We start from the raw sequence: 55,519 nt of genomic DNA, 5'->3' as shown, positions 1-55,519 counted from the left end.
GCAAAGCCGGCTATGCCCAGCGCGCCGACCAGCAGCGTCTGCATCAGGACGTAGAGGGCGTCGAATCCCATGATCGAAGGGGTCAGGACGCGGTTGGCGGCGACCGTCTGGAACAGCACCGTCGCAACGCCGATCGACACCGACACCGTCAACAGCGCCGCCAGTTTGGTTGCACGCAGCTGAAGGATGAAGCTGCGATTGCCGCTGCCGAGGCCCTGAAACAGCCAGAACCCGCAGGCCAGAAGCAGCAGCGCGGCGAGCGCGGCGAGTGCCGGGACGCGAGAAGGGCGCAAGGCGTCAGCCACGGGCGGGAACGCGCCACAGCAGCGTCAGGAACACTGCCGCGCCGACCACGCCCAGGATACTGCCGGCCGGAATTTCGTGCGGATAGCGGACCAGGCGCCCGAACAGATCGCAGGCCAGCACCAGGGCCGCGCCCGAGATCGCGACCACAGGCAGCGAGGCGCGGAGGTTGTCTCCCATCAGCCGCGCAACGATGTTCGGCACGACCAGCCCGACGAACGGGATCATGCCGACGGTGCTGACCACCATGGCCGAGCAAAGGGCGACGACCAGCAGGCCAAGCCGCATCACCGCCTCGGCCCGCAGCCCAAGGCCGGCAGCGACCTGATCGCCAAGCGCCAGAATGGCAAAGCGGTCGGCGGCGAACCACGCCAGCAGCGCCGCCGCGCCCGCGATCCACAGAAGCTCGTAGCGGCCGGCGACGACGCCCGAGAACTCGCCCACGAACAGCCAAGCGCTGACCAGTTGGACGAGGTCGAACTGCCAGGCGACGAACAGCACCAGCGAGCCGATCACCCCCGAGAGCACCAGCCCCACGATGGGCACCAGCATGATCTCGCGCGGGGGCAGGCGTCGGATGACGGCGACGAAGAGCGCGGTGCCCGCCATCGCGGCAAGGCTGGCTGCCAGCATCTTGACCCAGACTGCGGCGCCCGGCGCGATCAGCGTCACGCCGAGCAGCCCCAGCGCGGCGCTTTCCGAGGTGCCGACCGTGTCCGGGCCGACAAAGCGGTTGCGCACCAGCGCCTGCATGATGACCCCCGCGACCGACAGCGCCGCACCGGTCAGCACCACGGCCAGCGTGCGCGGCAGGCGCGATTCCATCAGCACCAGCGCCGCGCGCGGATCACGGCCGGCGGCGAGCGGATCGATCCGCGCCGCGCCGACCATCAGGCTGGCCAGCATCAGCGTGGCCAGCAGTGCCGATCCTGTGATCAGCAGGCGCTGTCTCACCCTTTCAGCGCGGCCGTCAGGCTGTCGAGGATCCCGGTCAGCGCGGTATAGCCGCCGGGCGACAGGTAAAGATCACCCGAGGGCAGATAAACCACGTGCCCGGCCTTCCACGCCTTGGTGCCCTCGACCAGCGGGGTCTTCAGCGTCGCTTCGGCCGACGGCCCTTCCTCGCCCACGGCGGCCGAGCGGTCCATGACCAGCAGCCAGTCGGGATCGGTCTGGGCGATGAATTCGTGGCTGATGGCATCGCCGTGGCCGGCCGCGGGGTCGAGGCCGGTCGCCGCGGGCGCGAGGCCCGTCACGTCATGCAGCCAGCCAAAGCGCGAGCCCGGTCCATACGCTGCCATCTTGTTGCCATTGGTCATGACGAAGAGGGCGGTGCCCTTGCCGGCCCCGGCATCCTTCAACCCGGCCAGTTTCTCGTCGAGGGTCTTGGCGAGGGCGGCCGCATCGGCCTCCTTGCCGAAGACCTTGCCGTAGGCGTCGAGGCGCGCGCGGGCATCCGCCAGCACGTCGGTGCCGATAGTCATGTCGATGGTCGGCGCAAGTTTGGCCACCGCCTCACGCTGCGTGGCCGATCGGCCGCCGACGATCGCGAGGTCCGGGCCGAGGCCGGCCAGCGCCTCGAGGTTCGGCTCGAACAGCGTGCCAATTTTGGTGGCAGCGCCCGCGGCGTCATCGAAACGCTTCAGATAGACCTTGTCCGGCAGGCCGGCAGGCTGCACGCCCAGCGCCAGCAGCGTGTCGGCGGCCGACAGATCGAACACCGCGACCTTGGCCGGGTTCTGCGGCACGGACGCCTCGCCCTGCGCGGTGGCGACGGTGACATCGGCCGCGCCGGCGGAAAGCGGGGTGAACGCCGCCAGTGCGGCAGCCATCAAACCAGAGAGTGCAAGTCCGCGCATAGCTGTATCCTTGTGCAAGGTGCGCCCGGCAGGGGCGTTCATTCCCGCCTTCTACGGGCGCAGCGGGACCGGGTCCAGATTGGCATAGTGTTTTTGTAAACTTTAGCTGGGACACAAGGTCGCGATCTTCCTCGTCAAATCGCGCACGCCACCGCTTGCCGCCCCCGCCGGCCCCAACTAGCTTCGCGCGATGCCAATTTTGTCCAATCGCCGGCGCTTTGCCGATCTGTCCGAACGCGAGGTGCTGGCCTTGGCCATCTCCTGCGAGGAGGACGACGCCCGCATCTTTCGCATGTTCGCCGAATCGCTGGCGGCCGACTATCCCGCCAGCGCCGCCGTGTTCGAGGGCATGGCCGAGGAAGAGGATCACCACCGCCAGCTGCTGATCGAATCGCACCGCGCACGATTCGGCGAAGTGATCCCCCTTATCCGGCGCGAGCATGTCGCCGGCTTTTACGCGCGCCGCCCGATGTGGCTGACCAAGAACCTGCCGCTGGAGCGGATCCGCGCCGAAGCGGAGGCGATGGAGCATCAGGCGGCCCGATTCTACGAACGCGCGGCCCGGCAGACGACCGACGCCGGCACCCGCAAGTTGCTGGGCGATCTGGCCCGTGCCGAGGCCGGGCACGGCGCCCAGGCCGGCGCCCTGACCGAGCAGCACCTGACCGAGGACGCCCGCACCAGCGAGGCCAATGCCGCACGCCGCGATTTCGTGCTGACCTGGGTGCAGCCGGGTCTGGCGGGGCTGATGGATGGCTCGGTCTCGACCCTTGCGCCGATCTTCGCCACCGCCTTCGCCACCCATGACACGCACACCACCTTTCTGGTTGGCCTCGCGGCGGCCCTGGGTGCCGGCATCTCGATGGGCTTTACCGAGGCGGCCTCGGACGATGGCGTCGTCTCGGGCCGGGGCTCGCCCCTCAAGCGCGGATTTGCCTCGGGGGTTATGACAGCGGTGGGCGGGCTGGGCCACGCCCTGCCCTACCTGATCTCAGACTTCTGGACCGCGACCACCGTCGCCACCGTGATCGTGTTCGTCGAGCTTTGGGCGATCGCCTGGATTCAGAACCGGTGGATGGAAACGCCGTTCTGGCGCGCCAGCCTGCAGGTCGTGGTCGGCGGCGCCTTGGTGTTCGCGACCGGGGTGCTGATCGGCGGCGGCTAGCGGCCCCGCCGACAGTCGCGACCGGCCAAAGCCGCTTGCCGCTGCGACGGGCCCAGCCGATGGTGCAGCCATGTGCCCGGCCCGCCCCCTTATAAATCGACGCTGATGCTGCCGATCTTCCTCAAGACGCTGCCGTTCTTCGCGCTGATCGGCACCGGCTGGCTGGCGGGGCGCACCCGCTTTTTCCCGCCCGAGGCGACTGCCTGGCTGACCAGGTTCGTGTTCTTCTTCGCGCTGTCGGCCATGCTGTTCCGCTTTGCCGCCTCGCTCGACATGGCGCAGTTGTGGGACCCGCGCTTTGTGCTGGCCTACCTGGCCGGCACATTCGCGGTCTGGGGCATTGGCCTTGCCGTCGCCCGCCTGCGCGGGCTGCCACTGGCCGAGGCGGCGATGGAGGCGCAGTGCTGCATGATCGGCAACACCGGCTTTCTGGGCGTGCCGATGCTGCTGGTGCTGCTGGGACCGGCGGCGACGGGTCCGGTGCTGCTGGTGCTGACCATCGACATGGTCGTGTTCTCGACCCTGATCACCGTGATCGTCACCGCCGCGCGGCAAGGGCGCATCAACCGTGATGCCTGGGGCGCGATCGGTCGCGGGCTGGCGGATAACCCGATGATCGTCGCAATGCTGGCCGGCCTCGCCTTCGGCGCGCTGCACCTGCCGCTGCCCGCCCCCGCGGCCGAGTTTCTGGACCTGCTCGGCGCCGCCGCGACGCCCGGCGCCCTCTTTGCCATCGGCGCCTCGCTGGCCGCCCGGCAGGCGGCGCGCCTCGGGCCGTCCCTGTGGCTGGCGTCGGCCAAGCTGGTGCTGCACCCGCTGGCGGTCGCCATCGCAGCCTTTGCCATCTTCCGGGTCGAGCCACGCGCCGCGGGCATGATGGTCGCCGCCGCCGCGCTGCCGGTAGCGGGCAACACCTATATTCTGGCACAATATTTCCATGTCGCCGAACAGCGGGTCTCGACCGCGATCTTGCTGTCGACCGCGTTCAGTATCCTGACGATCCCGCCGGTGATCGCCTGGATTTCCGGCACCTGAGGGGGACCGCCATGCTTGACGATCTTGATCTGCAGAACATGACTATTGCGGTCGACGATGCCGGCATCGCCACGCTGACGCTGAACCGCCCCGCCAAGCGCAATGCGCTGGACGCCGCATCGGTACGCGAGTTGATCGCCGTCTTTACCGCGCTGCCCCGCGCTGGCGTGCGCGCTTGCATCCTGCGCGCTGAAGGACCGCATTTCTGCGCCGGCCTCGATCTGGTCGAGCATTACCACGCCGACCGCAGTCCGGCCGACTTCATGCACCTGTGCCTCGACTGGCACGAAGCGTTCAACAAGATGGAATATGGCGGCGTGCCGATCATCGCCGTCCTGAAAGGCGCCGTGGTCGGCGGCGGGCTTGAGCTGGCTTCGGCCGCGCATATCCGGGTCGCGGACGAGGGCACCTATTTCGGCCTGCCGGAAGGGCAGCGGGGGCTCTTCACCGGCGGCGGCGCGACGATCCGGGTGGCCGGGCTGATCGGCAAGGCGCGGATGATCGACATGATGCTGACCGGCCGGCTTTACCGCGGGGCCGAGGCGGTCGAGGTCGGGCTGACGCAATACCTCGTGCCTGACGCCGAGGCCAAGTCGCGCGAACTGGCTACGGCCGCCGCCGCCAACCTTCCGCTGACCAATTTTGCCATCTGCTCCGGGATCTCGCATTTCCAGAACATGGGCGCGCTGGACGCATCCTATGCCGAGGCGGTGCTGGCGGGCGTCGTCAACACCCAGCCCGCCGCGCGCGAGCGCCTGGACGCCTTTGCCCGCGGGATGGCGCGCAAGGTCAAACCGGAGGACCGCGATTGATCCACGCGCGCCGTGCCTTTCTGGCCGACACCCTGGCGCTGATCCTATTCTTTACCACCACCGGGATCCTGAACGAGCGTTTCGTCGCCGGCATGGACTGGGCCGAGGTCGCAAGGGCGCGGATGATCGGCGCGCCCCTGATGGTGCTGACCGCCCGCCCCTATGGCCTGTGGCGGGACTGGATCATGCGGCGCGCCGGCGTGTCTGCGGTCTCGCGCCTGCTCTGGGACAGCTTCGCGCTGCTGGTCTTTCAGGTGCCGATCTACGCTGCGATCATCGTCGCCGGCGGCGCCGAGGGTAGCCAGATCCTGCGGGGCATCCTGGGGGCTGCGGCGCTGATGCTGGTCCTGGGCCGTCCCTACGGCGCATTCCTCGATTTTGTGCGGGGCCGGTTTGGTCTGCCGCCGGGCGGGACCCGCCCAATGTCGCTGGACCCGCGCCCGTAACGATCTAGTCGACCGGCCGGATCAGCTTGCGGTCCACCACGCGCAGGACCGCCGTGAGGTCATGGCCCCGGCGCAGGATTCGGCCATCCATGCCCAAGACCGCGTACTGCCCCTGGGCATTGCGCAGCCGCGGGCGCTTTTCGATACGATAGAGAGGCGTTTCGGCCGCGCGGCGAAAGACCGAGAATATGGCCACGTCCCGCAGGAAGGACATGCCGTAGTCGCGCCATTCGCCCGCGGCCACCATCCGTCCGTAAAGCGACAAGATCACGCCCAGCTCACCACGGTCGAAGGCGACGACTTCGGCCGCAGGCTGGAACTGGATCGGGGGCGGCGTCAGCATGCCTTCAGCATGCAGCGCCCTGCGCCCCCGATCAAGCTGCTCAGAAGCAGCTGACTTTCTCGATCCGGCCAGTGACGCCAATCTCGAAGTTCAGGCGCTCGCCGTTGAAATCGGCCGTGACCGGATCGTGGGGGCCGATGATGCGTGCGCCGGCGGGCAGCAGCATGCCGTCCAGCACGCTGCGCTGCTGGCCGATCAGGCCCTGGAACTGGGGTGCCTTGCAGGCCGCCGTAGTGGGCAGCGGGGGTGCAGCCGGGGGCATGGGTTCGATACATGCGGACAGGACCAGCACGGAGCCGAGGGCGACGACCGGAACAAAGCGAGACAGAGTACGCATTAGCCACAATCCACATTTTGGATGTTGCCGGCCTGATCGAGCCGGAACACGATTCGGTTAGGGTCGTATTCCTGCGACTCGATGCCGCGGAATTCGACCACGCGATAGGTGCGGGTAATCCCAAGACCAGCGATGGTGCTGCCCGGCTGACCCAGCGCGCCGGAATAATCCTTGGCGTGGCAGAGGTCGGGCTTGCGCTCCTCGAGGCCGGACATCCCTGACACCGCCGGAACGGCCTCGACCGGCTCGACGACCGGCACGGTCGGCGCAGGCGCCGGTGCGCAGCCCGTCAGGGCCAGGCCGCCGACCAGCGCGGCAGAAATAAGGGTGAGTGAAATCAGGGGCGAACGGCTCATGCGACGAGTCTCTGCACTTGGGATGCGGCACCTTAGCGCCAATCGGGCGGCCCCGCATAGCCCCTTGGCGCGCCGGGGCGGGCGGTCAATCTGACCGGCGGCCCTACAACTTTAGTTGCAATGCAAGTCCATCTGACGGACTGTGCAGCAAGTTTGGCCAGACGCTGCGTGACAGGAAGCTCGCATGACAATCGCCGCCCAAAACGTCGCTGATCCCACCCCCGTCCCCCCGCCCCCCGCGCATGGATCTTTCCGGGCGTCGGTCGACCGGATGTTCACCCAGGCCGCCTCGCTAATGCAGCTGGAGCCGGGCCTCGAGGAAAAGATCCGGGTCTGCAACAGCACCTACACCGTGCGCTTTGGCGTGCGGCTGCGCGGCGCGATCCACACCTTTACCGGGTATCGCAGCGTCCATTCCGAGCATCAGGAGCCGGTCAAGGGCGGCATCCGCTACGCCATGTCGGTCGACCAGGACGAGGTCGAGGCACTGGCGGCGCTGATGACTTATAAATGCGCTCTGGTCGAATTGCCCTTCGGCGGCAGTAAGGGCGGGTTGCGGATCGACCCGCGCGCCTGGGACGAGGACGAGTTGGAGCGCGTGACCCGCCGCTTTACTTATGAATTGTCGCGCCGCAGCCTGATCTCGCCCAGCCAGAACGTGCCGGCGCCCGACATGGGCACCGGCGAGCGCGAGATGGCGTGGATGGCCGATGCCTACAAGCGCCTCCACCCCGGCGATATCGACGCACGCGCCTGCGTGACCGGCAAGCCGCTCAGCTTTGGCGGGATCAAGGGCAGGGTCGAGGCGACGGGTCGCGGGGTGCAATATGCGCTGCGCGAGGTGTTCCGCACACCCGCGGTGGTCGCTGCGGCGGGCCTCAGCGGTGGGCTGGAGGGCAAGCGGATCGTCGTCCAGGGGCTCGGCAACGTCGGCTATCACGCGGCGCTGTTCCTGTCGGGCGAGGATGGCGCGATCATCACCGCCGTGGCCGAACGTGACGGTGCGGTGGTGAACGAGGCCGGCCTAGATATCGAGGCGCTGAGCCAGCACATGAAGGCCACCGGCGGCGTTCAGGGCTTTCCAGGCGCGACCTTCTCGCCCGACAGCGCCGCTGCCCTGGAAATCGATTGCGACATCCTGATCCCGGCCGCAATGGAGGCCGTGATCCACGAGGAGAACGCCCCCCGGATCAAGGCCAAGATGGTGATCGAGGCGGCGAACGGCCCCGTCACCGCAGCCGCCGACGCGATCTTGCGCGAAAAGGGCGTCTTTATCGTCCCCGACATGTACGCGAATGCGGGCGGCGTCACGGTCAGCTATTTCGAATGGGTCAAGAACCTCAGCCACATGGACTATGGCCGGATGGAGCGCCGCCGCGAGGAGGCCCGCCACCGCCTGCTGACCGAGGAACTGGAGCGGCTGTCCGCCGACCGTGGCCTCGGCTGGACGCTGTCCGAGGGCTTCAAGCAGTCCTATCTGCAAGGCGCGGACGAATTGACGCTCGTCCGCTCCGGCCTCGATGACATCATGCGCGGCGCCTTCCAGCAGATGATGGAGGTCAAGGACGGCGACAGCCGGGTGAACGACCTGCGCACCGCCGCCTATATCGTCGCGATCCGACGGATCGCCCGCACCTACGAGGCGCTGGGCCTTTAACCGCCAGCTGAGTGGTCGGGCACCATTCCGATGCCCGATCATCCGTCAGCCCGGCCGGACCTGCGCGATAGCATCCCAGACCTTGGCCAGTTCCCCTTCGGTGATCCCGTAGGGCGGCAGCACATAGATGGTATTGCCCAAGGGGCGCAGCAGTACGCCGCGGGCCATGAAATCGGCGCGCATACGCGGGCCGGCCTCGGCCAGATAGCCAGCGGCCGGGACCTTCAGGTCCAGCGCCGCGATTGTGCCGCACTGGCGGGGGTTTTCGAACCGCGGGTCGTCCGCCAGCACCGCCAGATGGTCCGACTGTCGGGCGATCAGCGTGGCAATGCGCTCCATAACCGGCTCGCTGCGCCAGACCTCGAGGTTCGCCAAGGCCGCAGCGCAGGCGATCGGGTTTGCCGTGTAGCTGGAGGAATGAAAGAACGTCCGCCGCCGGTCGGTCGAATAATGCGCGGCAAAGATCGGCTCGCTGGCCAGTGTCGCCGCAAGCGGCAGGCTGCCCCCGGTCAGGCCCTTGGAGGTGCAAAGGATATCGGGCGCGACACCCGCCTGGTCGCAGGCCCACAGGGTACCGGTGCGGCCCCAACCGGTCATCACCTCGTCGGCGATCAGCAGGATCTCGTGCCGGCGCGCCACCTGCGCCAGGCTGGCCAGCACCGCCGGCGGATACATCCGCATCCCGCCCGAGCCGAGGACCAGCGGCTCGAGAATCAGGGCCGCGATCTCGCCGCCGTCCGCCAGCGCCTCGAAAGCGGCGATTGTGGCGGCACCGTCGCCCGCCGGGAACGGCAAGCGGGCGACGTCAAACAGCAACGGCATGTAGGGGGCGTTGAACACCCCGCGCTCGCCCACCGACATCGTGCCGATGGTGTCGCCATGGTAGCTGTCCTCGATCACCGCGATGCGATGGCGCGGCTGCCCGCTATGCGCCCAGAAGCCGAGCGCCATCTTGAGCGCGACCTCGACCGAGGTGCTGCCGCTGTCGGAAAAGAACACGCGGGTCAGCCCCTCTGGGGCCATCTGGACCAGCCCCTCGGCCAGTGCCTCGGCCGGGGCATGGGTCAACCCGGCGAAGATGATCTGGTCCAGATCCTCGGTCGCGGCGCGGATCGCGGCCATGATCGGCGGGTAGCGGTGACCATGGGTCGTGACCCACCAGCTGCTGATGGCATCGATCAGGATCGTGCCGTCGGCGGTGGTCAGGCGCGCGCCTTCGGCATGGGTGATGCGCGGCGGAACCGGCTCGGTCGCGTGCTGAAAGAACGGATGCCAGACGGCGCTCATGCGAAATCCTCGACGTCGAAATGTTCAGTCATGGCGGCCAGCAGGCTCGCCCGGTCAAGGCGCGGCAGGCGCGGCAACCGGCCCAGCACCCGTGCGCCCGAGAAAGCGGCAATCGTGGCGATGTTGTCGGGATTGTCCGCGCCGACAAAGGCCAGACCGTGCAGCGCGCAGCCGCGACCGCGCAGCGCCTCGATCGCGGTCAGGCTGTGGCTGATGGTGCCAAGGCCGGTGGTGCAGACCAGCACGACCGGCATGCCCCAGCGGGCAAAAAGATCGGCGCTCAGCAAATCGCGGGTGATGGGCACCAGCACGCCGCCCGCCCCTTCTGCCACCAGCGGCACGTCCGTCGGCGGGACGAGCTTGGCAGGGTCCAGGGTTTCCCCCGCAAGCTCCGCCGCGCGGTGCGGCGAAAGGGGCTGCGGGAATTGGTAGATGGGCGGATGGACCCGCGCGCCGGACAGGTGCAGCACCGTCTTGCTGTCCGAAGTGCCATCCTCTGTCCCGGTCTGGACCGGCTTCCAGTAATCCCCGCCGGTCAGTGCGCAAAGGCCGGCGGCAAACACCGTCTTGCCGATCTCGGTGCCGGTGCCTGTGATCACAAAGCGGGCCATAGTTCCTCGATTGTATCGGCGAGGCGCAGCATCTCGGCCTCGGTCGGGTTCAGCGTCAGGGAGATGCGCAGGCGCGCGGTGCCTTCGGGGACGGTCGGGGGACGGATGCCGCGCACATCAAAACCGCGCGCGCGGATCGCGGCGGCGAGGTCCATAGCCGGGCCATCGGCGCCAACGATCAGCGCCGCGATCTGGCTGCCGCTGGCCGGCAGGCCCATGGCGGCAAGGCGGCTGCCGAACAAGGCAATGCGCGCCTGCAGCGCCGCCTGGTGCTGCGGCTCTTCGGCAAGGATGCGCAACGCCTCGCGACCTGCCTCGGCCATAAGGGGCGAGGGCGCAGTCGCAAAGATGAAGGGCCGGGCGCGGTTCACCAGGAAATCGCGGATGACCCGCGGCCCGCAGATTAGGGCACCGCTACCACCCAGCGCCTTGCCAAGAGTGTGAAGCGTGATCACATGACCGGCGCCGTCCAGATCGCCAGCCAGTCCCCGGCCCTGCGTGCCGAAGACGCCGGTGGCATGGGCCTCGTCGACCAGCAACCAGCCCTCGGCTGCGGCCAGCGTGGACAGCTCGGCCAGGGGGGCGCGGTCGCCGTCCATGGAATAGAGGCTCTCGACCGCGATCCAGACCGCGCCGCGACCGCCGCCCCGGCGCCAAGCGGTGATCACCTCGGCCGCGTGGCCCGGGTCGTTATGGCGGAACCGCGCAACCTCAGCCCGCGACAGGCGCGCACCCTCGTTGGCGCTGGCGTGGCACAGCGCATCCAGCAGCAGCAGATCGCCGGTCTGCGGCAGCGTGCCCATCAACGCCAGATTGGCCTGATAGCCGCCACCCATCATCAGGGCCGACTCGCTGCCAAAGAAGGCCGCGGCCTCGACCTCCAGCGCCTCGTGGGCGCCCGCATTCCCACGCAACAGGCGCGAACCGGTGGCGCCGACCGAGATCCCCTCGTCCAGCGCCCGACGGATCGCGGCGGCGATGCGCGGATGGCCAGCCAATCCCAGATAGTCGTTCGAGGCGAAGTCGGAGCCGCCCGCGCCCTGCAGGGCGCGCAGACGGTCGCGACCGGCCAGTTGGTCCAGCGCGCGCGCAAAGACCGCGTGCCGCCCAGGCGCCTGGGTCAATGCTCGCCCGCCTCCATCGGCTGAAGGCCGAGGCGGGACATGAGGCGCAGATCGACATCCTGGTCAGGGTTGGCCGCCGTCAGCAGCGTATCGCCCGCGAAGATCGAGTTTGCGCCCGCGAAAAAGCACAGCGCCTGCATCTCGTCCGACATGGCGGTGCGGCCGGCGGACAGACGCACGTGGCTGGTCGGCATCATGATGCGGGCGGTTGCGATGATGCGCACGAAATCGATCGGATCGACCGGCGGCGCATCGGCAAGGGGCGTACCGGCAATCGGGATCAGCATGTTGATCGGCACCGATTTCGGCGGCTCCGGCAGGTTGGCGAGCGAGACGAGCATGTCCACCCGGTCCTGCGGCCCCTCGCCCATCCCCAGGATCCCTCCCGAGCATACGTTGATCCCGGCCTGGCGCACTGTCTCCAGCGTATCCAGCCGGTCCGCAAAAGTGCGGGTTGTGATCACATTGCCATAATGCGCTTCGGACGTGTCGATGTTGTGGTTGTAGTAATCCAGCCCTGCGCCCTTCAGTTGCAGCGCCTGATCCGCGTCCAGCATGCCCAGCGTCATGCAGGTTTCCATGCCCAGCGCCTTGACGCCCTCGACCATCGCCAGGATGGCCGGCATGTCGCGTTCCTTGGGCGAGCGCCAGGCGGCGCCCATGCAATAGCGCGTGGCGCCGGCGTCGCGGGCCCGCTTTGCCTCGGCGATCACGCGCTGCACCTCGATCAGCTTCGAGGCGCTGAGGCCCGAGTTGTGATGCGCGGACTGGCTGCAATAGGCGCAATCCTCGGCGCAGCCGCCGGTCTTGATCGACAGAAGTCGGCTGATCTGCACCCGGTTCGGGTCGAAATGCTGGCGGTGGACGGTCTGCGCGCGGAACAGCAGCTCCATGAAGGGCAGGTCGTGGATTTCCCGCGCCGCAACCCCCGTCCAGACCGGTCCCTCATGCGATGCCACATCGTGCCGCGGTTTCACGTCGCCGTCCATGTTGCCCCCGTGCGCAGCCTTGCAGAACTGCGGCGGGGGTTAGCAGACCGCAGGGCGGCTGTCCAATGGCCGGCGGGTGCCTGCGAGCGCGCCTCGACGGGGGGCACGGGCGTCGCTAAACGGGGACGAGCAAACGCAAAAAGGGCCGACCCATGAGCGATACCCTTGCCAAGCGCCTGCAGGCCGAACTGGCGCAAATCCGCGAGGATGGCCTGTGGAAGCCCGAGCGCGTCCTCGCCTCGCCCCAGTCCGGCCATATCGACGTCGGCGGCGCCGAGGTTCTGAATTTCTGTGCCAACAACTATCTGGGCCTCGCCGATGATCCGGCCCTGGTTGCGGCGGCGAGGGATGCACTGGACCGCTGGGGCTATGGCATGGCCTCGGTCCGGTTCATCTGCGGCACGCAGGATCCGCACAAGGCCCTGGAGGCGCGGCTGGCCAATTGGCTGGGGACCGAGGATGCGATCCTCTATTCCTCGTGCTTCGACGCCAACACCGGCCTGTTCGAGACCATCCTCGGGGCCGAGGACGCGATCATCTCGGATGCGCTGAACCACGCGTCGATCATCGACGGGGTGCGTTTGTGCAAGGCGCGGCGGCTGCGCTATGCCAATGCCGACATGGCCGAGCTGGAGGCGCGGCTGGTCGAGGCGGCGGACGCCCGCAGCCGGGTGATCGTGACCGACGGCGTGTTCTCGATGGACGGGATCATCGCCCCGCTGCCGGCGATCTGCGATCTGGCCGAGCGCCATGATGCCACGGTCATCGTTGATGACAGTCACGCAGTGGGGCTCATGGGCCCGAAGGGCCGGGGCACGCCGGCGGCGCTGGGTGTTGCGGAACGCGTCGAAATCCTGACCGGGACGCTGGGCAAGGCGCTGGGCGGGGCATCGGGCGGATATGTCGCAGGCCCGAAAGCGGTGGTCGACATGCTGCGCCAGCGGTCGCGGCCCTACCTCTTCTCTAACGCGCTCGCGCCGGTCATCACCGCGGCCTCGCTGGTGGCGCTGGATCTGGTGGCCAAAGGCGACGATCTGCGCGCCCGCCTCGACGCCAATGCCGCCCGGTTCCGGGCGGAGATGGGGGCCGCCGGCTTTACGCTGGCCGGGGCGGGTCATCCTATCATCCCGGTGATGCTGGGCGAGGCGCGGATCGCCGCCGAGTTTGCCGAAGGCATGCTGGCACGCGGCGTCTATGTCACCGCCTTCAGCTTTCCGGTGGTGCCGCGCGGACAGGCGCGCATTCGCACCCAGATGTCAGCGGCGCACTCCGAAGCCGACCTGGACACCGCCATCGCCGCCTTCATCGCCACGGGTCAGGACATGGGGATCATCTGATGGCCAGCAACATGATGCGCGCCCTGGTCAAGGCGCGCCCCGAGCCGGGACTGTGGATGGAGGAGGTGCCGGTCCCCGAACCCGGCCCGAACGACGTGCTGATCCGCGTCGGGAAGAGCGCCATCTGCGGCACCGACGTGCATATCTGGAACTGGGACGCCTGGGCCGCCAAGACGGTGCCCGTGCCACTGGTCACCGGGCATGAGTTCAGCGGCACCATCGCCGAGGTCGGCGCGGCCGTGACCCGCTTTCACCCCGGCCAGCGCGTCTCGGGCGAGGGGCACATCACCTGCGGGCACTGCCGTAACTGCCGCGCCGGGCGGGCGCATCTGTGCCGCAACACGCTGGGCGTCGGCGTGCACCGCGCCGGCAGCTTTGCCGAATACCTGTGCCTGCCGCAGAGCAATGTCGTGCCGATCCCGGACGATATCCCGGACGAGATCGCAGCCATCTTCGACCCCTTCGGCAACGCCGTGCACACCGCCCTCAGCTTCGATTGCGTCGGCGAGGATGTGCTGGTCACCGGCGCGGGGCCCATCGGCATCATGGGCGCGATGGTCGCCCAGCGGGCCGGGGCGCGAAAGGTCGTGGTCACCGATATCAACCCCGGCCGCCTCGCCCTGGCGCGCAGCCTCGGCATTCCCTATGCGGTGAACGTCGCCGAGCAGGACCTGCGCGAGGTGATGGCCGAGATCGGGATGCGCGAGGGGTTCGACATCGGGCTGGAGATGTCCGGCGCGGCGCCCGCCTTTCGCCAGATGATCGATGTCATGAACAACGGCGGCAAGATCGCGATCCTCGGGATCGCCCCTGCGGGGTTCGAGATCGACTGGAACCAGGTCATCTTCAAGATGCTGACCTTGAAGGGCATCTACGGGCGCGAAATGTACGAGACCTGGTACAAGATGATCGCCCTTGTGCAGTCGGGCCTCGATTTGACGCCGCTCATCACGCACCGCCTGCCGATCGCGCAGTTCGAGGAAGGCTTTGCCGCCATGCGCTCGGGCGAGGCGGGCAAGGTCGTGCTGGACTGGGGTGTGGCCTAGTCCAGCATCGCGCAGAAGGCGGCGAACTCGGCCGGGGTGGCATAGGATTTCTGGGTGCCGCGCCGGGTGATCGACAGCGCGGCATAGCGCGCGGCCTGCGCCAGCGCCGCCGGCGCGTCCATCCCGCCAGCATGAAAATGGGCAAAGCTGCCGATGAAGGCGTCACCGGCGCCGGTCGTGTCCACCGCCTCGACCGTGACCGGGGCAATGGCGTGCACGCCGTCCGCAGTGACCAGCCGCGCGCCGCGCCCGCCGAGGGTCACGACGATCGCGTCGATGCCCTTGGCCATCAGGCTGCGGGCCGCCGCCTCGATCTCGGCCTCGGTTCCCGTCGGCAGGCCGGTCAGCACAGCCAACTCGCTTTCGTTCGGGGTGAAATAGCCAAGGCCGCGCAGGCGGGACACATCCAGCGTCGGGTCGGCCGGGGCCGGGTTCAGCACCGTGCGGATGCCCCGGGCGGCGGCCAGTGCGACCGTGTGATAGACCGTCTCCAGCGGCACTTCGAGCTGCATCAGGATCAGATCGCAGCTGGCCAGCGCCTCGGCGGCCTCGTCCACATCAGCCGGCGACAGGGTGGCATTGGCGCCCTTGACGATCAGGATGGCATTCTCTCCCGAGGGTTCGACAAAGATCGGCGCGACGCCCGAAGGCTGGCCGGGGACGGCCCGGGAATGGGCCGTATCGACGCCGTTGCTGCGTAAGTTTTCCAGCACCTGCGGGCCGAACATGTCGTCCCCGACCCGCGTGACCATGGTGACATCCGACCCCAGCCGGGCCGCGGCGATGGCCTGATTGGCGCCCTTGCCGCCAAAGCCGATCTCGAACGAGGGGGCCTCGACCGTCTCGCCGGGACCGGGCATGCGGTCGATATAGGTCACCAGGTCGATCATGTTCGATCCGACGACGCCGATGCGTCCAGCCATGCGCGGTCCTTCCCTGCGGGTCACACGCCGGCGCGGCGGCGGGTGACAAAGACGTTGATTGCCAGCACGATGATCAAGGTCGCGCCCCAGATGAAGTCGATCAGGTGGTTCGACACCCGCATCATCTGAAAGCCGGACGATAGCAGCACCAGCGAGACGACCGCCAGCGCGACCCCGAGGACGCTGCCGCGCCCGCCTGCCGGATTGGTGCCACCCAGCACCGCGATCAGCACCGCCTGTAGCAGATAGGACGCGCCGTAGTCGGATTTCGCGGCATTGGTGCGGGCCGACAGCAGGATGCCGGCACTTGCAGCCAGCATTCCGGTCAGCGCATAGCTGTAGATCAGCATCTGCGTGCGCCGAACCCCGGCAAAGACCGCGGCCCGCGGGTTGGTGCCGATCAACATCAGGTTCAGGCCCAGGGCGGACCGGGTCAGCAGCAGCCAGACAGCGATGCAGATCGCAACAAATATCACGAACGGCACCGGGACCGGCCCCAGATGGCCGTTGCCGATGGCGTTCCAAGCCGCGGGAAAGCCGACGATGGCCGGCCCGCCGGTCAGGACCAGCGCCAGGCCGGTAAACACCTGGCCGCTGCCGAGAGTCGCGAGGATCGGCGTGATGCGCGCCCTCGCGATCAGGAGGCCGTTCAGCACGCCCGCGACTAGTCCGACCGCCAGCGCCAGCAGGACGCCCACCGCGACCACCGCCGGCCCGGCCTCGGCCCCGCCCGAGCGCTGGAACCACAGCCCGGCGACGATGCCTGCCAGGTTGGCGATGCCGACGACGCTGAGGTCGATGCCGCCGGTCAGCATCGCGATCATCATCGCGATCGACAGGATCCCCAGTTCCGGCAGAAAGAAGGCCATGGATTCAAAATTATAGGCGGTCAGAAAGCGCGGGTTCATGACCGTCATGACGACCATGATCAGGATGCAGACCAGCGCCAGTTGCAAATTGGCGTTGCCGCCGAACCCGGCCAGTCGGGCGCCCAGACCCGGGGCGGCGCGGGCGGGATCGTCCATGTCGCCCGCCCCCCTCATGCCAATGCCTTGCGGTCGCGCAGCGCGGTTAGCGCGGTCGCACCGATCAGCATCGCGCCGACCACGACCCGCTGCCAGGTCGTGTCGATCCCCATCAGGATCAGCGAGTTCTTGATCATGACGATGATGAAAACCCCAAGCAAGGTGCCCAGAACGCTGCCCCGGCCGCCAAAGATCGACGCCCCGCCAAGGACGACGGCAGCGATCACGTCAAGCTCCCAGCCGACGAAATCGCGCGGGTTGGCCAGCCAGATCATCGACGAATGCAGCAGGCCCGCCATCCCCGCCAGCGCGCCGGCGAGGACATAGACAAAGATCAGCGTGCGCCCGGTGCGAAAGCCGACGCGCTGCGCCGCCTCGGGCGAGGCGCCGTAGGCGAAGACGCTGCGGCCGATCATGGTGCGGGTCAGCACAAGATGCAGCGCCAGCGCGACGCCGAGGTAGATCAGCAGCGTCGCGGGCAGGCCGAAAGTCGCGCCCTGGGCATTGGTCAGCGTCACCAGATCGGTGCGTCCGAACGCGATCAGAGGTTTGGGAAACTTGTTGATGTTCACATTTGAGGTGCCGACCAGCCCCAGCACCAGCCCACGCACGATCGAGGCCGTGCCGAGGGTGACGATCAGCGGGATCATGCGCAGCCGGTGAATGATGCTCGCGTTCACCAACCCCAGCAGCGCGCCGATCAAGGTCGCGGCGGCAAAGGCGGCGAACACGCTGTCGATGCCCCAGGCGACCATCGCCCGGACCACCAGATACATCCCGGCGACCGCAAAGGCGGTGAAGCTGACATCGATTCCGCCCGAGATCATGACCACCAGAACGCCCAGCGCCATGATGCCGATCACCACGTTGGATCGCAGCAGGCTGAAGAGGTTGTCGGGCGACCAGAAGGCCGGGTTGACCAGCCCGATCAGGACCATCGCCAGCAGCAGGATGCCGCCGACCATAGCCTCGGTGCTGCGCCACCAGGCGGGCGCGGCGGCGCGCGCTCTCATGCGCCTGCCTCGGCCAGGGGGGTGCGGCTGAAGGCGCCGGCGACCTGTGCCTCGGTCAGGGCGTCGCCGGAGAGTTCACCCGTGAGGCGGCCTTGCTGCATCATCAGCACGCGGTTGCAGTTCGCTACCAGTTCGGGGACATCATCGGAAATCATCAAGACGGCCAGCCCTTCGTCGCGCGCGAGACGGTGAATGATCGCGTGGATCTTGGCCTTGCTGCCGACATCGACGCCGACGGTGGGGCCGTTCAGGATCAGCACCTTGGCCCCCGTCATCAGCCAGCGGCCGATGACGACGCGCTGCTGGTTGCCGCCCGACAGGGTGCCGACCGCCACCTCGGTCGAGGGCGCGGCGATCTGCATCGCCTCGAACATGCGCCGTGTCGCGGCCGCGGCGCGGCGTCGGTCGAGCCAGCCGCTCCGCGCGAAACGGGGGATCGCGGCGACAATGCTGTTGTCGCGGATCGAGCGGCTCAGGAACAACCCCTCGCCCAGCCGATCCTCGGGGACATAGGCGATCCCGGCGGCGATGGCGTCCTGGACGCGGGCAAGGCGCACCGGCGCGCCGTCGATCAGGATCTGACCGCCGTGCCCCGGACGCATGCCGAATGCCGCCAGCGCCAGTTCCGTCCGGCCCGAGCCGATCAGCCCCGTCAGCCCGACCACCTCGCCCGGCATGATCCGCAGCGAGATATCCGCGATCTCGCCCGGCACAGTGACGCCGCGCATCTCCAACCGGGGCACGCCGGCCTCGCCGTGCCAGTCAAAGCTGCCGCGGTCCAAGTCCTGCCCGGTCATGGCGCGGGTGATCGCCGGCTCGTCAAAGTCGGCGATCGGCCCTTCGGCGACCTTGCGGCCGTTGCGGAACACCACCAGCCGGTCAGAAATCTCCAGCATCTCGCGCATCTTGTGGCTGACAAAGAGGATGGCGATGCCGTGCGCGCGCAGATCGCGGGCAATGCGGAACAGCCGCTCGACCTCCAGCCCGGTCAGGGCGGTGGTCGGCTCGTCCATGATGATCAGCCGGGCGTTGGCCAGCACCGCGCGGGCGATGGCGACCAGTTGCTTGCCCGAGGTCGGCAGCGTCTCGACCGCCGCGTCCAGCGGCAGGCTCACCCCGAGGCGGGCGAGCACGTCTGCGGCCAGCGCGCGGGCGCGCTGCCGGTCGATCAGTTGCCGCCCCTCGCGCAGAAAACCGTTCAGGGTCAGGTTCTCGACCACCGACAGCGTCGGGAACAAAGCGAAATCCTGATAGATCACCTCGATCCCGGCCGAGGTGGATTTTACCGGATCATAGGCCCCGACAGGCTGGCCATCGATCAGGACCGCGCCTTCGTCGGCCCGGTAGACGCCCGAGATGACCTTGATGATGGTGGACTTGCCCGACCCGTTCTCGCCCGCGAGGCACAGGATCTCGCCGGGGTAGATCGACATCGAGACATCGCGCAGGGCGGTCACGCCGCCGAACCGTTTTGTCACCCCGAGCAGGTCGATCAAGGGCGTGCGGGCGACGTCCGGGGTGTCGGTCATGATCGGCTTTCCACCAGGCGGAATGGCGAGGGCCGTCCAGCGGCCCGCACCTTTGGTATGTCAGATCAGAAGTCGTAATCCGCCATGTTGTCCTTGGTGACGCCGACCCAGCCGGCGCCATACATCAGGTTCGGCTTTGTCGGATCGGGCGCGACCAGCGAGGTATAGCCGGCCAGCCCCAGATCGAGTCCAGGCTTCAGCATGTCGTTCTTCTTCTCCAGCGCGGCGACGGCCAGCATGTTCATCGCATAGCCGGCAACCGCCGGGTCCCAGAACTGGATGTAGCTGATATCGCCATTGGTCAGGTACTCGCCCGCGACCGAGACAAGGCCGGTGCCGGCGAAATGGACCTTGCCCTGCAGGCCGCCTTCCTGGATCAGGCGGCCCGCCCCGGCCGAGGTCGGCATCGGCCCGCCGACGATCCCGGTGATATCGGGATGGGCGGTCATCGCCTCCTTCAGCTTGGTGTAATCCTGGTTGGCGTCGTCATAAGTCTCGAGCCGGTCGACGGCCTGCGACATCTCGGGGAAATTGGCCTTCTGGTATTCGACCGCGCCGTCGATCCATTCCATCTGCGATTTCGAGGTCAGGCTGCCGACGGTCGCGACATACTTGCCCTTGCCGCCCATCGCCTCGCCCAGCACTTTCATCAGGTTGGCGCCGTAGGCCTTGTTGTCGAACGCCTCGATATCATAGTCGGCGTTCTGAATGTTCGAAGCCTCGTGCGTGATCACGACGATGCCGCGGTCGCGGGCCTTTTTCAGCACCGGCTCGACCGCCTCGACGCTGAAGGGCACGACGCAGATCGCATCGACGCCCTGGGCGATCAGGTTCTCGATCATCTGGACCTGGGCCGCGGCATCGGCCTGCGACGGCCCGACCATCCAAGTATCGTTGCCCGTGTCTGCCTTGAACTGGTCCACACCCTCGCGCATCCGGTCAAACCAGGCGATGCCGTCGACCTTCACCACCGTCGCGATGGAGTATTTCTTGTCATCGGCCGTGGTGATCAGGTCCTTGTTCACTTTGCTGATGTCGACCGGACCGTCAGCAAGGGCAGCTGTGCCGGCCGCGATACCAAAAAATGCAGCAATAAGAACGTGTTTCATTCAGGGCGCCCTCCCCAGTGCGCGCAGTGCCGAGACGTCAGCGCGCAAAATTGGCACCCGCTTCGCGGCGGGGTCAAGCGGTGTTTGGGGGCGGTGCTGGGCGTCTGGGGGTGGTCTAAGACTTAAGGATGAGGGGGTTTGGGAGAGGCCGACGAGCGCGGCCAGGCTGTTCTCCAGCCAGAGGAAAACCACTCGCCCGGAAACAGGCGCTAACCGTCTTGTCGGGTTCCACCCCTTAGGATGCGAGCGTAGTCAGGCTGCCAAATGGCAAGCGACGCGGTGCTGCGGGCGCAGTTCGCGCAAGGCCGGTGGGGCTTCGCGGCATATCGGCTGGGCGAGGGGGCAGCGCGCGGCGAACCGGCAGCCGGGGGGCAGGTTGATGGGGCTGGGCGGGTCGCCCTGGATGGGAGCTGGCCGCGCCACGCGCCGTTGCGACATCGACGGCGCCGCAGCGATCAGCGCCTGCGTGTAGGGATGCAGCGGCTCGGCATAGAGGGCGGCTGCCGGCGCTGCCTCGACCATCTGGCCAAGATACATCACACCGACGTCGTCGCAGACCTGACGGACTACTCCCAGATCATGCGAGATGAAAAGGTATGTCAGCCCACGCTCGCGTTGCAGGCGGCGGATGAGGTTCAGGACCTGCGCCTGCACGGCGACATCGAGCGCCGAGACCGGCTCGTCGAACACCACCAGCGCGGGATTGGTCGCCAGCGCCCGCGCCAGACCGATCCGCTGCCGCTGCCCGCCCGAGAATTGATGCGGATACAGCCATTTCATTTCAGGACGCAGACCCACCTGGCGCATCAACTCGTCCACGCGGGCGTCACGCTCGGCGGGCACGCCGACGTCCAACAAGTCCATCGGCTGGCGGATCAGCATGCCGACCCGGTCGCGGGTTCAGCGAAGAATAGGGGTCCTGGAAGACCATCTGGAAATCACGGCGCACCTCGCGCAACGCGTTGCCGTCGAGCGTGGTGATGTCGCGCTCGTGCAGCGTCAGCCGGCCGCCGGTGATCGGAACGAGGCGCATCACCGCAAGCGCCAGCGTCGTCTTGCCCGAGCCGGATTCGCCGACGACGCCAAAGGTCCGGCCCCGCTGGACGGCCAGCGAGACGCCATCGACGGCATGGACAGTGCGTCCGCCGGGGGCGGGAAAATGCACCCGAATGTCATCCACGGCGAGCAGATCAGGCGAGGGCGCAGCGGCGGCCTGCTGCGGTTCGGCTTTTACGGGCTGTGCGTTCATGCCGCGTCCTCCATCCCGGACAACAGGTGACAGGCGGCCGAATGCTCGGCCGAGACGGTGACGTGGCGCGGCTCTATCGTGCGGCAGGGGGCGAAGGCGTGCGGGCAGCGGTCTGCGAAGGCACAGCCGTGGCCCAGCTCTGTCAGCGGCGGGACGACCCCCGGAATCTCGGGCAGATCGCCCGAGGGGTCCAGATCGAGCCGCGGGATCGAGTTCAGCAACCCCTGGGTGTAGGGGTGCGCCGGCTGGTCAAGGATGGCGTCGGCTGGTCCCTTCTCGATCACCCGGCCCGCGTACATGACCGCCACGTCATCGGCCATTTCCGCGATCGCGCCCATGTCATGCGTGATCATGACGATAGCAGTGCCGGTCTGGTCACGCAGATCGCGCAGCAGGGCGAATATCTGCGCCTGGACGGTCACATCCAGCGCGGTCGTCGGCTCATCGGCGATCAGCAGGCGCGGGCGGCAGGACAGCGCCATGGCGATCATCACCCGCTGGCGCATCCCGCCCGACATCTGGTGCGGGTAGGTGTCGGCCCGCGCCTCCGGCTCGGGAATGGCAACGGCGCGCAGCATCTCGACGGCACGCTTGCGGGCCTCGGCCGCGCTGACCGGCTGGTGCAGGCGCACCGCTTCGGCGATCTGGTCCCCGCAGGTGAATACCGGGTTCAGCGAGGTCATCGGCTCCTGAAAAATCATCGCGATCTCGCCGCCGCGCAGCCGGCGCATCTCCTCCGGAGCGATGCTCAGCAGATCGCGCCCGTCGAACATGATACGGCCGCCCTTGACCTGCCCCGGGGGGCTGGGCACCAGCCCGAGGATCGAGAGCGCCGACATGCTCTTGCCGCAACCGGATTCGCCGACGATCCCGAGGATGCGCCCCGACTCGACCGCGAAGCTGACATTGTCGAGCACGCGGGCGGTGCCGGCGCGGGTCTTGAACTCGACCCGCAGGTTCTGAACGTCCAGCAATGGGGCCATGATCAGCGCTCCCTCAGGCGGGGATTGAAGGCATCGTTCAGGCCGTCGCCCAGCAGGCTGACACCCAGAACCGTCAGGAAGATCAGTGCCCCGGGCAGCGTCACCACCCACCAGGCGTCGAGGAAATACTCACGCCCGGTGCCAATCATAAGGCCCCACGACATGGTGTTGGGATCGGACAGGCCCAGAAAACTGAGGCCGGCCTCGAACAGGATAGCGCCGCCGATCGTCAGGGTGGCAGACACGATCAAGGGGGGCAGTGCGTTCGGCAGGATGGTGCGCCAGATGATGAAACGGTCCGACGCCCCGATCGAGCGCATGGCCCGGACATACTCCAGCGCGCGGATGCGCATGAACTCGGCCCGGACCAGTCGCGCGGTCTGGGGCCAACTGACGACGCCGATCGCCAGTGCAACGGTGGTCAGCGTCGGCGTGAACAGGGTGACGACGACCATTGCGAACAGCAGGGGCGGCAGGACCTGAAAGAACTCGGTCACGCGCATCAGAACCTCGTCGGTGGTGCCGCCATAGTAGCCGGCGGCCGCACCGACCAGCACGCCGATCACCACGGTGATGATGGCGGCCGAGACGCCCACGGCGAGTGTTGCCCGGCCGCCGGAAAGCAGCCCCGCCAGGATGTCACGGCCCAGATTGTCAGTGCCCAGCGGCACGGTCGGCTCGGTGCCCGGGGCGGTCAGCGGGCCCCAGACGATCTCGAATGGATCGACGGTGTAGATCAGCGGCCCGGCCAGTGCGGCCACGACGACCACTGCGACCAGCACGAGGCCCAGCAGCGCCGCCGGGCTGCGGCGGAACATGGCCCAGGCCTCGGCCGAGGGGCTTTGAGGGCGCGTCACGGCTGCCGGGACAGGTCCGGGGACTGGAGCGCCGGGCATCGCCGGATTGGTGGACAGATCAGTCATGCGTCAGCCCCTCTGCTGCAGGCGCGGGTCAAGCCGGCGCGCGACCGCGTCGGTCAACAGGTTTGCGCAGATGACGATGAGGGTCGAAAAGAACAGGATGCCCAGGATCGTGGGATAATCGCGCGCGAGGATGGAATCGAAGGCCAGCGTGCCAAGACCGGGCCAGCTGAACACTGTCTCGACCAGCACCGCGCCGGAAAGGATCGTGCCGAATTGCATCCCGGCGACTGTCACGACCGGCAGCAGCGCGTTGCGAAAGGCGTGGTGGGTAAAGACCCGCCGCTCGCGCACACCCTTGGCGCGGGCGGTGCGGATATAGTCCGACCCCAGCACCTCGAGCATCGCGGCCCGGGTCAGACGGCTGTATTGCGCCAGGTAGACAATTCCCAGCGTCAGGGCGGGCAGCACCAAATGATGGGCGACATCCAGCGTCCGCGACACCAGATCCGTCGCGCCCGTCACGTCACGCATGCCCGAGACTGGAAACAGGGGGATGCGGGCGGCAAACAGGATCACCAGCATCAACCCGGTCCAGAAGACAGGCGCGGCATAGCCGATAAGCGACAGCACTGTGACCAGCGCCGAGGCAGGGCCCCGCGGATTGCGCGAGGCCAGAAGCCCCAGCCGGGTGCCGACAATCAGAGCAAAGGCCAGTGCCGAGCCGACCAGCAAGAGGGTCGGCCCGACTCGAGACAGGATCAGCCCCGCCACAGCCCGGTTATAGTAGTAGGAAACGCCCAGATCGCCCTGCAGGGCCTTGCCCAAATAGAGGCCCAGCTGCACCGGCAGCGGCTTGTCGAGCCCATACTGCGCCCGGATCCCGGCCATCACATCGGCGCTGGCGCCGCCCATTTCACCAGCGATGACCTCTGCCGGGTCGCCCGGTGCCAACTGGATCAGCAGGAAGTTGAGTACCAGCACCGCCAGTATGAGCCCCGCTGCCCAGATAAGCCTTTTGACGATGCCTCGCATGGCCATCCCCCTTGTTCGTTTCGACGGTCGGAGCGGCGGCTTATTTTTTCAGCCAGACCTCATCCATCGGACCCATGGGACCCCAGATCGACACCGGCGGATTCTGCACCACATCGGAGTAGGCCGTGAAATAGGGCGCCTCGTTTACGAAGTAGATCGGGGCGACGCGGGTGATCTGCGCAAAGGCCTGGGCGTACTGCTCCTTGCGCTTGGCGAGGTCCGGCTCGACCGCGGCAGAAGCCAGCAGCTTGTCGACTTCGGGGTTGCAATAGCTCTGGGTGTTCGACCACACGACGCCCGGCTTGATATTGTCGCACACATAGGTGCGATTCACGCCGATAACCGGATCGCCCCAGTTGAACACTTGGTCCATTGTCATGTCGAAATCATGGTTCGACACCCGCTGCGCCCAGGTCGGGAAGTCGGGCGAGGCCCGGACGGAGACCTTGATCCCCACCTTGGCCAGCTGGGCTTTGACGTATTCGGCCACCGCGTGCTGCTGCTCTTCGTTCTCGGGCAGATAATCGATGCTGAGCGCAAGTGGCTTGCCCCCCTCGCCATAGCCCGCCTCGGCCAGCAACGCCTTGGCCTTGTCGAGGTCGAAATCGTATTTCTCGACCGCGTCAGTGTAGAACGGGCTGGATGAGACGACCGGCTCGTAGGCCGGTTTGGACAGCCCGCCATGCAGCGCCTTGGTGACGAAATTGCGGTCCAGCGCGTAGCTGATCGCCTGGCGCACACGCACGTCCGACAACGCGGGATGCTTGGTGTTGAAGGCCAGCCAGTTCATCGCGCCGATGCCGGCATAGCCTTGATCGGTTACGGTCATGTTGGACTTCTTTTCCAGCCGCTGCACGAGCCGGGTCGAGTCAAGATAGGGGTAAAGCTGAACCTCGCCCGCCTCGAGCGCGAGGCCGGCCGAGTTCGCGTCCTTGTATTGCTTGATGACAATCCGGTCGAGGTAGGGCTTGCCCGGCAGGAAGAACTTGTCGAACTTCTCCAGCATGATGTGCTGGCCTGGCTCGAACTCAGTGACGCGGAACGGGCCAGAGCCTACGGGCAGGTTGTTGTGGCTGCTGGCCTTGATGTCGGTGCCGTCGTCAAAGACGTGCTTCGGCAGCACCGGCATGAGGGCCGAAGACAGCGCCAGCAGGATCGCCGGGTGGGGTTGGGACATGGTGATGGTGACGGTCTGCGGGTCGGTCGCCTCGACCGAGCTCACTGGGGCGAGCATGCTGTTGAAGGGATGGTTGGCCTTCACGACGTCCATCGAATATTTGACGTCTTCTGCGGTGATCGGCTGTCCATCATGGAAAACCGCGCCCTGGCGCAGCTTCAGCGTCAATACCTTCTGATCCTCGCTGAAGGACCAGCTTTCGGCCAGATAGGGCTGGGGGGTGAAGTCCGCGCCGAAACGCAGCGGAGTTGCGAAAATCTGAGCGCCGGGCACGGCGGTGGCGATGCCCGATTGCACGGCCGGATTGAGGTGCCGGGGCTTCTGGAGGCTCGCCACAACCAGAGTGCCGCCCGTCTGGACCTCGGCCGGGGCGGCTGCCGGCGCCGCGACCTGAGCGAGCGCCATCGGCGTTTGGGTCAGGATCGTAAGTCCCAGAAGGGCGCCCAGAACGGGGCGGCGGCCAAGGCAATTGCGCGTCGTCATCTGCGTTCTCCTGCTGGATATCGGCTTTGTGAAGGCACCGTGACGCGCGGTCATTCACCCATCAAATCCATTTTGTCCGGGGAACTTCCTCAGGAAATCCGGGGATAGCTACGGCCGCACAATGGCGGGCTCAAAGGCCCCGGCAGCAGCCTGCTCGCGGCAGGCTGCAACGACCGCGCTGGCAACCGAGCCTAACCTCGCGTCATCGCGATGAAAAATCCCGGCCCGGGGCGAGTCGTGGTCGCCCGCCAAGGGCAGACGCACCAGATCGCCGGTGCCGTAATTCTGTTTGACGATCGGCCGGATGTTGAACACGCCATATGCCAGTCCGGCCGCGATTAGCGAGCGCATGGTATCGGTTGTCCGCGCCGAATAGACGACATTTGGCCGCAGATCGCGCGCCGCAAAGAGACCCATAAGGTACTTGCGGGAATGTTCGTGATCTAGGACGACCAGGGGCTCTGCGGCGAGTTGCTCGAGCGTGACATAATCGCCGCTGGCCAGTGGATGTGCCCGTGGCAGCGCCGCATGGGGATAGGCGGTGAACAGCGGAATAAAGGGGCCGTTCGTGGGCATGAGGTCGCTGTAGCCGATGGCCAGATCGGCGCTGCCATCCTCGACCGCCGTGATGATCTCAGTGACCGAACCCTCGAACACATGGGTCACCAGATTCGGGTGCCGGTTGCGGACTTCGGTCAGGATGGTGGGCAGCATGATCGGCGCCATCGGGGTGAAGCAGGCAATTCGGACGGTCCCGTCCACGCCGCGGTCGATCTCGCCGATGCGGCGGTCGAAACGTGACTGAGCCGCGAGGAGAGCTCGCAATTCATCCAGGAATTGGCGGCCGTACCGAGTGGCGGCCACCCCACGCGAGGGCTGGCGAACGAATACCGGCTGCCCCAGTTGCGCCTCGATCCCGTCGATCGCCGCGGCGATCGACGAGGGCGAGACCGCCAGTGCCTCGGCCGCCGCGGTGATCGAGCCGTGCCGGGCCGCCGCCTCGGTGTAGCGCAGGTGCTTGATCGTGTAGTGCATCCGGCGACCCTCAAACTTTCCAAGCATGTTCATCAAGACAATACATTTCATTGGCGTAGCGTCACGCGCCTATCATGCGGCAGGCACCGCAAAATGAGGGCGACCATGACCAACCGGATGTTCACAGCCCGACAGATCATCACCATGGACCCGGCCCGGCCGGCGGCCGACCGGGTGCTCGTCTCGCCCGAGGGGCTGATCCTTGCTGTCGGCGATGCGAACGAGATGGCGGACTGGGGCCGGTACGACATCGATGACAGCTTCGCCGACGCAGTGCTGATGCCGGGCCTTGTCGAAGGGCATGCGCATCTGATGGAGGGCGCGGTCTGGAAGCACCTCTACCTCGGTCATTACGACCGCGTTCAGCCGGACGGCTCCATTGCCCACGGCGCGCCGACACGCGAGGCGCTGATCGAGCGACTAAAGGAATGGGCGCTCGCGCATCCCCAGGGACCACTAATCGCTTGGGGGTTCGATCCGCTGTTTATCGAGGGCCCGCGCCCGACACGGCGCGATCTGGACGCCGCCGTGTCGGACCGCCCGGTCGTGATCCTGCATTCGAACATGCACCTGCTGACGGCAAATACCGCTGCGTTGTCGATGGCGGGCTATGATGATGCAACCGATGTACCCGGCGTTCTGAAGGACAAGGACGGCAGCCTGCATGGCGAGCTGCACGAGATGGGTGCCATGTATCCCGTCATGCGCCGCGTCGGGGCAAGCTTTCGCGACCTTTCTATTTCGAACGGGGGGCTGTGGAACTTTGCCCGCTCGGCGATGCGGGCGGGGGTCACGACCTCGACCGACCTCGTATCCGAACTCAGCGACGATCAGCTTGCGCTTCTGTCGCGGGTGACGGCCGATCCTGCCTATCCCGTCCGGATCGTGCCGATGCTGGCGGCCCACACCCTGCCCCCCGATGAGCTGGTCGAGCGGGCGCTGTGGCTGGCCGCGCAGGGCCACGACCGCCTGCGCCTCGGCGGGGTCAAGATCGTGACCGACGGGTCGATCCAGGGGTTTACCGCGCAGCTGCGGTGGCCCGGCTATTACCGGGGCGATGACAACGGCTTTTGGAACATCGGCCCCGAGGCACTTGGGCTGCTGGCAGCCAAGCTGCACGCTGGCGGGGTCCAGATGCACATCCACGTCAACGGCGATGCCGCGAGCGCCGCCGCGCTGGATGCGATCGAGGCTGCCCTGCCATCGCGCAACTGGCCGGACCACCGGCACACGCTGCAGCATTGCCAGATGGCCGATGCAGCGCAGTTCCGACGCATGGGGCGCCTTGGCTGCTGCGCCAATCTCTTTGCCAACCACCTCTACTACTTCGGTGACAAGCATTACGAAGTCACCGTCGGCCCGGATCGCGCGACCCGCATGAACGCGTGCCGCACGGCGCTGAACCATGGCGTTCCGCTCGCGATCCACTCTGACGCGCCGATCACCCCGCTGGCCCCGTTGTTCACCGCCTGGTGCGCCGAAACCCGCCAGACTGAAGGAGGCCGTGTCCTCGGCGAAAGCGAGCGGCTGACGCGGGAGGAGGCCCTCTATGCGGTCACGCTCGGCGCGGCCTACACATTGCGACTGGACGGCGAGGTTGGCTCGATCGAGGTCGGGAAGCGGGCCGACTTTGCCGTGCTCGAGGACGATCCGCTGACCATTTCCAGCCTTCGCGACGTGCGCGTGCGGGCCACGGTGCTGGGCGGAAGGCCGACGCAGGCCCAGGCCGCATGACGCCTCTGCCCATCAACGTCATCTGCGGCTATCTGGGAGCCGGCAAGACGACACTGTTGAACGAGTTGCTAGCCGGTGCGACGCAGCGGATCGCGGTAATGGTCAATGACTTCGGCGCGGTGCAGATCGACGCAGGCCTGATCGCCGGGGCTAGCGGGGGCGTGCTGCAACTAACCAACGGTTGCGTGTGCTGCAGCATGGACGGCGATCTTTTTCGCGCCTTCGACCGGGTATTCGCGATGCGGGACAGCATCGACCGCCTGGTGATCGAGGCCAGCGGCGTCGCCGAGCCGCAGCGGCTGACCAGCATCGCCCATGCCGAGCCGGACCTTGATTGCCAGCGGGTCGTCACGGTGGCCTGCGCCGAAAGTTTTGCCGCGCGCCTCGCAGACCCGCGCATCGCCCGCGTCCTGGAGGCGCAAGTCGCGGGGGCAGATGTCGTCCTGCTGTCGCGTCTGGACCGGATCGACACAGCCGCTGAGGGCGGGGTGCGGTCGCTTATTGCCGCGCTGAATACCGAGGCAAAAATCCTGGGACGGACCGAAATGTCCGGCTCCGTCCTGGCGGGCACGCACCTGCGGCCCCGCGCCGTCCTGAGGAGCGCCCCGCATGACGCGACCTTCAGATCTGTGGTGGTGACGTTGGATCGTCCAGTCGATCGTGCGGCCTTTCGGGCGTGGTTCGCCGCCGCACCCACGCGGCTCCACCGTGCCAAGGGTTTTGTCCGCTTCGCCGGCGAGCCGGGGACGTTCCTGTTTCAATTCGCGTCCGGAGAGTTGGAACTGACCTCACGTAGCGTCGAGGCGGGGGTCGGGATATTCCTTGGGCCGGACCTAAGCCGCGCTCACATAGATTTTAGCCGGACTGAGGTCAGCGCACTCTAAGGCGGTGGCCTCGGACAGGTGATGGCGTGTCGTAGGGAGACGTGCGTCTGGGGTCTCTTCTCAGGGTATTCCGGAAAAGGGTGGGCGACGGCCCAACGGGGCCGCGTGGCAGGACCCGTCTTGATTCTGGGTGTCTGCGCCCAAATTTTGAGTAATTTTACAGTTATCGCACTGCCGCCCATCCGTCGGTCGCTTGGCCGCTCGCGTTTGCCCGCGCTTTTACGATCGGCCCGGCTATTGCCTGCGTTCCCGTCCCCTTGAACGGCAAACGCCGCCCTGGGGGCGGCGTTTTGCGTGATCGTTCTGGTTGCGGGGACAGGATTAGACCTGAACCGAACGACCTGCCAGTTGTCCAAAGCTCCTCCATCGAGTCAACGAGCCCCTGTGACTGCAACCTTCAGGTTATGAGCCGAACCCGTTGATTTTTTTATTTTGATTTCAGCAACTTGGCCGACAAGCCTTTGAGATGGCAGATTCATTTGCGTTCGCTCGGCGTTTCTCACTGGCTTTGGAAGGATCGACGTGCGCTCAGAAACGCATTCGCGGCTTGACCAAGCGTTGACAAGAAAAACCGATTACGTGGCAGAGTTAGGGTCCGAACGGACCGACCAATCTACTCGATTCCACTTGATACTGTGCCGACTCCAATGCTCCGTAATCTCCTGAGTGAAGTCTGGACGTACAAGCTTGGCGCGCCTCTCACACCACAGAGCGCTCTCTCGACGAACAACTAAACCTTCCATCGGCTCAAGCGCATATCGGCTAAGCCGTTTATCCATTATCTCTTCCAACTGAGCCAAATTTGTTTTCCCTCGCAGCAAGGTTGGCACAGTCACTAGGTTGGCCGCAGAAGCGAGAGCGTTTCGTCGATCAGTACTCCAGAAACGTGCAATCGCCCGATCATAGACATCGAACATTACAAACCAATCAGGCAGGCGGTCATAACTAATTGAGTGCCGTGCAGCACACCACTCACCAAAGATTATAAGCGATCCATCAAGACGATCACGGATATCCTCACCATGCTGCGAAAGCCATTCGGGCACGTTTACGAATTGCCCTACAAATGGCGCGATCAAATATTGCCCGCGATTTTGAACCTGGAGAGAACCGTCTTCGGCTAGAGATAGTCCAATGTTGGCACCATCAAGCTTCTCCTCGACAACCACTTCGCCCGATAGCAGACTTGCGGCATCTTCGCGACAAAGCACTTTATCCTCGCGTGGAACAGCAAGGCGACTCAGCCAAGCAAGATGAGGCGTGGAAGGAAAGCGAAAGAAGCTTTGCATCAGGCTTCCTACACTCTCTCTTGTTTCTCTATATGCTTCGCGCGCGACCAAGCCTCGATAATCGGTTCGAGGTCAACGTTCTGTGCCAGAAGGGCCTCCTCCCAGTCATGCCAATCGGTGTCACCAGCAAACGCTATACACCCTTCACCAAAATCTACATAGGATGCCAGCGCAGCTGCAACGATCTTCCGATCTGCTAGGTCATGGATGACGGGCTCCAGCATTGCCGGCAAAGTGCCATGTCCGTGCTCGTCATAATCCACCGCAACGTTGTCGACCGCGCACTTGCTCCACTTTGATATTACGACCTGAATGCCGAAATCAGTATGTCTCAGCTTATTGTTGTACTCATTCCAAATGCGATTTTCTGAGTCCAACACAAGACGACAGTTTCCCCGTTCAAACTCGTCCAACCAAGCCCAAACAGCCTGGCGCAATACCGGATCAGTCGGCGTTGCGGCAATGTCAGATGGGTGCACTGGGTCAGCTGCACTTGCTGCAATCAAGACGTTGGTATCAACGACATAGCGCTCTTTCATTGCTGAAGTGTCTTCTGCCGCTCAAACATGAGTCGTGCTTGTTCACGAGTCTCTCCGAGCGCGTCGCCAAAAAAGCCGTCAGGCCAGTTTTTCACACGACCAAAATCATCAATTTCGAGGGTACATAGTTTCGCAGAACGCCCGTTTCGCTTCACGAAATACATTGCCACATCAGTCGCCGAAGTGTTTTCCTTGGCAATTAGTGTCTGCATGCGTCTGAAGAGATGCTCAGAATGCGTTTCAACAATAAACTGAACCCCGCGCTCCATACTGACGTCGACGAAAAGCTCAGCCAAAACTGATTGAGCAAGCGGATGCAGGTGAATCTCGGGTTCTTCAAGTAAGATCGTACTACCCTTAGGGGCAAAGTAGGACACAACCAAAACCGGCAATACCTGTGATACGCCGATACCCACATCCCGCAGATTGCATGCAACGCCTTCACGATGCACAATTAATTCATAGCGATTTGAGCGCCCCTGCTGTCTGACCTCAAGCTTGTCTGCAACTCCCATATGACGCAGCCAGCGAGAGACGCCATCAACAACGTAATTCTGTTCATCGCCGCGCAATAGGGTACTTGCCAAGAGGGCGTCTACTGCGCCACGTCCATCGCTGCCCACGTCGCCTGGCTTGCTTTTATTCCAAGGGTAATCGCGTTCCGGCTTACGACGCAACGGCCCAAGATAGATGGTGCGATCTAGTTCCTGCCGGATTGCTAGGCTGAGGTCCTCAAGCAGTTGTCCTTCTTTATCGAGTACAGCTATCGCATCAGCCGAAAAGGCAATCGAGCGCTCAGGCGCGTAATTGCGGCCCTTTGCCCGAGGCAGTTGCTCATCATCTACGAGGATCGAGAAAGCGCCTTTCTCTCGGCGAATGGCTTTGAACTGACGTCCCTCAGCTTTGAGAGTGAGAGCCTGAACAGCGACGCTGCCAGACGAAGTCTGGCCGTAAGAGCACCCAAAACTGCCCTTATGAATTCTGCTTGCGCCACGATTATCGAAGTCGAATTCTATCGAAAATAGACGCGGAGACTCAGCGCTATGGTTCAGGACGTCTTCGAAGGACCCAAAATTGAAAAGATCGTTTAGCTCATCTCCACCAAGATTGAGATGAACAGTCCGGTCGGGCGAACGCGCGGTCTGCTTGAGTAATAGCAGGCTCTGGATAAGAGACGACTTTCCGGATGAGTTGGTGCCGAGGAGCATCGTAAGTGGACGCAAAGTAATGTCCTCGGGGTCCAACCAAGCCTTGAAGTTTTCTAGCCGCAGTCGTGAAAACATGAAGAGACGCGTCCTGATCAGATATGCCTTGGTGTTGTTCATAGCGCGCATCCGAGGGGGTGCAAAGCCTCAACACAAGTGTAGGGCGCCACCGCAGGCTTGATGTGCGCTCATACCGTTATCCGTGTTCAGTTTCAGCGTTTCCCACAAAGGCATTGGATCAGTGACGTGTATCTTGCACCAACTACTCGTTTGTTCTGCCCGGAACGCCACTGCCAGCCCCAGTTCCACCTTCCGCCTTTATTCCAGTCCCCGCCTCGTGGCCCGGCTTGATGGTGGCGCGGATCTACGCCTGTGTCGGTGTGGGCGCGCGTACCACGTGGAAGATCTTCGACATCCTGGCCTGCCCAGTCACGTTCTCCCCCCATCCGCAGCAGATCGAAGCGGCCCGGCGCGGCTATGACGACTGGTGGCAAGCGCTGGGCTGAATCCGCGAGGGGCCGCTCGTGGGCGGGATGCTGCGGGAGGTCGAAGTGACGGCTCCAATGCCGAAAATCAGGCCGTGGGCATGACGGCTTTGCCACACGATCTGTTGTTCGACCCGGACCCGGGCCTGTCTCGGTGGGTCGGGCAACTCCGAACCGACGACGCGGCTGTCTTCAAACCGATCTGTTAATGGACCAATGATAGGACATCATCATCGCGGACCGGCGGCTACGCTCAAACCATCGACAGCGAAGGCTGCCTAGCATAGCATCAGCAGAGGGCTTGATCCCACGGCCCAGGATATTGTGGCGACAAGCGTGCAGGAAACATTCTTGGAACACCCCGAAGCACCCTTCAAGTTCATCGATTTGTTCGCGGGAATCGGGGGCCTCCGGCGTGGCTTCGACGCAATTGGTGGACAATGCGTCTTCACCTGCGAGATGAACAAGTACTCTCAGGAGACCTATCGCGCTAACTTTGGAAGCGACCATGAAATCGCTGGTGACATCACGCAGGTTGCCGCGTCAGACATTCCTGATCATGATCTGCTTCTGGCCGGATTTCCCTGCCAGCCGTTCTCTTTGGCTGGCGTCAGCAAGAAGAACTCGCTCGGTCGAGCTCATGGGTTCGCGGACGAGACCCAGGGGACCCTGTTCTTCGACGTCGTCCGGATCCTGCGCCATCACCAGCCCCGGGCCTTCTTGCTCGAGAACGTCAAGAATCTGTTGAGCCATGACAAGGGCAACACGATGCGGGTCATCCTGCATGCCTTGGACGAACTCGGGTACGAGGTTGATTACCGCGTGATAGATGCCCGTTCTTGGGTGCCGCAGCATCGTGAGCGAATTTTCATTTCTGGGTTCCGCAGGGACTACAAGACGACCTTCTCCTTCGATGATGTGTTCGTTCCGCCGGGGCCCAACCCTACCCTCGCATCGATCCTCCACCCCGAGGACGGGTCGGAGGCCGCAGACGGGCGCTACACGACCGGTAGCTTCGGCAAGGTCAACGACCGTTACACGCTTACTGATGGCCTCTGGTCGTACCTCCAGCGGTATGCCGAGAAGCATCGCAGGGCAGGCAATGGCTTCGGTTTCGGGCTGGTCGGCCCCGAAAACGTGGCCCGCACACTCAGCGCTCGGTATCATAAGGATGGGTCTGAAATCTTGGTCAAGCAGCCTGGAGAGAACCCGCGCCGCCTGACCCCGCGGGAATGCGCGCGCCTTATGGGTTTCGACCGTCCCGGCTCCAACGATCCCTGGAAGATCCCGGTAAGTGACACCCAAGCATATCGGCAGTTCGGCAACGCCGTCGCGGCGCCTGTTTCGGTTGCGATCGCCGAAGCGATGGCTCCATGGTTGACTAACATGGTTGCCCTCCGGTCGCGAAGGGAACGTGTTGGCTGAGAAGAAGGCGCCCCTTACCAGATCACAGATGATGGCGCGCGTCCGTTCGGCGGATACCAAGCCGGAACTGGTCCTGCGCAAGGCTCTCCACGCCATCGGCTACCGGTTCAGGTTGCACGTCCGTTCCCTCCCGGGCTGTCCGGACATCGTCATGCGGAAGCACAAGTGCGCTATCTTCGTGAACGGTTGCTTTTGGCATGGTCACGCTGACTGCAAGCATTTTCGTATTCCCAAGACCCGGCCAGAATTCTGGTCCGCAAAGATCGAAGCCAACCGGGAGCGGGACACACGCGCAATCGAGGCTCTGCTGGGCTACGGCTGGCGGGTTCTTGTCGTCTGGGAATGTGCGACGCGGTCCTTTCAGGTGGACAATTTGATCAGTATTATCGCCGCATGGCTGCAGGGCATTGAAACAAATGCAGAATTGTCATCGGATGGCCTGTCGACCAACAGGCGCACGAGGTCCGGAATTTCATCCGGCGAGCAGGAAACACGAAGATGAGCGACCTTATCAACGACCCGAACGCCTCGCGGCTGATTTATGGCCTGCGCGACACCGGTTACAACGTCAGGACCGCAGCTGCGGACATCATCGACAACTCGATCGCGGCAGGAGCAGAGAACATCAACATCGAAATCCAGCTCCTGCATGACGGACGGAAGGTCGTCTATTTCGGCGACGATGGTCACGGGATGAACCAAGAGCAAGTCCGGAACGCCATGCGGTACGGTGCGGACAGGCGCCCCGACGCAAAGAGCCTTGGAAAATTCGGCTTGGGCCTCAAGACCGCCTCCAGCTCGGTTTGCAAGCGCTACAGCGTGATCTCTCGGCGGTCTGAGGACCAACCCTTGGCTAAGCTTACATGGGACCTAGAGCACGTCGAACAGCGTAACGTGTGGGAAATGTTGGCTGAGCCGGTAACGGCGGATCAGAACGAGATGTTCGACGAGTACTGCGGTCCGACGGGTACGCTTGTCATTTGGGAAAACTGCGACCGGTTGCTTTCGAAGGAATACACGCCAGGCACAAAGGAACAGGCCGCTGTCAAGCGGATGTCCGAGGCCCTTAGCAAGCACCTCTCCCTCGTCTTCCATAGATTCCTTGATGAAAATGACAGCCGGGAACGGAACGTAGTGATCCGGATCAACGGAACTCCGGTGAAACCATGGAACCCGTTCTATCCCGGACGGTCCGAGCAAGTACTTGCCCCGAACAAACAAAAGGTGGTCGTCGAACTCTTCGACGGGAGCGAAGAAGTTGCCGAAATGAAGGCGTGGATCCTTCCGCACCGCCGTGACATGGGCAAAGAAGAAGAGGCCGAGTTCGCGAAGATCTCGAACAGGGCGCAAGGCTTCTATGTCTATCGCGAGGGCCGCCTGATCCAAGACGGCGGCTGGATGGATGTGTTCGGAGCGCCTGAACCGCACACCTCGCTGCTCAGAATCGAGTTCGACTTCGGCCACCAGTTGGACGAGGCATTCCGAATCGATGTGAAGAAGTCACGGATCCTGTTCCATCCGGATCTTGAGGACGGCCTGCGCAAACTGCTTCAACCGGTCTATCGCGAAGCTGGTGCTCGCTATCGCCGCGAAAGCCGAGACGACGCCAACCAAAAGAAGACCGTCGACCACAGCAGCGCGAACAAGAATATCGCGGGCACGCCAAACACAACGAAACCCCAAGTGAATGCTGCGGACGTACGCACCCAAACTGCCGAAATCAGCAACAACCGCGGCCCGAAGATCAGGATCAAGGCGCCAGTCCAGAATTTCGTCAGCCCTGACAGCATTCACGTCGAAGCGGTTACAACGATCACAAATGGCCATCTCTGGGAGCCCGCTTACCGCAGCGCGGGAAGCGCGGACCATGTGCCGGGCGTTCAGCTCAACAAGCACCATGACTTCTATCAGAAGATCTATCAGCGTGCCGCCGCCAACGGCTACGCGGTCGAGGGGATGGACCTCCTGCTCTACGCTTTCGCAATGGCCGAGCAGAACAACACCGATCCCGAGCTCGAACCCGTCTTCGAGGATATCCGCGAAGAGATTTCGGCCAACCTCCGCAAGCTGCTGCGGTACATGCCGGATCCTGAACCCGCGGAACTGACCGAGGACGACGACGAATAAGATGATCTCCGATCGGCAGGACATCATCCAAAGGGAGCTGGAGGCGGGAACCGGCGCCGCGATCGGTATAGCGGTCGACCAAAGCGGCACCAGGACCGGCCTGCGCCTCTGGTTCGCCGATCTGGACGAGCGCCACGGCCCGATTGCAGAGCTGCGTCCCTACGGGATCCGGGGATATCGGGTAGCGCTCGGCTTCGGGAAGTTTGCGGGAGCGATCGTCCGCCAGATACAGGCCGCAGACGCAGAGGACGTCGGGTTGGCACGCGCCTTGGTGGCGTCGATCAGTCCAGCAGTGGATCTCCAACTTTTTGGCCAAGGCCGGGATGATTGGACTGTGGATTCCGGAGCTTTCAAGATCACAGCAACAGCCCGGGGGTTGCCAGACGATCAGGACGAGGCAGTCGCCAAGGTATGCCGGGACGTGATCGTGCCGTTGATGGCCGCAATGGCGGAACTTATAGGCTATGACGTTATCGAGGAGGAGGAAAAAGACGGTGCGCACGCTCATGAGGGCGCGATTCGAGTTTCGACAATCCGGCGACGCGAACGGAACCCTCGAAACCGCCTGCTCTGTATCCGGCTGCACGGCGAGAAATGCGCATGCTGCGGCATCGAGCCGAGGTCGGCATACGGCGAGGCCGGGAGCATCATTGAAGTCCACCATCTCGAGGCCTTGTCCCTTCTGGCTGTGCCCCGCGCATACAATCCGGCGATCGATCTGGCACCGCTCTGTCCCAACTGCCACCGCGCCGTGCATACGAGACGCCCGATACCCTACTCCATTTCGGAATTGCGGGCGCTCATGTCACCGCACGTGGACGAGGCGGCCGTCCGATGAGCAAACTTGCTGCCCTGCCTCGAGATTTCGACGCGCTGCTCGCAAAGGTTCCTGAAGGATTTTCCGTCTCTGAGCGGGTTGTTGAACCGGTTGCGATCCTCTCCCGGGTATCCGGGAAGATGTCCGTGGCGCTGGGCGGCAAGCGAATGGTTCGTGGGGAAGTTCGACTGATCGAGGCGCCGTCGATTTCGCATGCTTGGATTGCGGACGGCGCAATCCTACGCCCCTTACCCAAGGACGCTCCGGGCTTGGTCGCAAAATGCCTTGGTGACGAAGCCCCGGACGACATTTCGTACGCCACGGCGATCAGGCTGCTGCGAACACCACCCGAGGGCCTCGAAATCGAGGCCGCACCCGATCTCTTGCACTCGGGCAAGATCACCGCCGAGGAATTGCCGCCCAAGATCGACATCCCCGGCCTACACGCCGACCTCTTCCCCTACCAGGCACGGGGCGTCCGATGGATGTGGGAAACGGTCAATAGGACTGGCGGTTTGATCCTTGCGGACGAGATGGGTCTCGGCAAGACGCTTCAGATCATCGCACTCCTGCTTATGGATCCACCGGAGAACGCCGCACCGGCCCTGATCGTTTGTCCGACCAGCCTCATCGCAAACTGGGTGCGCGAGTTCGGCAAGTTCGCGCCAAGCCTCTCGCTGATGGTTCACAGGGGAGCCCATCGTGCCGGAATCTATCGTGACCTACAGGTCGCATCTGTAGTGATCACCACCTACGAGACGATGGTGAACGACATCTCGATCTTCTCGTCCTTTGAATGGGCTTGGGTGATCTGCGACGAGGCTCAGGCCATCAAGAACCCCCACTCCAACCGTCGGCAGGCAATTGTGACGATCCCTCGCCGCAAGTCGATACCGATGACCGGCACCCCGGTCGAGAATACCCTGATGGATCTGTGGTCGTTGGCCGATTTCGCAATCCCGGGCATGCTCGGGGACAAAACCGTCTTCGAAGTCGCGTTCCCCGACACGCTTGAGGCCGGACAGGCGCTGGGCGGCTTGACCGATCCAATCATCCTGAAAAGGCGAGTGCGTGATGTCGCCGCCGATCTTCCGGATCGCATCGACATCGATCTGCCGTTGGAACTCGATGATGGTCTGGCCCGGCATTACGACAACGTCCGCGAGGCTACGCTGGAAAAGTATCCGGTCGCGGGCCCCCTCGTCGCGACCCTGCAGCTTCAGCTGGTCTGTGCGCATCCTTGGCTCAGGACTCCGGATGCGGCGCTGGTCGATTGGGACGACGCCAAGATCGTTACCCGTGAGGACCTACCTCTGCTTACGCCGAAGCTCGAACGAACGGTCGAACTCCTTCGGGAGGCATTTGCGAATGGCCGGAAGGTCATCGTCTTTGCCCTGTTCAATCGGATCGGTGACTTGATCCGGACTGCCTGCAAAGACTTTGCCGAAACGTATTGGGGAGCGATCAACGGATCGACCCCGCAGGAGGACCGCCAGACCATCATCGATGATTTCTCAGCCCACGATGGTGCCGCATGCCTGATCCTGAATCCGAAGGCGGCAGGGGCGGGCCTGAACATCACTGCAGCAACCGTCGTGATCCATTTCACCCCCGTCTGGAACCCTGCCCTCGAAGCTCAGGCGAGCGCGAGGGCGCATCGACGTGGCCAAACCGAACCAGTCACGGTCTACCGCCTCTTCTATAAGGACACGGTCGAGGAGGTGATGATCGAACGCTCCGCTTGGAAGAGCGACCTTGCCAACGAAACCGTCCCGGTTTCCAGTCGGGACGCACAGGACATCAGGCGCGCCCTCGCCATCAGCCCGGTAAAGCCATGACGATCAAAACCTTCATCAAGACACTCAGTGCCAATGACGTCGGAACGACAGGTGGCCACATGGGGGGCATTCTGGTGCCGAAAGGTGATGGCGAGCTTCTTGCCTTCTTGCCCAAGCTTGATCCGGCAACCTTGAACCCTTCGGCATGGATCGACTGCGAAACGCCTAGTGGTCAGATTCTGCGCCTTCGCTTCGTATACTACAACAACCGAATGCATGCGCCAAAAGGCACACGAAACGAGTATCGGATCACCTATCTGACCAAGTTCCTCAGGGAGGAAATGGCCAACGCGCGCGATACCTTCGAGATTTCGAAGGCGGACGGGGCGGCGCGTTACAAAATCAGGGTGATCCCGATAGGCGGCGGCTCCGACGCCTCAGAGGATGACGCCCCCGTCAGGATCAGGCTGACGACCGGTTGGCGGCGGGTCCACTGAATGAAGCTTCCACCGCTGTAATAGTCGAGCGAAGGTTCAAAGGGCGGCCGGGGACGGGTGTGAGCGCGTCGCCCTTTGTGCACGCGAAGGCAACGGCGTGATTCACACAACGGTGCCGCTGCAGCCCGACCTCAATGGGACCGCACTTTGCCGGATATCCTGATTCTGGGTGTCTCCTCATCGTCGACATAGCCCTCTTCGCGGGCACGTCCGAGGATTTCAACGGCGAGAATGCATTGGCGCTCGGACGGCAAGCGGCGCTCCTGCTGGCTGCAGGCCTTCAAGATGCCGTCGTTCTTCATTGAGAATGAAGGGCTAGCAGAGGTCCACTCACGCAACCTTCCCCAGAAGGCGCTGCCAAGCGCAATCACCTTTGACTGTGCCTCAATCCCGGAAATCATCGCTTCTTCACGGCGACCGTCACGTTCGGCCGCTCTGGCGTCCTGAGGCTCTATGAGGAAGTCCTCAAGTCCGCCATCGTAGGCAACCTCGGCACGTGCGACAGAAGACCAGCATCCCTGTTTCTTCGCCCATTCTGAGATATTGCGGATGCCACTGTCCGTAGTGGTGATCACGTCGGCCGCGGCCTCGCAGGCAATGAGGAAAGTTTTCATCAACGCTTCCGGAACGGACTGGTCATTCCAGACCCGATCGAGATCCAGCACCTTCCCGCCCTTTTCGACGTCATGGGCCAACTTGGCAATACCGTAGGTTACGATGTTGGCCCTGTATCCGCCCGGGTACCATTCCTGTCGTGGGACAGCCTTCTCGAGGGCGCGGAATATGATCACCTTGGCGATGAGGCGTTTGAACCAGGTCTCGTCATACTTTCTGTCACTGGCCGCCCACGCTTCTCCTATCTCCGATGCGAAGGCTGCGAAATTCTTCTGCGCCCCCTTGCTCACGGTGTCCGGTCTCATCCGGAAAGAAAGTTCGACCTTGGCAAGGTCCGTCTTGGCGAAGAGCTGGGCCTTCGGATGTTCGGAATCGAAACGCTTCCGATCGGCGCCTCCCAGCTTCGCCCGCTCCACTTGGTACTGTCCCCGCGCCCTTTCATAGAACCATTTGGTCTGCCTGTTCATGCCCGGCGCTGGAGGCGCGGAAACACGGCGCGAGTATCCCTCCATCCGCATGTGGAATGGGTGGTTCGAGAAAAAATCGGCGACACTGACCTTGTTTTGGCTGTTCGCGTACTTCGAGATGTTCGGCACGACTTGCTCGGAACTTTCGGAAGGTACCACCGTCAGTTTGATCTGCACATGGACGCGGTCCAGGTTCTCAGGGCTGTGCTTCAATGCTGCATGCAGCGAAGCGGTCGTCTGGCCACCGTTGACGATCTGCAGGTTTTTCGCCGAAAGGATGTGGGCACCGGCCCCGTCCATCTCGATGTCGACGGCGTCTGCGGTCGCGGACAGCCCGTTGTTGTAGCTGAAGAACATCTCGGGTTCGCCCTTGATGGTGTCCCGGATCCCTTCGTTGACCGACTTTCGGCGCGCCTGAATGAAACTGCGGATGTTTGACTCCAGCATTCGCGCGCCCCACTTGTCATAAATGTCAGCCAGCTGTTTGCCACGGATGACAGCTAGATAGGATGGCAGTTCTGACTCCGGACCAGAAGCTCGAAGGGCTGGAAGGCCTCCGCCGAAGTCTTCGGCAAACTTGACGACGATCTTTTCCTTGGAGCCCGTGGTTTCAACCCTGTGCAGACGGGTCAAATCCCAGATGTTATAGGTCACGGGGATGTCGGAAATGCTTCCAGCAACGACGGCATCTGTCCGGGCGCTGTAGATCGCGTTCGTGACAAGGATCAATTTGACTTTGGTCACGGATGACCATGACTCGGCGATCATCATGGCAACGCCGAATTCGGGTGACTCGATGTGCAGTTGGTCCCGAAACTCCCGCCGCCGTACGGCTGCGACGAAATTGATCAAGTGGCCAAAGTGCTTTTTGGCGTCGGCTGCGTTCAAAGTCGGCGGCTGTTCGTCGTCGAAGACTTCGCAGACAATGACGCTGAGGATGCCATCGGTTTCTCTGGGGTCACCCCCATGACCATCGATCCGAAGGGACTTTCCGGATGCAGCCCCTCGATAAGCACATCTGTCGGACGTCTCGATCTCGCCTTCGGCTTCCAGAGTTTCGCAGAGCCGATCGAATGCGACGTCCTCGAGCGGCAGGTCAGTTTCCGCACACTCTTCCCGCAGCTCGGCAACAAGGTCTTGGTTGAATTCGACAAGCTGGTTCAAACGGGCTCCGCAGCGCAAGGCACAGAAAAGGCGGAGGCTCTTCCGCCACGCACCACAGTAGCCTACGCGCGGAGGTCAAGCCGACGCAATGCTGTTTCCCCGTTGCGATGTGTCCTTAAGTTTGTGCCGAACGAGGGCCTGACCAAGCCCAAAGCCACACGACAGAAGGCCGCACATGAGAACCGTCCTGCCAACCGACACCCGCAGCAGGCCGCCCTTCCAACCAAGCTGACATTAAGCGAAGGCGACATTGAAGACCCGTCAGGCTTCTCGGGGCTCCAAGCCCCTCCCTTGGCAAGTTGCATGTTGCATCAAATGGGCCTCTGTGTGCTCTGCGACCGGGCTGTTTGTGCAGACATGCAAACTTGCTCCCGGTACAGCGGGACAGCTTTGGCCTTGCAAAACAAGCATCGCACGCCGCTTGTAGGGAAAAATCGGCTTTGCAGGATCGCCGCGAGGGATTCGGGCTCTGCCCGCTTCATTGTTTTGCTGTGACAGTTCGGTGGTGCTTTGCACAAGTCCCCCAAAGAGTCGGCAGGTCGGACACGTCATGGACGCTTTCCCCCCTCCTCTGGTTCCTCCCCGGGCCAGAACGTATGCGGGGGCCGTAGCGCGGCGGTTCGCTAGCGTCAGGCATTTTCACCGGGGAAGCCAGGCGGAAGCCACCTTGCGACCCGGAGCCGGAAATCTTGAGTCAGATCAGCGCCTTGCGGAATCACGATCTGGCCACCCGCGCGCGAAGTCCTGTCGGAAAGCCGCACCTTGGGCGGTGGCGGCGCGGCTGGGGCGGCCACCGACGGCGCGGCCGGGGTGGATGCTGTGATTGGCGTCCTCGCCGAGACCCAGTCCACGATCCAGCTGCTGGTACCCTATCTCGACACGCTGCGCTGGGTGCTGATCGCTATCGCGCTGATCGGCACGGTCGTCACCATCCACGCCCGGCTCGACGACTGGAAACGGGGCCAACGGTGATCGGCTGGCTCCTCCCCCATGGCCCGGCGCGCAAGGCGCTGGGCCTGATCCTCACCGCCGCAGCGATCCTGCTGTTCCTCATAAACCTACGCCCCGCAGGCGAGCGCGCCGGGCGCGCCACCGAACGGCTTGACGCCCTAGAGAGAAACGATGCCATCCACCGCCAGATGCTCGACGCCGCCGCCCGCCGCCCTCCTGATCGCGATGCTCTGGCTGAGCGCCTGCGCGATGGCAGGTTCTGAGACCCGCGCTCCCTGCCCACCCGTGGTTGACTACACGGCCGCCGAGCAGGCGCGGGCGGGCGACGAGGTTGAGGCGATGCCGGAAGGCGCGGTAATCGTCCGGATGCTCAGCGATTACGCCGTGTTGCGCGATCAAGTCCGAACATGCCAATGATGGCAGGACGGCGGCCGCGCACTCGCCGAGGCTCAAGCTGACAGGCGGGAAGGAGAAAAGGATGGCGGCCCAACCCAGAACGATGACGCTGGAAATCGATGATGAGCTGCACGAGGTCCTGACGTTGATGGTGAGCGACCCAGGGCCCTATCAATCCGTCAGCGCCTATGTTGAAGACCTGATCCGGCGCGACATGGCAAGCCAAGAGGCCGCGCCCCTTACGCAGCTGCAGGTGGAACTTGTCGCTGGGGTCAGCGCCCCAGAACCCACCTACCATTCGTCGTCGGCCGCGGAGGTGATCCCGGCCAACCGCATTTGACGGTTCGGCCGCTTCTCGTGATCCGTAGTCCATCCGTTCCAAGGGTCATCGAACGGCAAAATCCGCCTATGGAGCAGTCGGGCGGAGAATAGTGGGTCTAATCTCCGCACAATCTGCGGTGATTGAATCTGATGACGCCGCGGGGTGCGCACCAGCGCAGGTTGCCTGAAGCCGAGCGGAATGTTACAAAACCTAGGACAGGATGCATTTTTGTCCGCGGTTTTGTAACCATGCTTGCGACGGATCAGGGCCAGCGCGCCCACATGATCGACTACATGGAAGTTCATGCGCCAGCCCGTTCAAGGGATCTGGCGTCCATCGGCGTGAGCGGAACCACCATCGCGAGGGCGGTGGCAGATGGCGTGGTGGTGCGGATCGGGCGGGGACTGTATCAGCTGCCCGACAGCGAGCCCGACCTTCATGCTGGGCTCATCGAGATCGCCAAACTCGCACCCAAGGCCGTCATCTGCCTGACCTCGGCGCTATCCTTTCATCAGCTGACCGACCAACTTCCACGCCGGGTGTGGATCGCCATCGGCGCCAAGGACTGGGCACCGAAGATCGAATATCCACGCATCCGCATCGTGCGCTTCCGTGAGCCCTACCTGACCAATGGCACCGAGATCCATCGCAGCGGGGACGTGGAGGTCCGAGTCTACTCCATAGCCAAGACGATTGCCGACGCATTTCGGAACCCGAAACTTGTAGACCGGTCGGTTGCCATTGAAGCGATGAAGGCCGCGCTAAGCGCCAGGAAGGCAACGGCAGGCCAGCTTGCTGCAGCCGCTCGCGAGAACGGCGCGTGGAACCAGATGCGCCCCTATCTGGAGGCGCTGACATCCAATGGCTAAGCAGCCGAAAGATATCGCGGCGTCTGTGCGTCAGCGTCTGCTGAACCTTGCCCGTGCTGAAGGTCAGCTGTTCGATGTGGTGCTGGTGGCCTTCGGCCTCGAACGACTGGTGTACCGGCTGTCGGTCTCCGAATATCGCGACCGCTTCGTCTTGAAGGGTGGCATGCTCGTCACCTTGTGGACGGCTGACACCGGCCGCTTTACCCGGGACATCGACTTCTTGGCGTTCGGCTCGGACGAGGAGGCGGAACTGAAGACTGTCCTCTCCCAGATACTCGCCATAGATGGCGAGGATGGGCTGGTCTATGACATTGAAAGCCTGACGGCCGTCGCCATTCGAGAAGACCAGATCTATGGCGGGATGCGGCTCCGGACCGAAGCCCGCTTGGGTAACACGCGCATTCCGATCACCGTGGACCTCGGCTTCGGCGACGCCTTGCCCGATCCGCAATTCGAGATCGAGTACGGCTCCCTGCTCGACTTTCCAGCCGCATCGATCCGCGCCTATTCACCGGCAACGGTCATCGCCGAGAAGTTTCAGGCCGTGGTGGCGCTGGGCTTGGCGAACAGCCGGATGAAGGATCTCTATGATCTGGGGACGCTGCCGAAGGCCGTCAACATCGACATGGACGACCTCGCGGCTGCGATCAGAGGAACCTTCGCTCGACGCGATACGATTGTTCCAGCCGCCTGCCCTGTCGGTCTGTCGGAGGAGTTCTCGACCGACCCGACAAAGACGACGCAATGGCGGGCTTACTCGGATGGCACGGCTCTCGAGGGACGGCCGCTCGCGGAGGTCACTGCGGAGATCTGGGCTTGGCTTGAACCGGCATGCAGGGCGGCGGCATGATTGCCGCGTTCTGCGCGATCATGTTGCCCGTCGATGGGGGGCTCGGTAAACGTTGACCAAGTGTTGACAAGAATTTCAAAAGCAAAAACCCGACGGCCTGCTTCGACTGCGGCATCACCGAGGATCTGGTGAAAGAGCTGGCGGGCCACGAGCCCCTGCGCGTCGTCTTCCGCGACAACGGCTTCGCGTCGGACGAGGTGAAGATCAACGTGACGCAGATCTTCTGCCAGCTCTCGCCCACCACCGACGTCAAGTCGATCTGAGAGCGCGCCATGAAGCTGAAGTTCAAGGTCCAGCCCTATCAGACCAATGCCGTCAACGACGTCGTCGACTGCTTCGCCGGCCAGCCCATGACCTCTGGCCTGACCTACCGTATCGACCCCGGCAGCCAGCCACAGGCCAGCGCCTTCGAGGAGGGTTTCAAGAACGCCGACCTGGCCCCGACCGACGTGCAGATCCTGGAGAACATCCAGAAGGTCCAGCGGCGCCAAAACCTGCCCGTCTCGAAGTCGCTGACGGACTTCACCACCTTCAACGCCGGGGGCGAACGCGTGCCCGTCGCGGCCACCTACAAGCGCGACGCGCTGGCCGCGACCCGCATTCATCTCGACGTCGAGATGGAGACCGGCACGGGCAAGACCTACTGCTACATCAAGTCGATTTTCGAGATGAACAAGCGGTACGGCTGGTCGAAGCTCATCATCATGGTGCCGTCGATCGCCATTCGCGAAGGGGTATACAAGTCGCTGCAGATCACGGCCGACCATTTCGCCGAAAGCTACGACGGCAAGAAGGCGCGGTTCTTCAGCTACAATTCCAAGCGCCTGCACGAGCTGGAAAGCTTTTCGTCCGACGCGGGTATCAACGTGATGGTGATCACATCCAGGCGTTCAACGCGCGCGGAGCCGACAACCGCCGCATCTACGAGAAGCTGGACGACTTCCAGTCGTGGGCGGCATCCAGATTGTCATGACGAACCATCAGTGCATCCAGTCCGCGCCAGTGACACCTTGGTCCCCACGTCATGGCTTGGTTCCTCTTTAGCCCCGATCGGATGAGGGCGGCCCAGGGGGCGGGACGCTCGACAGCTGCAGTGGCGGCTTGGGCGGAAGGCAGCGGCTCCCGCGGACCATCTGCGTCGTACGCATTTAGGCATTGACGTCTATCTGCGTCCGCCGCATATAGAAGACATGCGTCTGGGACCTTTCATCAGTTTGCTCGCCGCCACCTACGGTCTGCCCGAGCGGAGCGTGGCGCTTGTTGCGCGTGCCATGCGCGAGGCTGGCTGGCTGAGCAGCGGGGCGAGGGGAGTGAACGCACCTGATATGTCGCCGACCGATATGGGGCGGCTTTCAGTCGCACTGCTTACCGGGGAGCCGCCAAGCAAGGTTGTGGCAGAGTTCGAGTTCATCAGGGCTCTCCAGACGAAGGTGCCCTATCCAGAAGACAACTTTGTTAGCCAAGCTGATCTCCACGAAGGGCACACATTCGAGGACGCGGTGATCGCACTGGCCGTGGCCGCGCAGGATTCGGGCCGGATCATCAGATACAGTGACGTGGCCCTGGGAAGTTATCTTTTAGAACCCACGTTCACCATTTCGGTGGACAGGTCGCGCCGCACCGCGTCGATCGATACGCCGGGAGTCCGCGCGGATTACATCGACATCGCAGGAGAAGCCGAACTCGAGCGGCTCTATGCGGACCGCTCCCTCGAGTTCGAACGATGGCAACGCATCGCAGAGCTGGAGAGCCGGTCCATTTCGTCAGAGATTAGTTCTCACGTGGTCGCCTCGCGCGGCATGCGTGTCGTGCGCACACTCACGCAGCGCGAGTTCTATCTCATCGCAGAAGGAATGCGCGGCGATCCGAGCAGCCTTGGCCCCGAGCAATGACTGTAGTGATCCAGACTGAATCACCGCACCCCGAGACCCATCCGCACCTCTTTCATCTTTGTGGAACAGCGACATGCGCACGATCAACACACCGATCAAGAGCAATGGACTGCAGTTCGCCGAAGCAGTCTCGTGCATCGAACAGATCCTCGTGGCTGGACTCCGCCATGGTCACTTCCGCTGCTCGATCGTGGGAGAGGTGAGCAACAACAAACGCCGTGAACTCGTCATCGAAGCCGGCATGAGCTACAAATTCACGATCCCCTTCGACGACCTGCCCGGCTGACGGATTTTTTTTCGTCGCGATCCCTGCGATGGGGACGCTCCCTCTCGTCCAGAAACGATCAGTCACCGGCGTAAAGCGGGGGCTCCGATCAAGGGCATGAGCGGCGCGAGCCGGATCATGAACTTTTCATGGATCAAACGACCCGCGAGCCGGTAACGCAAGTTCCCGACGACACATTTGAACTCTCTGGACCCAGCTCCGCTCCGCGCGAACCGGACGGGCACACCCGGGTGAACCTGCCGCGTGAGCAGATCGCAGAAGCAACTTCGTCTCAGTCTGCCGAGTACGAGCAGACCTGTGACAAAGCGATTCAGATTATCGCGCGCCTCTTGGCCCGTCACCTCGTCCGTGACCCGCAGGATATGCCCCACCAACTCGCCAACCTCGGAGCCGTATGATGGCCGCGAATCTCACCACGCCCAAATTCGAGCGCCAGCTTTTGACCGTGAAGCAAGTCGCGGAGCTTGACAGCTGCTCAGAGAAGACGGTTCGGCGAGCCATCGATGCCGGGCTTCTTGATGCTATGCGCGTGGGTGTTTCTGGCCGGTTGCTGAGGATTCATCCGGACGCTCATCGCGCCTACCGTCGGGCGTGGGACAGGTGACCTCTGCGACGCTTATTGTCCATCTATGCCAATTAGTTAGCCAATCGTCGGGAAGAGGGCCAACGGAATACGATCTGATTTTTCATGGTATTGTTCTCCCGAATCGGGTGTTCTGTCCCATCCTGTCCACCCGAGACTTCCCCTGACTTTCAGAAAGGTTCCCGATGCTCGCGTTTGATGCCGCCGCTGCAGATCTGGATTTTGTCCCCAAGGCGACGCCGATGTTCTCCGATGTCATCTCGCGTCTGATCGCCGACGAGACCCTAGACCAGACCCGCCGCCGCGATCTGATCTCGGGACTGCGGCGAATGGCCAAGGCACTGGGTCGCGCGCCGGAGGACGTGCCCTGCTACCCGCCCTGGCTTCAGCCGCGGCTCGCGAGGGTCAGCCCCGCTGGCAATGGCCTTAGCACCAAGGCTTGGCAGAACGTCACCAGCGACGCCCGTGCTGCCATGGTCCAAGCGGAGATCGTGGAACGGCGCCAACATGGCATTTCGGATCTCGCAGGCGACTGGCAGGCCTTATGGCGAGAGGTCCTAGCATCGAGAAGCCCCACCCTTCAGCCATCTCTGTGCCGCTTCGTCCACTTCCTCAATCGGCGCGACGTCCGACCTGCTCAGGTAGGTGTGGAACACGCGCAAGCCTATCGCGAGGCTCTGATCCGGAACGAGATCGGCAAAGCGCCAGAGGTTTCTTATCGCGCAGCGGTGAACGGCTGGAACCTAGCGGTCAAACAGATTGGCGCTTGGCCGCGGATAACCCTTCCCCTTGAATCCCGTCAGAAGCGGATCACACTCAGCGAACGGAACTTGCCAAAGACTTTGCTCGAAGAGATTGACGCCCTCATGCATCGTCTCGGGCAACCGGATCCGTTCGCTTCACACGGTCGACTTCGCGCGCTCCGACCAGATACGGTCAAGCAGTATAGACACCGGCTTTTGCGGTTCGCCTCCGAACTCCTGCATTCCGGTGTTGCTGCCACTGAGATCAAGACGCTGGGCTCGATCCTGGATCCGACGATGGTCGAGCGCGGCCTGCGCCAGATGCTCACTCGTACAGACGGGAACATCACAAGCGCGATCAGCGAGATGGCTACGCTTCTGCGTGGTATCGGCAGGGACACGGAGCAACCTGCCGAGAAACAGGACAAGCTCGCGGAGTTTGCAAAAAAGCTGGCGTTGCCGCCGCGACGAGGGATGACCCGAAAGAACCGAGACCGGCTCCGCGTGCTTCAGGATGACAAGCATTTACAAAGGTTGCTGTGGCTTCCGGAACGACTCTTTGCAAATCCGCCAAAAGGCACGGCAAACGCATTTACCAAGGCGCTCGCGCGCGAAGACGCGATTGCCATCGCGTTGCTGCTTTTCTGTCCCATCCGCGCCAAGAACCTCGCGGGCATTCATCTCGAGCACAACCTGCAACGCCCGGGAGATGGGCGTGTTTTCCTCGTACTAACGGGGTCAGAGACCAAAAACGAGCGGCCGCTCGAGTTCGAACTTCCGCGTGACCTGATCCGCATGATCGACGGCCACCTCACGACGCGTTGCCCGCAACTCTGCCCTCCCGGCACACCATGGCTGTTTCCCCGCCGTGATGGCGCGGGGCCCATCCCTGCGAGCCAGATCGCGCATCGCATCGGGAAGAGGGTTCGCAGGGAAATCGGCATCGATATGAATGCCCACTTGTTCCGGCATTTTGCCGTCATGACCTGGCTTAACGCGCACCCTGGAAGCTATGAGGCCGCGCGCCGCCTACTCGGCCACTCAGAGATCAGCCACACGATCAATCTCTATTCAGGCCTCGAGGTGACCGCCGCCACGCGCGCCTTTTCCGACCTTGTGAACGCGCATAAGGAGGGGCGCAGGTGAGTTCTATGCACCAGCAGGAGAACTGGCCCGAACAGGACAAGCTCATGTGGGCCGCGCTCATTGCCCCAGGGGGCCCCTTGGATAGCCCCGGCGCATTCGTCCATCTCAGGGATGCGACCCTCTACACTCGCCGGATGCATTATCGCCAGTGGCTGCTCTGGCTCGAGGCTCGCGACGCCGATGCACTCAAGCTGCCACCCGCGGAGCGGGCAAGCATGGATCGGTTGCGTCAATGGCTGGACGAGCTGGCCCACACGCGTCCCATGACACGCCTGTCCTACATGCAAGCCCTGATCACCGTTCTGAGGGCTTACGCGCCACAGGCAGACTGGACTGCTCAGAAGAGAATGCTTGCTGTACTGAAGCATCAGGCCGGCAACGGCGATCCAGCACGGAAGGCGGGCCGCATTCTCTGCAGCGGGGTTCTGCTGCGCACCGGCATTGTGCACGCCGGCTGCCACGCCGAAGCTGCCACGACCGAACTCTCGCGCATGATCCGGCGGCGCGACGGAACAATCGTCGCCCTGCTTGCCATCCTTCCCATGCGAGCGCGCAGCCTCAGCATGCTGGCGCTCGGGCAGTCGGTGCATGTGGCCGAGGAAAGCGTCATCATTGCGCTGTCGGAGCAGATGACCAAGACCGGCGTGGCCTGGGAGACTTCCGTCAACGGGCCTGTGAACGCTATGCTGCGGGACTATATCTCCGCAGTACGGCCTTGGCTCATGGCGCGCGGGGGTCGATCTCACACAGCGTTATGGGTTGGTAGGAAAGGTGAGGCCATATCACAGACGGACATCTCGATTCGCGTCCGGCATGTGACCGAGGTGCAGACTGGCAAGCGCATCCCGCCGCACTTCTTCCGCGATGCCGCCGCAACCACCCTTGCCCGCAGTTCGACCAATGAGGCCGGACTGATCCGTCCAGTCTTGGCGCATTCAGGCTTCCGCACAGCACAAAAGCATTACATCCAGGCGAGAACTATCGATGCTGGACGCGACTATGCCTCGGTTCTGATGGATTTGAAGGGAGGGCATCGATGACCCGCGCCGTGATATACGCTCGCTACTCCACCGATCTTCAGAGAAAGGCCTCTATCGAGGATCAGGCAAGGCTGTGTCAGGAGCGCGCCAATCACGAGGGCTGGACACTGACCGAAGTCTTTTCTGACATGGCCATCTCGGGCGCCACAATGTTGCGGCCGGGCCTTCAGGCGCTGCTCGATCGCGCGAGCCGGGGCAAGTTCGCAATCGTGCTTGCCGAAGCTCTGGACCGCCTCAGCCGTGATCAGGCTGATATTGCGACCCTGTACAAACAACTGAGCTTCAATGGTGTCCGCATCATCACCCTAGCGGAGGGCGAGATCAGCGAGCTGCATGTTGGCCTTAAGGGTACCATGAACCAGCTCTTCCTCAAGGACCTTGCTGACAAGACGCGCCGCGGCTTGCGGGGCCGGGTCGAAACCGGACGGTCGGGCGGCGGCAACAGCTTTGGCTATGACGTGGTCCGCAGGATCGGCAAGGATGGCGAGCCCGTCACCGGCGAACGCACGATCAACATCGATGAGGCGGAGATCATCCGCCGCGTGTTTCGCGAGTTTGCCGATGGCCGGTCACCCAAGGCCATCGCCCGCCGCCTGAACGCGGATGGTGTTCCCGGACCGCGAGGCGCGCTGTGGCGCGATACCGCGATCCGCGGCCATCGCATCCGTGGCACCGGCCTGCTGAACAACGAACTCTACATCGGCCGACTGGTCTGGAACCGCCTGCGCTACATGAAGGATCCCGCGACAGGGCGCCGAGTGTCGCGGCTGAATCCTGTCGACGCACTGATCATCACCGATGTGCCAGAGATGCGCCTTGTCGAGCAGGAACTCTGGGAGCGAGTAAAGACACGCCAGGGGGAGATCGACAACGAACCGCGCATCATCGCAATCAAGGCAACGCGCTTTTGGGAAAGGAAACGGCAGATCCACCTTTTGACCGGACTGCTGCGCTGTGGCTGCTGTGGCGGGGGTTTTGCGGCGGTGGGACGCGACTACGTCGCATGCTCCGCATCGCGGAAGCTTGGCACCTGCAAGCAGCGGGTCTCGATACGCCGAACTGTGCTTGAAGAGGCGGTCCTCTCGCTGCTGCGTAACCGGTTGATGCAGCCGGAAGCAGTGGCGATGTTTATCAAGGCCGTCGCGCAAGAGACAAACGTGCGCAACGGGACAGCGTCTGCCGATCGGGCAAAACAGCTGTCGGAACGTACAATGACCGCGCGCAAACTCGAGGGTCTCTACGACGCGATCGCTGAAGGCCTGCGAACGCCCGGTCTCAAGAGCAAGCTGGAAGAGCTGGAAGGCAAGCTAGTCGCAATCGACGCGGCGCTCGCGGCCCCTGCCCCGTCGCCGCTGCGGCTGCATCCCAACCTGTCGGAACTCTACCGCTGCAAGGTAGCCGAACTTGCCACCACACTTGCAGATCCTGAGATCCGCCCGCAGGCCTTGGAGACCATCCGAAGTCTGATCGAAGCCGTCACGGTGCAGATGACCCCGGCCGGCATCACTCTCGTCCTCTACGGCGCGCTATCAGCGATGGTTGGCCTGGCCCAAGGCGGAACAGCAAAAAGCCCGCTGGGAAGCGGGCTTGATGATCGTTCGGTTGAGGTGGTTGCGGGGACAGGATTTGAACCTGTGACCTTCAGGTTATGAGCCTGACGAGCTACCGGGCTGCTCTACCCCGCGACAGGGTTGTCTTGTCGGAAAGTTCTGAAAGAGAAGTTACGTTTCTTTCCAGGTCTGGCGGTGACCTACTCTCCCACGTCTTGAGACGCAGTACCATTGGCGCGACGGCGCTTAACGGCCGAGTTCGGGATGGGATCGGGTGTTTCGCTCGTGCTATAGCCACCAGACCGGGGAAGAAACGCGCGTTCCGCTTTGGCCTTTGGGCTTTGGCGGGGTGTTGTCCATTTTGTACACCGAAGTGAGCTTGCTTTGGGTCGAAGGCGGTCTGCCTTCTACCGGATCAAATCAAGCCAATCGAGCCATTAGTACCGGTCAACTGAACGCATTGCTGCGCTTACATCTCCGGCCTATCGACGTGGTGGTCTTCCACGGCTCTCAAGGGATACCTTGTTTTGAGGGGGGCTTCCCGCTTAGATGCCTTCAGCGGTTATCCTGTCCGTTCATAGCTACCCAGCACTACCGTTGGCACGATAACTGGTCCACCAGTGGAACGTTCACCCCGGTCCTCTCGTACTAGGGGCAACTCCTCTCAAGTATCCTACACCCACGGCAGATAGGGACCGAACTGTCTCACGACGTTCTAAACCCAGCTCACGTACCTCTTTAAATGGCGAACAGCCATACCCTTGGGACCTGCTCCAGCCCCAGGATGAGATGAGCCGACATCGAGGTGCCAAACGATGCCGTCGATATGGACTCTTGGGCATCATCAGCCTGTTATCCCCAGCGTACCTTTTATCCGTTGAGCGATGGCCCTCCCACTTGGGACCACCGGATCACTATGGCCGTCTTTCGACTCTGCTCGACGTGTCAGTCTTGCAGTCAGGCTGGCTTCTGCCATTGCACTCAACGAGCGATTTCCGACCGCTCTGAGCCAACCTTCGCGCGCCTCCGTTACTCTTTAGGAGGCGACCGCCCCAGTCAAACTACCCACCACGCAGGGTCCCGGATCCGGATAACGGACCGCGGTTAGACATCAAGAGTGCGAAGGGTGGTATCTCAAGGATGGCTCCACGGAAACTGGCGTTCCCGCTTCAAAGCCTACCACCTATCCTGCACATCACAATCCTGATGCCAGTGCGAAGCTATAGTAAAGGTGCATGGGGTCTTTCCGTCTAACCGCGGGAAGTGTGCATCTTCACACACAATTCAATTTCGCTGAGTCCATGTTTGAGACAGCGGGGAGATCGTTACGCCATTCGTGCAGGTCGGAACTTACCCGACAAGGAATTTCGCTACCTTAGGACCGTTATAGTTACGGCCGCCGTTTACCGGGGCTTCAATTCGGAGCTTGCACCCCTCCTTTTAACCTTCCGGCACCGGGCAGGCGTCAGACTGTATACGTCGCCTTACGGCTTCGCACAGCCCTGTGTTTTAAGTAAACAGTCGCCACCCCCTGGTCTGTGCCCCCTGCCCACGCTTGCGCGCAAACAGGGCCTCCTTCTCGCGAACTTACGGAGGTATTTTGCCGAGTTCCTTAAACATGGTTCTCTCAAGCGCCTTGGTATTCTCTACCAGTCCACCTGTGTCGGTTTCGGGTACGGTCTGATGGAGGACTATTTCCAGGGACCCCGCAGCTGCCCGATCAATCCGTTAAGATCGAACAACCCTGAGGATCCGTCATCATCTCCTGGCCCAGGAATATTAACCTGGTTCCCATCGACTACGCCTTTCGGCCTCGCCTTAGGGGCCGGCTTACCCTGCTCAGATTAGCTTTAAGCAGGAACCCTTGGACTTTCGGCGACAGGGTCTCTCACCCTGTTTGTCGCTACTCATGTCAACATTCTCGCTTCCGATCACTCCACCGGATGCCTTTCGGCCCGGCTTCACAGTAAAGCTCCAGCCTCCGCTATCCCGAAGGATAGAAGAGGCATGAGCCTATATCACGGAACGCTCCGCTACCGCGTGCATCACTGCACACCCAAAGCTTCGGCTCGTGGCTTGAGCCCCGTTACATCTTCGCCGCAGGATCTCTTATCTAGACCAGTGAGCTGTTACGCTATCTTTAAAGGATGGCTGCTTCTAAGCCAACCTCCTGGTTGTTTTGGAAATCCCACATGCTTTCCCACTTAGCCACGAATTGGGGGCCTTAGCTGTTGGTCAGGGTTGTTTCCCTTTCCACGACGGACGTTAGCACCCGCCGTGTGTCTCCCGGATAGTCCTTCCTGGTATTCGGAGTTTGCTTAGATTCAGTAAGGCTGTGGGCCCCCATCGTCCATGCAGTGCTCTACCCCCAGGAGGATACGTCCGAGGCGCTACCTAAATAGCTTTCGCGGAGAACCAGCTATCTCCAGATTTGATTGGCCTTTCACCCCTAGCCACACGTCATCCGGACCCTTTTCAACGGGTGTCGGTTCGGCCCTCCAGTTGGTGTTACCCAACCTTCAGCCTGCACATGGCTAGATCATCTGGTTTCGGGTCTGATCCGTCTAACTAAGTCGCCCATTTAAGACTCGCTTTCGCTGCGCCTACACCTAACGGCTTAAGCTTGCTAGACAGACCAAGTCGTTGACCCATTATACAAAAGGTACGCCGTCACCGCTGATGCGGCTCCGACTGCTTGTAGGCGTCCGGTTTCAGAAACTGTTTCACTCCCCTCGTC

56 protein-coding genes, 1 tRNA gene and 2 rRNA genes (2 of these 59 cut by a window edge) are annotated in these 55,519 nt (G+C 63.5%); 30 read left to right on the top strand and 29 right to left on the bottom strand.

What is annotated here, in order from left to right:
- The 3 genes in view from DRW48_RS04280 to DRW48_RS04270 are tightly spaced (at most 44 nt apart) and all read right to left on the bottom strand, a layout consistent with a single transcriptional unit that may run on beyond the window.
- Positions 1–293, bottom strand: partial view of an iron chelate uptake ABC transporter family permease subunit gene (locus tag DRW48_RS04280; RefSeq protein ID WP_114077350.1) — the start only. The gene continues 664 nt to the left of window position 1, outside the view; only the first 293 of its 957 coding nucleotides appear in the window; it begins with the start codon at positions 291–293; its stop codon lies beyond the left edge, outside the window.
- Positions 294–297: 4 nt separating this feature from the next.
- Positions 298–1,209: an ABC transporter permease gene (locus DRW48_RS04275; RefSeq protein WP_114077349.1), complete on the bottom strand. Its 912-nt coding sequence runs from the start codon at positions 1,207–1,209 to the stop codon at positions 298–300.
- Between the two features lie 44 nt (positions 1,210–1,253).
- Positions 1,254–2,162, bottom strand: a complete 909-nt coding sequence (locus DRW48_RS04270) for a siderophore ABC transporter substrate-binding protein (protein WP_114075332.1) — start codon at positions 2,160–2,162, stop codon at positions 1,254–1,256.
- Positions 2,163–2,352: 190 nt separating this feature from the next.
- Here DRW48_RS04270 and mbfA point away from each other — a divergent pair, with 190 nt between their 5' ends.
- From mbfA to alaE, 4 genes are all read left to right on the top strand, one after another.
- Positions 2,353–3,327 carry an iron exporter MbfA gene (mbfA, locus tag DRW48_RS04265; RefSeq protein WP_114075331.1) on the top strand — a complete coding sequence of 325 codons (975 nt, stop codon included), beginning with the start codon at positions 2,353–2,355 and terminating at the stop codon, positions 3,325–3,327.
- A gap of 105 nt (positions 3,328–3,432) precedes the next feature.
- Positions 3,433–4,362 (top strand): AEC family transporter, encoded by a 930-nt coding sequence (locus tag DRW48_RS04260; RefSeq protein ID WP_114075330.1) that lies wholly within the window; start codon positions 3,433–3,435, stop codon positions 4,360–4,362.
- Between the two features lie 11 nt (positions 4,363–4,373).
- Positions 4,374–5,174 (top strand): crotonase/enoyl-CoA hydratase family protein, encoded by an 801-nt coding sequence (locus DRW48_RS04255; protein WP_114075329.1) that lies wholly within the window; start codon positions 4,374–4,376, stop codon positions 5,172–5,174.
- Positions 5,171–5,620: an L-alanine exporter AlaE gene (alaE, locus tag DRW48_RS04250; RefSeq protein ID WP_114075328.1), complete on the top strand. Its 450-nt coding sequence runs from the start codon at positions 5,171–5,173 to the stop codon at positions 5,618–5,620. Before DRW48_RS04255 ends, alaE begins: the two co-directional genes overlap by 4 nt.
- Before the next feature lie 4 nt (positions 5,621–5,624).
- On the opposite strand, the gene DRW48_RS04245 is transcribed toward alaE, so the two are convergent.
- Genes DRW48_RS04245 through DRW48_RS04235 form a run of 3 tightly spaced genes read right to left on the bottom strand, consistent with a single transcriptional unit; the run spans position 5,625 to position 6,656 of the window.
- Positions 5,625–5,963: a DUF2794 domain-containing protein gene (locus DRW48_RS04245; protein WP_114075327.1), complete on the bottom strand. Its 339-nt coding sequence runs from the start codon at positions 5,961–5,963 to the stop codon at positions 5,625–5,627.
- Between the two features lie 40 nt (positions 5,964–6,003).
- On the bottom strand, positions 6,004–6,300 hold the full coding sequence (locus DRW48_RS04240) for an I78 family peptidase inhibitor (protein WP_114075326.1): 297 nt from the start codon (positions 6,298–6,300) through the stop codon (positions 6,004–6,006).
- On the bottom strand, positions 6,300–6,656 hold the full coding sequence (locus DRW48_RS04235) for a hypothetical protein (protein WP_241963372.1): 357 nt from the start codon (positions 6,654–6,656) through the stop codon (positions 6,300–6,302). The genes DRW48_RS04240 and DRW48_RS04235 overlap by 1 nt, the downstream gene beginning before the upstream one ends.
- 184 nt (positions 6,657–6,840) lie before the next feature.
- On the opposite strand from DRW48_RS04235, the gene DRW48_RS04230 reads away from it, so the two are divergent.
- Positions 6,841–8,313 carry a Glu/Leu/Phe/Val family dehydrogenase gene (locus DRW48_RS04230; RefSeq protein ID WP_422385748.1) on the top strand — a complete coding sequence of 491 codons (1,473 nt, stop codon included), beginning with the start codon at positions 6,841–6,843 and terminating at the stop codon, positions 8,311–8,313.
- Positions 8,314–8,358: 45 nt separating this feature from the next.
- Here the strand turns inward: DRW48_RS04230 and DRW48_RS04225 are convergent, their stop codons facing one another.
- From DRW48_RS04225 to bioB, 4 genes are read right to left on the bottom strand one after another with little or no spacing between them, the layout of a single operon-like run.
- Positions 8,359–9,600, bottom strand: coding sequence for an adenosylmethionine--8-amino-7-oxononanoate transaminase (locus tag DRW48_RS04225; RefSeq protein ID WP_114075324.1), 1,242 nt, complete (start codon positions 9,598–9,600; stop codon positions 8,359–8,361).
- Positions 9,597–10,211: a dethiobiotin synthase gene (gene bioD, locus DRW48_RS04220; protein WP_114075323.1), complete on the bottom strand. Its 615-nt coding sequence runs from the start codon at positions 10,209–10,211 to the stop codon at positions 9,597–9,599. The genes DRW48_RS04225 and bioD overlap by 4 nt, the downstream gene beginning before the upstream one ends.
- Positions 10,196–11,335, bottom strand: a complete 1,140-nt coding sequence (locus DRW48_RS04215; protein ID WP_114075322.1) for an 8-amino-7-oxononanoate synthase — start codon at positions 11,333–11,335, stop codon at positions 10,196–10,198. The genes bioD and DRW48_RS04215 overlap by 16 nt, the downstream gene beginning before the upstream one ends.
- Positions 11,332–12,228 carry a biotin synthase BioB gene (bioB, locus tag DRW48_RS04210; RefSeq protein ID WP_241963437.1) on the bottom strand — a complete coding sequence of 299 codons (897 nt, stop codon included), beginning with the start codon at positions 12,226–12,228 and terminating at the stop codon, positions 11,332–11,334. The genes DRW48_RS04215 and bioB overlap by 4 nt, the downstream gene beginning before the upstream one ends.
- A gap of 248 nt (positions 12,229–12,476) precedes the next feature.
- On the opposite strand from bioB, the gene DRW48_RS04205 reads away from it, so the two are divergent.
- Positions 12,477–13,661 (top strand): glycine C-acetyltransferase, encoded by a 1,185-nt coding sequence (locus DRW48_RS04205; RefSeq protein WP_114075320.1) that lies wholly within the window; start codon positions 12,477–12,479, stop codon positions 13,659–13,661.
- A gap of 14 nt (positions 13,662–13,675) precedes the next feature.
- Positions 13,676–14,707: an L-threonine 3-dehydrogenase gene (gene tdh / locus DRW48_RS04200; protein WP_114077347.1), complete on the top strand. Its 1,032-nt coding sequence runs from the start codon at positions 13,676–13,678 to the stop codon at positions 14,705–14,707.
- Here the strand turns inward: tdh and rbsK are convergent.
- From rbsK to DRW48_RS04145, 12 genes are all read right to left on the bottom strand, one after another.
- Positions 14,704–15,630 carry a ribokinase gene (gene rbsK / locus DRW48_RS04195; protein WP_114075319.1) on the bottom strand — a complete coding sequence of 309 codons (927 nt, stop codon included), beginning with the start codon at positions 15,628–15,630 and terminating at the stop codon, positions 14,704–14,706. The two genes, tdh and rbsK, sit on opposite strands and share 4 nt — an antisense overlap.
- Positions 15,631–15,650: 20 nt before the next feature.
- Positions 15,651–16,673 (bottom strand): ABC transporter permease, encoded by a 1,023-nt coding sequence (locus DRW48_RS04190; protein WP_241963371.1) that lies wholly within the window; start codon positions 16,671–16,673, stop codon positions 15,651–15,653.
- Positions 16,670–17,668, bottom strand: coding sequence for an ABC transporter permease (locus DRW48_RS04185; RefSeq protein WP_114075317.1), 999 nt, complete (start codon positions 17,666–17,668; stop codon positions 16,670–16,672). Before DRW48_RS04185 ends, DRW48_RS04190 begins: the two co-directional genes overlap by 4 nt.
- Positions 17,665–19,197 (bottom strand): sugar ABC transporter ATP-binding protein, encoded by a 1,533-nt coding sequence (locus DRW48_RS04180; RefSeq protein WP_114075316.1) that lies wholly within the window; start codon positions 19,195–19,197, stop codon positions 17,665–17,667. Before DRW48_RS04180 ends, DRW48_RS04185 begins: the two co-directional genes overlap by 4 nt.
- Positions 19,198–19,262: 65 nt before the next feature.
- Positions 19,263–20,306 (bottom strand): autoinducer 2 ABC transporter substrate-binding protein, encoded by a 1,044-nt coding sequence (locus DRW48_RS04175; RefSeq protein ID WP_114075315.1) that lies wholly within the window; start codon positions 20,304–20,306, stop codon positions 19,263–19,265.
- A gap of 252 nt (positions 20,307–20,558) precedes the next feature.
- Complete coding sequence (locus DRW48_RS16465) at positions 20,559–21,188, bottom strand: oligopeptide/dipeptide ABC transporter ATP-binding protein (RefSeq protein ID WP_277870803.1); 630 nt, start codon at positions 21,186–21,188, stop codon at positions 20,559–20,561.
- Positions 21,133–21,555 carry an ATP-binding cassette domain-containing protein gene (locus tag DRW48_RS16250; protein ID WP_277870802.1) on the bottom strand — a complete coding sequence of 141 codons (423 nt, stop codon included), beginning with the start codon at positions 21,553–21,555 and terminating at the stop codon, positions 21,133–21,135. The genes DRW48_RS16465 and DRW48_RS16250 overlap by 56 nt, the downstream gene beginning before the upstream one ends.
- On the bottom strand, positions 21,552–22,538 hold the full coding sequence (locus DRW48_RS04165; protein ID WP_114075314.1) for an ABC transporter ATP-binding protein: 987 nt from the start codon (positions 22,536–22,538) through the stop codon (positions 21,552–21,554). The genes DRW48_RS16250 and DRW48_RS04165 overlap by 4 nt, the downstream gene beginning before the upstream one ends.
- A gap of 2 nt (positions 22,539–22,540) precedes the next feature.
- On the bottom strand, positions 22,541–23,461 hold the full coding sequence (locus DRW48_RS04160; RefSeq protein ID WP_114075313.1) for an ABC transporter permease: 921 nt from the start codon (positions 23,459–23,461) through the stop codon (positions 22,541–22,543).
- A 3-nt stretch (positions 23,462–23,464) separates the two neighbouring features.
- Positions 23,465–24,433: an ABC transporter permease gene (locus DRW48_RS04155; RefSeq protein ID WP_199286154.1), complete on the bottom strand. Its 969-nt coding sequence runs from the start codon at positions 24,431–24,433 to the stop codon at positions 23,465–23,467.
- Positions 24,434–24,473: 40 nt separating this feature from the next.
- Positions 24,474–26,093, bottom strand: a complete 1,620-nt coding sequence (locus tag DRW48_RS04150) for an ABC transporter substrate-binding protein (RefSeq protein WP_241963370.1) — start codon at positions 26,091–26,093, stop codon at positions 24,474–24,476.
- 108 nt (positions 26,094–26,201) lie between these two features.
- Complete coding sequence (locus tag DRW48_RS04145) at positions 26,202–27,128, bottom strand: LysR family transcriptional regulator (RefSeq protein WP_114077345.1); 927 nt, start codon at positions 27,126–27,128, stop codon at positions 26,202–26,204.
- Positions 27,129–27,233: 105 nt separating this feature from the next.
- On the opposite strand from DRW48_RS04145, the gene DRW48_RS04140 reads away from it, so the two are divergent.
- Positions 27,234–28,862: an amidohydrolase gene (locus DRW48_RS04140; RefSeq protein ID WP_114075311.1), complete on the top strand. Its 1,629-nt coding sequence runs from the start codon at positions 27,234–27,236 to the stop codon at positions 28,860–28,862.
- On the top strand, positions 28,859–29,746 hold the full coding sequence (locus DRW48_RS04135) for a CobW family GTP-binding protein (RefSeq protein WP_114075310.1): 888 nt from the start codon (positions 28,859–28,861) through the stop codon (positions 29,744–29,746). Before DRW48_RS04140 ends, DRW48_RS04135 begins: the two co-directional genes overlap by 4 nt.
- A gap of 575 nt (positions 29,747–30,321) precedes the next feature.
- Here DRW48_RS04135 and DRW48_RS04130 read toward each other — a convergent pair.
- Genes DRW48_RS04130 through DRW48_RS04120 form a run of 3 tightly spaced genes read right to left on the bottom strand, consistent with a single transcriptional unit; the run spans position 30,322 to position 32,899 of the window.
- A complete protein-coding gene (locus DRW48_RS04130) occupies positions 30,322–31,035 on the bottom strand; it encodes an RNA ligase family protein (RefSeq protein WP_114075309.1) in 714 nt (237 codons plus the stop codon).
- 8 nt (positions 31,036–31,043) lie between these two features.
- On the bottom strand, positions 31,044–31,574 hold the full coding sequence (locus DRW48_RS04125) for a hypothetical protein (protein ID WP_114075308.1): 531 nt from the start codon (positions 31,572–31,574) through the stop codon (positions 31,044–31,046).
- The gene (locus DRW48_RS04120) at positions 31,571–32,899 is read right to left on the bottom strand and encodes an AAA family ATPase (protein ID WP_241963369.1); all 1,329 of its coding nucleotides are present in this window, start codon (positions 32,897–32,899) and stop codon (positions 31,571–31,573) included. The genes DRW48_RS04125 and DRW48_RS04120 overlap by 4 nt, the downstream gene beginning before the upstream one ends.
- 230 nt (positions 32,900–33,129) lie before the next feature.
- Here DRW48_RS04120 and DRW48_RS16510 point away from each other — a divergent pair, with 230 nt between their 5' ends.
- From DRW48_RS16510 to DRW48_RS04085, 7 genes are all read left to right on the top strand, one after another.
- The gene (locus DRW48_RS16510; protein WP_199286153.1) at positions 33,130–33,285 is read left to right on the top strand and encodes a hypothetical protein; all 156 of its coding nucleotides are present in this window, start codon (positions 33,130–33,132) and stop codon (positions 33,283–33,285) included.
- Between the two features lie 330 nt (positions 33,286–33,615).
- Positions 33,616–34,689: a DNA (cytosine-5-)-methyltransferase gene (gene dcm / locus DRW48_RS04110; RefSeq protein WP_277870801.1), complete on the top strand. Its 1,074-nt coding sequence runs from the start codon at positions 33,616–33,618 to the stop codon at positions 34,687–34,689.
- Positions 34,682–35,191: a very short patch repair endonuclease gene (locus DRW48_RS04105; protein WP_241963368.1), complete on the top strand. Its 510-nt coding sequence runs from the start codon at positions 34,682–34,684 to the stop codon at positions 35,189–35,191. Before dcm ends, DRW48_RS04105 begins: the two co-directional genes overlap by 8 nt.
- Positions 35,188–36,816 (top strand): ATP-binding protein, encoded by a 1,629-nt coding sequence (locus tag DRW48_RS04100; RefSeq protein ID WP_114075305.1) that lies wholly within the window; start codon positions 35,188–35,190, stop codon positions 36,814–36,816. Before DRW48_RS04105 ends, DRW48_RS04100 begins: the two co-directional genes overlap by 4 nt.
- A 1-nt stretch (position 36,817) precedes the next feature.
- Complete coding sequence (locus DRW48_RS04095; RefSeq protein ID WP_114075304.1) at positions 36,818–37,654, top strand: HNH endonuclease; 837 nt, start codon at positions 36,818–36,820, stop codon at positions 37,652–37,654.
- On the top strand, positions 37,651–39,471 hold the full coding sequence (locus tag DRW48_RS04090) for a DEAD/DEAH box helicase (RefSeq protein ID WP_114075303.1): 1,821 nt from the start codon (positions 37,651–37,653) through the stop codon (positions 39,469–39,471). Before DRW48_RS04095 ends, DRW48_RS04090 begins: the two co-directional genes overlap by 4 nt.
- Positions 39,468–39,908 (top strand): EcoRII N-terminal effector-binding domain-containing protein, encoded by a 441-nt coding sequence (locus tag DRW48_RS04085; protein ID WP_114075302.1) that lies wholly within the window; start codon positions 39,468–39,470, stop codon positions 39,906–39,908. The genes DRW48_RS04090 and DRW48_RS04085 overlap by 4 nt, the downstream gene beginning before the upstream one ends.
- A gap of 131 nt (positions 39,909–40,039) precedes the next feature.
- On the opposite strand, the gene DRW48_RS04080 is transcribed toward DRW48_RS04085, so the two are convergent.
- A complete protein-coding gene (locus DRW48_RS04080) occupies positions 40,040–42,154 on the bottom strand; it encodes an AIPR family protein (protein WP_114075301.1) in 2,115 nt (704 codons plus the stop codon).
- Positions 42,155–42,964: 810 nt separating this feature from the next.
- On the opposite strand from DRW48_RS04080, the gene DRW48_RS04075 reads away from it, so the two are divergent.
- The 14 genes from DRW48_RS04075 to DRW48_RS04010 all read left to right on the top strand — a co-directional run bounded on the left by DRW48_RS04075 (position 42,965) and on the right by DRW48_RS04010 (position 52,884).
- Positions 42,965–43,126, top strand: coding sequence for a hypothetical protein (locus tag DRW48_RS04075; RefSeq protein WP_241963367.1), 162 nt, complete (start codon positions 42,965–42,967; stop codon positions 43,124–43,126).
- Complete coding sequence (locus tag DRW48_RS04070) at positions 43,123–43,368, top strand: hypothetical protein (RefSeq protein WP_422385747.1); 246 nt, start codon at positions 43,123–43,125, stop codon at positions 43,366–43,368. Before DRW48_RS04075 ends, DRW48_RS04070 begins: the two co-directional genes overlap by 4 nt.
- A gap of 215 nt (positions 43,369–43,583) precedes the next feature.
- Positions 43,584–43,841 carry a ribbon-helix-helix domain-containing protein gene (locus tag DRW48_RS04060; protein ID WP_162784669.1) on the top strand — a complete coding sequence of 86 codons (258 nt, stop codon included), beginning with the start codon at positions 43,584–43,586 and terminating at the stop codon, positions 43,839–43,841.
- A 263-nt stretch (positions 43,842–44,104) separates the two neighbouring features.
- The gene (locus tag DRW48_RS04055) at positions 44,105–44,692 is read left to right on the top strand and encodes a type IV toxin-antitoxin system AbiEi family antitoxin domain-containing protein (RefSeq protein WP_199286152.1); all 588 of its coding nucleotides are present in this window, start codon (positions 44,105–44,107) and stop codon (positions 44,690–44,692) included.
- The gene (locus DRW48_RS04050; protein ID WP_114075297.1) at positions 44,685–45,542 is read left to right on the top strand and encodes a nucleotidyl transferase AbiEii/AbiGii toxin family protein; all 858 of its coding nucleotides are present in this window, start codon (positions 44,685–44,687) and stop codon (positions 45,540–45,542) included. The genes DRW48_RS04055 and DRW48_RS04050 overlap by 8 nt, the downstream gene beginning before the upstream one ends.
- 128 nt (positions 45,543–45,670) lie before the next feature.
- A complete protein-coding gene (locus DRW48_RS16460) occupies positions 45,671–45,805 on the top strand; it encodes a hypothetical protein (protein WP_277870800.1) in 135 nt (44 codons plus the stop codon).
- Between the two features lie 9 nt (positions 45,806–45,814).
- Positions 45,815–46,600, top strand: a complete 786-nt coding sequence (locus tag DRW48_RS04045) for a DEAD/DEAH box helicase family protein (RefSeq protein WP_199286151.1) — start codon at positions 45,815–45,817, stop codon at positions 46,598–46,600.
- A gap of 132 nt (positions 46,601–46,732) precedes the next feature.
- Positions 46,733–47,434, top strand: coding sequence for a hypothetical protein (locus DRW48_RS04040; RefSeq protein ID WP_114075296.1), 702 nt, complete (start codon positions 46,733–46,735; stop codon positions 47,432–47,434).
- Between the two features lie 73 nt (positions 47,435–47,507).
- Positions 47,508–47,720, top strand: a complete 213-nt coding sequence (locus tag DRW48_RS04035; RefSeq protein ID WP_114075295.1) for a hypothetical protein — start codon at positions 47,508–47,510, stop codon at positions 47,718–47,720.
- Positions 47,721–47,848: 128 nt separating this feature from the next.
- Entirely contained in the window at positions 47,849–48,118 is a 270-nt protein-coding gene (locus DRW48_RS04030) for a hypothetical protein (RefSeq protein ID WP_114075294.1), read from the top strand.
- Positions 48,115–48,324 (top strand): helix-turn-helix domain-containing protein, encoded by a 210-nt coding sequence (locus DRW48_RS04025; RefSeq protein WP_338418428.1) that lies wholly within the window; start codon positions 48,115–48,117, stop codon positions 48,322–48,324. The genes DRW48_RS04030 and DRW48_RS04025 overlap by 4 nt, the downstream gene beginning before the upstream one ends.
- A 164-nt stretch (positions 48,325–48,488) precedes the next feature.
- Complete coding sequence (locus DRW48_RS04020; RefSeq protein WP_114075293.1) at positions 48,489–50,192, top strand: site-specific integrase; 1,704 nt, start codon at positions 48,489–48,491, stop codon at positions 50,190–50,192.
- Positions 50,193–50,197: 5 nt separating this feature from the next.
- Positions 50,198–51,232 carry a tyrosine-type recombinase/integrase gene (locus DRW48_RS04015; RefSeq protein ID WP_114075292.1) on the top strand — a complete coding sequence of 345 codons (1,035 nt, stop codon included), beginning with the start codon at positions 50,198–50,200 and terminating at the stop codon, positions 51,230–51,232.
- On the top strand, positions 51,229–52,884 hold the full coding sequence (locus tag DRW48_RS04010) for a recombinase family protein (RefSeq protein WP_114077341.1): 1,656 nt from the start codon (positions 51,229–51,231) through the stop codon (positions 52,882–52,884). The genes DRW48_RS04015 and DRW48_RS04010 overlap by 4 nt, the downstream gene beginning before the upstream one ends.
- On the opposite strand, the gene DRW48_RS04005 is transcribed toward DRW48_RS04010, so the two are convergent.
- The 3 genes from DRW48_RS04005 to DRW48_RS03995 form a co-directional block, all read right to left on the bottom strand.
- A tRNA-Met gene (locus DRW48_RS04005) sits at positions 52,841–52,917 on the bottom strand. The two genes, DRW48_RS04010 and DRW48_RS04005, sit on opposite strands and share 44 nt — an antisense overlap.
- Positions 52,918–52,969: 52 nt before the next feature.
- Positions 52,970–53,084, bottom strand: a 5S ribosomal RNA gene (rrf, locus tag DRW48_RS04000).
- A gap of 114 nt (positions 53,085–53,198) precedes the next feature.
- A 23S ribosomal RNA gene (locus DRW48_RS03995) occupies positions 53,199–55,519 on the bottom strand (it continues 509 nt past the right edge of the window).

The organism is Paracoccus suum (assembly GCF_003324675.1).
In the GTDB taxonomy this organism is placed as follows: domain Bacteria; phylum Pseudomonadota; class Alphaproteobacteria; order Rhodobacterales; family Rhodobacteraceae; genus Paracoccus; species Paracoccus suum.
The sequence above is the reverse complement of the archived record's forward strand: the minus strand, read 5'-3'. Positions and strand labels throughout refer to the sequence as shown.

Bases quoted from the DNA above. Each gene is read 5' to 3' on its own strand.
- DRW48_RS04275 (WP_114077349.1), bottom strand. From the start codon at position 1,209: ATGCTGGCCAGCCTGATGGTCGGCGCGGCGCGGATCGATCCGCTCGCC.
- DRW48_RS04270 (WP_114075332.1), bottom strand. From the start codon at position 2,162: ATGCGCGGACTTGCACTCTCTGGTTTGATGGCTGCCGCACTGGCGGCG.
- mbfA (WP_114075331.1), top strand. From the start codon at position 2,353: ATGCCAATTTTGTCCAATCGCCGGCGCTTTGCCGATCTGTCCGAACGC.
- DRW48_RS04260 (WP_114075330.1), top strand. From the start codon at position 3,433: ATGCTGCCGATCTTCCTCAAGACGCTGCCGTTCTTCGCGCTGATCGGC.
- DRW48_RS04255 (WP_114075329.1), top strand. From the start codon at position 4,374: ATGCTTGACGATCTTGATCTGCAGAACATGACTATTGCGGTCGACGAT.
- DRW48_RS04245 (WP_114075327.1), bottom strand. From the start codon at position 5,963: ATGCTGACGCCGCCCCCGATCCAGTTCCAGCCTGCGGCCGAAGTCGTC.
- DRW48_RS04240 (WP_114075326.1), bottom strand. From the start codon at position 6,300: ATGCGTACTCTGTCTCGCTTTGTTCCGGTCGTCGCCCTCGGCTCCGTG.
- DRW48_RS04235 (WP_241963372.1), bottom strand. From the start codon at position 6,656: ATGAGCCGTTCGCCCCTGATTTCACTCACCCTTATTTCTGCCGCGCTG.
- DRW48_RS04230 (WP_422385748.1), top strand. From the start codon at position 6,841: ATGACAATCGCCGCCCAAAACGTCGCTGATCCCACCCCCGTCCCCCCG.
- DRW48_RS04225 (WP_114075324.1), bottom strand. From the start codon at position 9,600: ATGAGCGCCGTCTGGCATCCGTTCTTTCAGCACGCGACCGAGCCGGTT.
- bioD (WP_114075323.1), bottom strand. From the start codon at position 10,211: ATGGCCCGCTTTGTGATCACAGGCACCGGCACCGAGATCGGCAAGACG.
- bioB (WP_241963437.1), bottom strand. From the start codon at position 12,228: ATGGAGCTGCTGTTCCGCGCGCAGACCGTCCACCGCCAGCATTTCGAC.
- DRW48_RS04205 (WP_114075320.1), top strand. From the start codon at position 12,477: ATGAGCGATACCCTTGCCAAGCGCCTGCAGGCCGAACTGGCGCAAATC.
- tdh (WP_114077347.1), top strand. From the start codon at position 13,676: ATGCGCGCCCTGGTCAAGGCGCGCCCCGAGCCGGGACTGTGGATGGAG.
- rbsK (WP_114075319.1), bottom strand. From the start codon at position 15,630: ATGGCTGGACGCATCGGCGTCGTCGGATCGAACATGATCGACCTGGTG.
- DRW48_RS04190 (WP_241963371.1), bottom strand. From the start codon at position 16,673: ATGAGGGGGGCGGGCGACATGGACGATCCCGCCCGCGCCGCCCCGGGT.
- DRW48_RS04185 (WP_114075317.1), bottom strand. From the start codon at position 17,668: ATGAGAGCGCGCGCCGCCGCGCCCGCCTGGTGGCGCAGCACCGAGGCT.
- DRW48_RS04180 (WP_114075316.1), bottom strand. From the start codon at position 19,197: ATGACCGACACCCCGGACGTCGCCCGCACGCCCTTGATCGACCTGCTC.
- DRW48_RS04175 (WP_114075315.1), bottom strand. From the start codon at position 20,306: ATGAAACACGTTCTTATTGCTGCATTTTTTGGTATCGCGGCCGGCACA.
- DRW48_RS16465 (WP_277870803.1), bottom strand. From the start codon at position 21,188: ATGCTGATCCGCCAGCCGATGGACTTGTTGGACGTCGGCGTGCCCGCC.
- DRW48_RS16250 (WP_277870802.1), bottom strand. From the start codon at position 21,555: ATGAACGCACAGCCCGTAAAAGCCGAACCGCAGCAGGCCGCCGCTGCG.
- DRW48_RS04165 (WP_114075314.1), bottom strand. From the start codon at position 22,538: ATGGCCCCATTGCTGGACGTTCAGAACCTGCGGGTCGAGTTCAAGACC.
- DRW48_RS04160 (WP_114075313.1), bottom strand. From the start codon at position 23,461: ATGACTGATCTGTCCACCAATCCGGCGATGCCCGGCGCTCCAGTCCCC.
- DRW48_RS04155 (WP_199286154.1), bottom strand. From the start codon at position 24,433: ATGCGAGGCATCGTCAAAAGGCTTATCTGGGCAGCGGGGCTCATACTG.
- DRW48_RS04150 (WP_241963370.1), bottom strand. From the start codon at position 26,093: ATGACGACGCGCAATTGCCTTGGCCGCCGCCCCGTTCTGGGCGCCCTT.
- DRW48_RS04145 (WP_114077345.1), bottom strand. From the start codon at position 27,128: ATGCACTACACGATCAAGCACCTGCGCTACACCGAGGCGGCGGCCCGG.
- DRW48_RS04140 (WP_114075311.1), top strand. From the start codon at position 27,234: ATGACCAACCGGATGTTCACAGCCCGACAGATCATCACCATGGACCCG.
- DRW48_RS04135 (WP_114075310.1), top strand. From the start codon at position 28,859: ATGACGCCTCTGCCCATCAACGTCATCTGCGGCTATCTGGGAGCCGGC.
- DRW48_RS04130 (WP_114075309.1), bottom strand. From the start codon at position 31,035: ATGCAAAGCTTCTTTCGCTTTCCTTCCACGCCTCATCTTGCTTGGCTG.
- DRW48_RS04125 (WP_114075308.1), bottom strand. From the start codon at position 31,574: ATGAAAGAGCGCTATGTCGTTGATACCAACGTCTTGATTGCAGCAAGT.
- DRW48_RS04120 (WP_241963369.1), bottom strand. From the start codon at position 32,899: ATGAACAACACCAAGGCATATCTGATCAGGACGCGTCTCTTCATGTTT.
- DRW48_RS16510 (WP_199286153.1), top strand. From the start codon at position 33,130: ATGGTGGCGCGGATCTACGCCTGTGTCGGTGTGGGCGCGCGTACCACG.
- DRW48_RS04100 (WP_114075305.1), top strand. From the start codon at position 35,188: ATGAGCGACCTTATCAACGACCCGAACGCCTCGCGGCTGATTTATGGC.
- DRW48_RS04095 (WP_114075304.1), top strand. From the start codon at position 36,818: ATGATCTCCGATCGGCAGGACATCATCCAAAGGGAGCTGGAGGCGGGA.
- DRW48_RS04090 (WP_114075303.1), top strand. From the start codon at position 37,651: ATGAGCAAACTTGCTGCCCTGCCTCGAGATTTCGACGCGCTGCTCGCA.
- DRW48_RS04085 (WP_114075302.1), top strand. From the start codon at position 39,468: ATGACGATCAAAACCTTCATCAAGACACTCAGTGCCAATGACGTCGGA.
- DRW48_RS04060 (WP_162784669.1), top strand. From the start codon at position 43,584: ATGGCGGCCCAACCCAGAACGATGACGCTGGAAATCGATGATGAGCTG.
- DRW48_RS04055 (WP_199286152.1), top strand. From the start codon at position 44,105: ATGATCGACTACATGGAAGTTCATGCGCCAGCCCGTTCAAGGGATCTG.
- DRW48_RS04050 (WP_114075297.1), top strand. From the start codon at position 44,685: ATGGCTAAGCAGCCGAAAGATATCGCGGCGTCTGTGCGTCAGCGTCTG.
- DRW48_RS04045 (WP_199286151.1), top strand. From the start codon at position 45,815: ATGAAGCTGAAGTTCAAGGTCCAGCCCTATCAGACCAATGCCGTCAAC.
- DRW48_RS04040 (WP_114075296.1), top strand. From the start codon at position 46,733: ATGCGTCTGGGACCTTTCATCAGTTTGCTCGCCGCCACCTACGGTCTG.
- DRW48_RS04035 (WP_114075295.1), top strand. From the start codon at position 47,508: ATGCGCACGATCAACACACCGATCAAGAGCAATGGACTGCAGTTCGCC.
- DRW48_RS04030 (WP_114075294.1), top strand. From the start codon at position 47,849: ATGGATCAAACGACCCGCGAGCCGGTAACGCAAGTTCCCGACGACACA.
- DRW48_RS04025 (WP_338418428.1), top strand. From the start codon at position 48,115: ATGATGGCCGCGAATCTCACCACGCCCAAATTCGAGCGCCAGCTTTTG.
- DRW48_RS04020 (WP_114075293.1), top strand. From the start codon at position 48,489: ATGCTCGCGTTTGATGCCGCCGCTGCAGATCTGGATTTTGTCCCCAAG.
- DRW48_RS04015 (WP_114075292.1), top strand. From the start codon at position 50,198: ATGCACCAGCAGGAGAACTGGCCCGAACAGGACAAGCTCATGTGGGCC.
- DRW48_RS04010 (WP_114077341.1), top strand. From the start codon at position 51,229: ATGACCCGCGCCGTGATATACGCTCGCTACTCCACCGATCTTCAGAGA.